We start from the raw sequence: 57,671 nt of genomic DNA, 5'->3' as shown, positions 1-57,671 counted from the left end.
AAAGGCTTGAACACAGCTGTAGGCGATGAAGGCGGCTTCGCGCCGAACCTAGCTTCTAACGAAGAAGCTCTTTCTACGATCATCGAAGCGATCGAAAAAGCTGGCTACAAGCCAGGCGAAGAAGTATTGCTTGCGATGGACGTCGCGTCCTCTGAGTTTTTCGACAAAGAAGCAGGCAATTATAATTTGGCAGGCGAAGGCATCGTCAAGACATCTGAAGAAATGGTTGATTGGTACGAAGAGCTTTGCAATAAATACCCGATCGTTTCCATCGAAGACGGTTTGGACGAAAATGACTGGGCAGGCCATAAATTGCTGACTGAGCGCCTTGGCAAAAAAGTACAGCTTGTCGGTGATGACTTATTCGTAACGAATACAGAAAAATTGGCACGCGGCATTGAAGAGGGCGTGGGCAACTCCATCCTCATCAAAGTAAACCAAATCGGTACATTGACAGAAACATTCGATGCGATCGAAATGGCAAAACGCGCTGGCTATACAGCTGTTATCTCCCACCGTTCCGGCGAGTCGGAAGATACGACAATTGCCGACATCGCAGTAGCGACAAATGCGGGCCAAATCAAAACGGGTGCACCATCCCGTACAGACCGCGTGGCGAAATACAATCAGCTTCTTCGCATCGAAGATCAGCTGGATGATACAGCACAATACCTCGGAGCACGTACTTTCTATAACTTGAAAAAGTAATAGACCGAGCAGCAACCTCTTCACGACATTTCTGCATAATCAGACGGAATTGACAAATGTTGTTGTCACGTTTGGCAATGTTTGATAGAATAGAAATGTCGTGATGTACTATGCAGGAGGTGGGAACAAAGTGCATGCTTTGTTATTGACGTTGCTTTTAATTGTCTCAATCGCATTAATCGTAGTTGTCTTATTGCAATCCGGAAAAAGTGCAGGCCTGTCAGGAGCCATCTCCGGTGGTGCTGAACAACTTTTTGGAAAACAAAAGGCGCGTGGATTGGACCTCGTCCTCCAACGGGTGACGATTGTATTGTCCATTCTGTTTTTTATTTTAGCAATTGCGATCGTTAAATTTTAACAACATATTGTAAGCAGACTTGCTCAGCGCCTGACCTTCCAAGTAGGGTCAGGCGTTTTCTTTTCTCTTTCATTGGGAAGAATAGGATAAGAGAAGGAGCACATGATACATATAGGTGACCATTTACATCTAAACGTTTTGGAAGGATGATTGTTTTGAGAATTGCTCAACCGAAACCGTTTTTCTTTGAAAAGGGGACGCGTGCTGTCCTCTTGCTGCACGGATTTACCGGCACATCAGCGGACGTCCGGATGCTCGGCCGTTTTCTGGAGAAGAAAGGCTATACATCACTTGCGCCGCATTACCGGGGGCATGGCGTGCCGCCGGAGGAATTGATCGAGACGGGACCGGACCAGTGGTGGGCCGATGTCGAAGCAGGATACAACCAGCTGCGTGAGGCAGGCTATGAGGAAATCGCAGTCGCCGGCTTGTCGCTGGGCGGCGTGTTTTCATTGAACGTAGGAATGAATTACCCGGTAAAGGGTATTGTGACAATGTGTGCGCCGATGTCGATGAAGACGACGGACACAATGTTTGAAGGCGTGTTGAAATACGCGAAGGACTATAAGAAGTACGAAGGAAAAGAGGAGTCCGTCATCGAAGAGGAAGTGGATGCTATTCGCGGAAAAACGATGCCGTCTTTGGCAGACTTGCGGGCCCTTGTATATGATGTCAGAGAGAAGCTCGACCATGTGTATGCGCCGTTATTTGTCGTCCAGGCGACACAGGATGAAGTCATTGATCCCGATTCGGCCAACGTCATTTACGACAACACCGAGTCGCTCGATAAGCAAATCAAATGGTATGAAAACTCCGGCCACGTCATTACATTAGGGCCGGAAAAGGAACAGCTCCATGAAGATGTATTTCAATTTCTTGAATCATTGGATTGGAACGTGTGAAACTGTAACTAGATGAACATGTTGTAGATAGAAGGAGGGGACTATATCATTGGAATTTTTTGATGAGCAATTAAGAGAACGTCTCTTGGCATTCATGAAAGAGGAATCGTATAAACCGCTCACGGTCCAGGAAATCCAGGAATTACTGGGGATCGAAGGAGCGGCAGAATTCAAGGAACTGGTCAAGATGCTTGTCCATCTGGAGCAGAAGGGCGACATCGTTCGATCCCGGACAAACCGATACGGCGTGCCGGAGCGGATGAATCTCGTACGGGGCAAATTTATCGGACACGCGAAAGGCTTCGGTTTTGTGACGCCGGAAACGGAAGGGATGGATGATATTTTCATTCCGCCGACAGAAGTGAACGGCGCCATGAACGGCGATATCGTACTCGTCCGCATTGCGAACAGCTCCATGGGCGACCGGCGGGAAGGAACGATTATCCGCATTGCAGAACGGAAGACAACTAAAGTCGTCGGAACATATCAGGACAATCGCGGTTTTGGCTTCGTCATTCCAGACGACAAACGGCTGCCAATGGACATTTTCATCGCCAAAGGACACAGCCTGAATGCGGTGGATGGCCATAAAGTGGTCGTCGAAATAACGGAATGGCCAAGTGAACTGAAATCGGCTACAGGCATAGTCGTGCAAATTCTCGGGCATAAAAACGACCCGGGTGTCGATATTTTATCAATCATTTATAAACACGGCATTGAAATCGAATTCCCGCAAGAGGTCATGGATGAGATTAAATCGACTCCGGAAACTGTTCAGGAAAAGGACTTGTTCAAGCGACGTGACTTGCGCGACGAACAGATCATTACGATTGACGGCGCGGATGCCAAAGACTTGGATGATGCTGTTTCCGTCGTGAAAAATAATGATGGCACGTACGTGCTGTCCGTCCATATCGCTGACGTCAGCCATTATGTGCGCGAGAACACAGCACTGGACGATGAAGCGTATGAGCGCGGAACGAGCGTCTACTTGACCGACCGGGTTATTCCGATGCTACCGCATAAGCTGTCGAACGGCATCTGTTCTTTGAATCCGGGTGTCGACCGGCTTACGCTGTCGTGCCGGATGACGATTGACGGAAGCGGGAAAATCACCGACCATGAAATATTCGAGAGTGTGATCCATTCGAAAGAGCGGATGACATATTCGGATGTGTATAAGATCATTGCGGAGAAGGACGAAGAGCTGCTCAAAAAGTATGAGCATATCGTTCCGATGCTCAATGACATGGGCGACCTCGCTGCCATCCTGCGCCAGAAGCGGATGGGCCGTGGCGCGATTGACTTCGATTTCAAGGAATCGAAAGTCCTTGTCAATGAAGAAGGCTGGCCGACGGATATCGTGCTTCGCGAAAGGACCGTTTCTGAGCAGCTGATCGAGGAATTCATGCTCGCGGCAAATGAAACAGTGGCGGAGCATTTCCACTGGCTGAATGTGCCGTTCATCTACCGGATTCACGAAAATCCGAAAGAGGAAAAACTAGCGCGGTTTTTTGAGTTTCTAACGAATTTCGGTATCGTCGTGAAGGGGACAGGAAACCATGTCCACCCGCGTGCCTTGCAGGAAATCATCGAATCGATCGAAGGCCTGCCGGAAGAGACGGTCATTTCGACGATGTTGCTTCGTTCCATGCAACAGGCGAAATACTTCGAGGAGAGCCTCGGCCACTTCGGTTTGTCGACGGATTTCTATACGCACTTCACATCACCGATCCGCCGTTATCCGGACTTGATCGTCCATAGGCTAATTCGCACGTATTTGATCGAGAAGGACCTGTCGTCCGAAACGATCGCCCACTGGAACGCTGCGCTGCCTGAAATCGCCCAGCATACATCCGACAGGGAAAGGCGTGCAGTCGATGCAGAACGCGATACAGACGCTCTAAAAAAGGCACAGTACATGCTCGATAAGATCGGTGAGGAATTCGACGGCGTCATCTCGTCCCTTACGAATTTCGGCATGTTCGTCGAGCTGGAAAACACGGTGGAAGGACTTGTCCATGTGAGCTACATGACAGACGACTACTACCGATTCGACGATCGCCAAATGATGATGATCGGCGGCCATACCGGCAAGCAGTTCCGCATCGGAGACGAAGTGACGATTCGCGTCGTATCGGTCAAACCGGAAGAGTCCGCGATCGACTTTGAAATCGCCGGCATGAAGCAATCATTCCACCGGACGCGCAAGGAAACGCCGAAAGTCATCCATGCGAAAAAGCAAGGAGGATCGGAAGGCGGCAAACGCGGGGAAGGCAAGCGAAGCGACAAGTCGTCACCAGGCAAGAAACAGGGCGGACCGAGCCAAAAGAAGAAATTCTATGAGGGCGTCGCCAAGAAAACAAAGAAACGTCCAAGAAAGAGAAAATAGGCCGGAGCGGCAATCCCCTCCGGCTGCTTTAGAGGGGTGTTGACAATGGGAAAAGGCCAAGGAAAAGTCATTGCGGTCAATAAAAAAGCAAATCATGACTTCGCAATCGAAGAAACAATCGAGGCGGGCATCGTCCTCCAAGGGACGGAAATCAAATCAGTACGCAACGGAAAGGTCCAGCTTCGCGACGCGTTTGTCCTCATTCGCAACAACGAAGCATGGATCTCCAATATGCATATTAGCCCGTACGAGCAAGGGAACCGGTACAACCACGACCCTATCCGTTCCCGCAAGCTGCTATTGCATCGCAAGCAGATCAGCACGCTCGTCGGCCAAATCAAAGAACAGGGCGTCGCCATCGTCCCGCTCAAAATGTACTTGAAGGACGGCTTTGCTAAAGTCCTGATCGGCATCGGGAAAGGGAAAAAGCTCTATGATAAACGGGACGACCTGAAGAAAAAAGAAGCGAAACGTGAAATGGAACGCGCCTTCAAAGCGAAGCAGCAATACTAAGCGGAAGCGTTTTCCATTGAAATTTCAGCAGAAACGTTGTATGATTGGGACAGTGATAGTTCAGAAACCTGCTATGCTTCGGGCATAGCATTTCCTGACTCTCCAGTTGAATGTGTTGACAGGCAGGCCACGTGCCTAGCAGGTTCAACCTTTTATACCGGGGACGTTACGGATTCGACAGGGGTGGTCTGAGCTTGAGCTGCGCGTCGGAGGGCTCGACTCCGTCAGAAACGGCAGTTAATAATAACTGGCAAAACAAACAACAACTTAGCATTCGCAGCGTAAGCTGATGAATCTGCCTAGCAGTTCCATCGCCCATGTGGCATTGTTAGGCTCACCTATTAGTGGGATACGGTAACGGTCGCCTCCTGAGGCCGTTGCAAGAGACTACCAGGATAGCGCTCAAGACGCCTTGATTGACGGCATAATGCAGCGCGAACCGTAAGTAGTCAATCTACACGCGTAGACGCTTAAGTATTGGAGCCTTTGGACGTGGGTTCGACTCCCACCGTCTCCATAGTTAAATGGACAAAAAAGTAGTCATAACAATGATTTAGAAAGATAGGGGTATTGAACAGGGGTTGTACTCTTGGGCAATATCTCTATTTTTATGTATTTTATGGATAAAATGATGAGTAATAGAGGCTTTGCATCGTTAATCACTAAGCAGATTAGAATGAAAGTCGCTACTAAAGGTAAAAGGTATACTTCATTTAACTAAGGTCCATTATATTTATAGATGAGAAAAGAAAAGTAGGTGAACAACGTAGGGAAATATCAATTGGACAACAAAAGTAAAACGGCTGTGACAAAATATCATGAACAAAACAAGGCGGTCAAATTTGATAAAAAGCAGCACCTGGAAAAAATACGTACGGAGTATTTGAAGAAAAAGCAAAAACAAACAGATAATTAATTTGAATGAAACATAGGAAGAGTAAAATCTCCCTATGTTTTTTCTTATTCTTAGGTCTCTTGTTCAAATTTAATTGTGCTGCATATTGAAATATATCAAAGTAGGAATTACAAATAGAAGCTAGGCTATTTGGGAATTTAAAAAGAAATAGAGGGGAGACCTCCCATCATTTTATTCCTTATAAGGATAGTTGTGAAAATGTGTTACCTATACTTTGTTATTATACTTTCACAGAAGGAATTTGGAAGGCTATGGTGAAAGAGTAATGAATGGTTCTTGACTTTAGGAAACTCACAAATAAAATCTGTCTTTAGGTCAAAGTCTCCTCGTAACTTTCCCAACTTTGTAAAGACTAACATTACGGTATTTATTTGGTAAAGTAGGAGATAATAAAAAGGGGGTAAAATGGTGGGTATCGGTTCGAAAATCAGATACTTTCGCACGAAGAACAACCTAACACAGAAAGAGTTAGCTTTAGGAGTGTGCGCTACATCCTATCTAAGCAAAATTGAAAACGAAATCGTAGAGCCAAGCGATGAAATGTTGGATATCTTTAGTTCAAAGCTTGGATTGGAAACGACAGATTTGAAGCTAGAAGTTGATCTTCTTCATCAACTGCAACTGAAAGCTTTGGAACTTCACCGGGCAATTCGGAATGGGTGTAACGAAAGTGCTGTCGTCTTATATAACGATTTCATAGCGAAGAATCGAATGATAATCGATCCGGCAATGCAGGTGTTTAAAGTGTTGTTTGGGTTGCGCATTGCGTTAATGAAGAAAGAACGTGAGGAAGTGTTCGAACTCTTCGAGGAGACGGCTAAGCTCAAGGAGTATGTACCCGAAATGATGAAACCATATTACAACCGGTATGGTGGGCTTTTTCATTACATGTATGGCAGTCTTACAAAGTCGCTCCAACTGTACAAAGAAGCCGAAAAACTTGTGCCCCAGAGTGAAATAGAGGATGTGTATTACCAGCTTGCACTCGTATATCATCTTTTGGGTGAATACTCTATGTCAACCTATTACGAAGAAAAGGCATTGGAACTCTTCGCTCGAAAGATGGATTATGAGCAATGTGTGAATTGTCAGCTTCTATTAGGTATCAACTACCGAAAAATGGGGAACTTGGAACGAGCAAAAGAGACTTATCTTAGCATCCTGGAGAAAGTGATGCCCTTACACAACCGGGAAGTCATCGGTAAAGTTTACCATAACTTAGGGTTGGTCTGTTCAGATGAAGGTAAGTCTTCCGAAGCGATTAAGGCTTTTGAAACAAGTCTAGGCTATCGTGACGGTGACAATTCGCGAATGAAAACTTGCTACAGCATTTCTAAAGAGTTTCTACACATTGGAGATGAATCGAATGCAAACAAGTTCGTAAATGTCGGGGAAGAAATTGCGGAAAGTGTAAAGGACAAGGAGCATATCATAAAATTTCAAGTCCTCAAATATAAACTGGAGAAACTAGAACATGATCCGATTTTCGAATTTTATATTTCAACGGTAGCATTGCCATATTTCGAGGAACGTTCTGACCAACAAATGATCAAGGAATATATCCATGAATTGGTGGCGTACTTCGAAGAATGTCGTCAGTATAAGTCAGCTCTCATGTATCTGAAAAAAATACTGTAAAGGGGTAATGATTATGAAAAAAGCAAAAGTTATTGGCTTCTTATTTATTCTAGTCTTTTCGCTGTTCAATGCAGCTGCAGTTTCCGCAGCTGACGACGATCTACCGGAGCCGCTTAAAGGAAAGCCGCCGGTTCATCATAAAGGGAACTAATCTATATAAGCAAGGACCTGATTCTTCATGAATTGGGTTCTTTTTTAATTGTTGAATGGAGGGGAAGGAAATGTTTTCATGTTTGAAAAGAAAAAGGGTTACTCGGATATTTAATAAACATTTGAACGAAAAGAAGCGTAAGAATGGTTTTTTCTTTTCATTTTCCCAACTTTTCTGTTGTAAGAAATTCTTTACTTAATGTAAGAAATACTTTACATTTGAGTTAAGAGTTAAGGAGGGAAGAAATGGAGATCAAGAATCGGATAAAAGAGTTGAGGGCCAGATCGAACCTTACACAAAAGGATTTAGCTGAAAAAGTGGGTGTTACACGTCAAACCATTATCGCGTTGGAAAAAGGAACCTATGTGCCATCGCTTTTACTTGCAATGAATATTGCGGAAGTGTTTCAGGAGCCAATTGAACAAATCTTTTACAAGGGGGATGTAGAGTGAAGATTGTCGTATTTGAAACTGTAAGTAAAATCATTATCTTTAGTGTAACAGCCTATGCGTGGGGGTCTGCGTATGAGAATATCTGGTTGATGGATGAATTTGATCGCGGGTTGGCAAATGGAGAGATAAATATAGTTAACGTGAAATTTAGCGTTTGGCCATTCTTTGTCAGCTTCATATTGGCGATCCTTTATATGATACTATCCTTTAACATGAAACCAGGAAAAAAATTTAACTTCTTATTTAAAATTGGAGAATTTCAGGAAGGGGATGAAAGAGAGGTAAACATTACTAATAAGGCAACCAGGGCTTCTCATGTTACCTTCACATTGGCGACAATGTTGGCAATGGCAATTATGGCTTTTTCCACAGGTGTCGTATATAATCATCCCGCTTTTCCTATCTATTTATTTGCAGGAATAATAATTACCTCAAACATTGCTTACGCTATTGCATACTGTATTGAGTATAATAGATAAAAAAACGCACTGAGAGATTACTTTCAGTGCGTTAATGTTAATAATGATGATTAGTCTTGAGGATTCTTCATACAAGCAAAGTTATATCCACCAATAGAAAAACCATAACCAGCGTCTGGACTACCCCAATAACCAGAGATATCTCGCTTATCCATTTTAGGATAACCGCCCTGTCTAGTACATGCATTAATTAAATCAGTTTTCTCCTTATAAGTTATATAACTGTCATACCATAAATACAAAAGGATTAGACCGATTCCAACAAGAAAAACCGGGAATGCATTTGGGAGGTACTCGCCGTCTTCAAGTTTTTCCGGATCATAACCCGCTTCAATCAGCTTTTTGTCAGTTTCTTCTTTTGAAAGGTTAGATAAAGCTTCGTTTATCTCCTTCAAAGCTTGAGCCTCTTGAAAGCTGATGCTTTGAAGTTCTGCCATACGATTTTCATCGATTTGCACTTTTCCTGTATCCTTATCGTAATACAAGGATTGTGATAAGGAAGCATTGAATTGATCTTGAGTGTTCATGTTGTTAGCATCCTGGGCTTGTGCAGCAACACCAGTCGAAAGCATTAACGCCATTGCTGCTATGACTAAGAACAGTTTTTTTATTCGTTCCACAGCTATAACCCCTTTGCGATTTATTAGAAGACTGGCCAGAACTTCTATTTATATTGTCTATTACTCTTCGTTGTTTTTCAATGGTTTGAATGTTGGGAAATATATTACTTTTATCATTAAGGAAGCCTTATAAAACAACTGAATTCAGGAAAGTTCTATCATGAAACTCACGGGCACTATGGAATATCTCCCTGTGTTTTTCTTGTTATCAGTTGTCCTGTTCAAATATAATTCTGCTGCATATTGAATATATCAATGTTTGCATACAAATCGAAGCTAGGCTATTTTGGGGATTGGGAAATTAAAAAGAAATAGACCTTCTATTTCTTTAAGGGAAAATTCAACAATTCCGGAACTGTGACAAACTCGTACCCTTGCGCTCGCGTTGCCGGGATAATTTGGTTAGGCGATTTGATTGTTTTGGTTAAATCGGGTTAATTATTCAATGTCCTACCCCGGCTACAGTAATCATCATTAAATCATAAAATAAATGGTCAACCAGAAATATCTGGCTGACCTTATAATATGAAAGGGTGCTTTACTTGAAAGTCCATTGAGCTGCTTGGTGTTCTTTCCTTATTGAACTCTTATGAAAATTAAGTAAATGGACCAAGGAGCTTATACGTGAACAAACAGGAAGGGATTGAGAATATCACTGCTGCGAAGGAGAAATTGAGTTGAATTCGATTAATGAGCTGATAAAGCGGGGAATTAGAGAGTTTTATTCGAAACAATTGTACGGTATAACAAAGTAAATTAATATTAAAAATTTGGAAATTTTATTCCCCCATGTGGCATTGAGAGGCTCACCTATTAGTGGGATACGGTAACGGTCGCCTCCTGAGGCCGTTGCAAGAGATTACCAGGATAGCGCTCAAGACGCCTTGATTGACGGCATAATGCAGCGCGAACCGTAAGTAGTTTCAATCTACACGCGTAGACGCTTAAGTATTGGAGCCTTTGGACGTGGGTTCCTCCCACCGTCTCCATAAGACGAAATCAGTGGATTTCAAACAGTGTCAAAGCCCTTGATAATCAAGGTTTTTTTCTTTTGCCCTGTTTCATCTGATTTCATATAGTCTTATACTGACGATGCACTATCAAAGTGTTGTTAGCTTTATAATCCGAGTCTGGCACCTACTTCTGCATACTCTATATCTTTTCTTTCTGCATTCCAATTATCAGATGTTTGTCCGTCCCATATCGCTCCTGTTTCAACGAAACCGACAGACGCATACAACTTCCGGGCGGCTTCGTTTACCATCCAATAGGATGTAGCAACTGCATCGGCTTTTCCTTGTGGAAACGACTTTATGTAATCAATAACTTTCATCATTGCTTGTTTGCCAAATCCTTTACCTTGATGCTTTTTATCAATCATAAAGCGATTAAGTCCATATGTAGATTTATCTCCATATTTTTCACATAAAAATGCACTTTCCGCCAGTTCGAAAAATCCAATATCGACATATCCTATGACTTCATCATTGTTGCATATAGCGAAGATCATAGGAGGTTTTTCGTCGTTGAGTATCTTTACATAGGCTTTAGCCAAACAGTATATACTAGAATCCACATTTCCTTTCTGCTCGTCTGTTATGCTTAACTTCAACACTTCCTCAAAATTATCGTGGGTAATTTTTCTTAACTCAATCATTTTTCTCCCTACTTCCGAAAATATAAATTCGCTGCATCTGCCTGTAATGCCGTTCTCGTCCCCAAGGGCAGCGTTCCCCGTCCTCCGCGTCTTAACGACACCAGTATAGTATATAAACCCGGATGTTTCCACATGAATATTCCAAGCTCCTCTGCGGTCAGCTCGACGACGCCAAGGGGCTTTTCATATAGAAAGACAAAAATACAAAGGAGAATGGCAAGTTCCCAGTACAGGAATTGAAGCACACGGGGGAAATCCAAATGCGATAAAAGCGATGAAAGAGGCGGGCATCGATATTTCAAATCAAACATCGGATACTATTGAAGCGGAAATCCTAAATAATGCAGATTTTCTGCGATTGTTAGTCTATTACGGTCTATGACTCAAAATAAGTAGATACTGGGAAAAGAAAAGCGTTATCCTACAATGGGATGCTGCTTTTCTTTTTGTTTGTCTAGCTCTTTTCGTAATAAGATAGGCAAGTGTGACGCGCCATTCTTTTATTACGTCTAAGTATGTAGAGAGAGGGGGGACGTTTTGGAACAGGCAGACTTGGAATATTGGTTTGATGAATATAGTGATTCGGTATTAACGTACATATTGTTGATGGTTCGAGATTATCAACAAGCTGAGGATTTGACTCAGGAAACGTTCATTAAAGCATTTCGGCACCACCAACAATTTGAAAGTAGGTCCTCCGTGAAAACGTGGTTATTTACAATTGCGCGAAATGTCACAGCTGATTATTTTCGAAAGAAGCATCCGCTGCAACATTATTTTGGTTTGACGTTGGAGGCGAAAGATCATGACCCAATTCCAGAACAGCTGGTTGCGATGAATATTCAAAACGAACAATTGTACCGCGCGATTCAGCAATTAAAACCGGCTTACCGACAAGTAATCATCTTGCGGAAGTTAAAGGAATTTTCAACGGAAGAAACGGCGCTCATTTTAAAGTGGTCCGAGAGTAAAGTAAAAATGACACTGAAGCGAGCGCTGGAAAAACTGAAAAGGGATTTGAGTGAAGGGGGAGCTACGAATGAAGTCTTTAGATGAGCAGCTACTTGAATTAGAAGCACAATTGCACATGACCGATGAATCAAAAACCGAATTAAGAACCCGTATTTTGCAAAAAGCTCATGACAAAACGAGTCGCAGGTTGACATCTTTTGGCTGGATCGCTGTCGCATGCCTTGTTCTGATTTTTACGTCGCCTATTTACTCATCTACTGCAGCCCGTGTCGTCTCAAAAATTATTCCGCTTTCCATAACATCAAGTTTGAATGGTTCGAATAACCCTGATGTAACATCACAACTTTTTGAACTCGTTACGGAGGAAGGGTATGAGGTGAATTTCATCGGAGTGACACCCTCGCCTTATACCGTCGAGGTTTCATTAGTTTTGCAAAAGTCCGCGCTACATCAAGCAATCAAAGATTTGGAACCGAAGATAACGGACTACTTATATATCAATGGATTTGACAAATTTGATTTGAAAATATCAAGTGTGACAGATGAGGAAATAGATCCGGGGAGTGGGGAAACATTCGGTTTATATGATCAAGTACGTGAGATTGTGAAAAAAGTTTTTACCTCCTATGGCTATGCGAAAGAAGCAGACTATGAACTGGCTGGGTTTGAAGAAACCTGGTTTTCTCACATTGTCCAAATCGATATGCCAGACCATATCCAGGAATCGGATCAGATCATTGAGGATATTGAAAAGGAAATAAAAGCACAGGATCTCGATATTAAAGAAGTTAAAGTGCATACTTTCAATTTAAAGCATCGTCAACAAGACAATCGCTGGGCATATGTGGCATCGGATCTATACGATGCGATGGCCGGTAAGTCAGCATATCAAGTTACGGGTATGTCATATCGAGTAAAAAAAGGTGCTGCCTTCGTCAAACTTCGGACAAGTTTGGATCAACCGTTATCCGATGGAATAGTGGAAGAAGTCAAAAATGCGATTAACGCATATTTTGAGTTGCCGGAGACGAAAGAGCAAATTGGGGACGACCCTTTTACCATTCAATTTCTACTGAAAAACGAAAAGGCGTTTATTACAATAAAAAACTAATCACTCGCAATGATCGCATGATAGAAAAAGCTGAAAGGCCCGTAAATATGGTGGCTTTTCAGCTTGGATAAAGTAAAGAGTTTTACATGAAATTCGTTTAGAACATAGCGATTCGTGAATTGTAAGAATCAATAAGATGAAAAGTGGACGTGGCTGACGTTGCTTCTCGCATGTGCTTTTGTTTTTGGCTGCATGCGCCATTAAAAAAATGATACTGATGTTAAGGACTGCTGCCGATCCACCTGAAGCAGGTGTTACAAAAGATGATCAATTGCCGTCAGTGACTGTACATCTAAAGGATCGCAACGGGAATCCTGTCGGAACGGCGCAATTGACCAAGGAAAAAAAGTCGCTACGGATAGTAGTGGCCACCAAGGATATGCCTTCTTTTTATCTATCGGTAACGATACTCTACTCTGACTATAGGAGAGAGAATCAATCGTATATAACATTTTTCCCTTCTTCACTTAACTTTTGCAAAGAAGTAACCATATGATTTATTTGTTCATCAGAATGTCTTTCCCATGAGCCTAATTCTGCTATTATTTTCAAAGGAGATGCAGACCTATAGGAACGTGTCGGATTTCCGGGAAATCTTTTGTCCGTTAAGTTCGGGTCATTTTCAAAATCACCTAACGGTTCTACGATATAAATTCTTTCTTTTGAATTGGATTTAGCTAATTCTGCACCCCATTTAGCAGCGTCTAACGTTGCGGTAAAATAGATATGGTTTGATTTTTTATCCTGATAATTGGAGAAGTGCATAGGTTCGAGAAGGTCCCCAATTTCCAGTTTTGCTTTTGTGCCATGAAAGAAAGGTCCAGGATCTAAAATGTTTTTGTTGTCATCCATGTAAATACACCCCTTATGCTTTTTGATTTGCGAATTACAGTATAATGGATGGGATGGGGGAAAAGGTAGTCTATAATTAATTATTGGTAGATGTTATAATTTAAGTAGAGGGTAACAATATTAGAAAAAAACACTAAAAAACAGCCCAATGGAGGGGGTTCCCCTCTTATCCGGCTGTTTTTCTTCATATTCATCATATTGATACGTAATGAAAATAAATATCAGATCAGAATGGTCTCATTGTAATTCTTTTCGAAGTTGTTCAGCTGCAGACAATGCTTTTTTATCTTGAATAATATCTCCAGGTTTGTTGCCTTCACCTATAATATATCCTTCGAAACGTGTCCCGATAAAATCGAAAATATGTTGGAATTGCAAAATCATTGGTAAGCCTTTTGTGTACGGATTATCTCCACCCACTGCAATTACGTATGCGCTTTTTTGAGACATCTGCTTTTTAAAGTTTGGATAATTTGAGTCTCTCAAAGTTTGTGACCATCGATCCACAAAGTTTTTCATTGTCCCAGTCATGCTATACCAATAAATCGGCGTAGAAAAGATAAGAATATCATGCGGCAGAATCCGGTCAATAATTAAGTTGTAATCATCATTGATTTCCTGAAACCCTTCCTCAGCATGACGCTTATCGGTTATAGGCTCAATCGTATACTCTTTCAAATAAATCTCTTCCACATCTAGTCCTTGAATGGCTATCTTTGTTAGTGTCTCTGTATTGCCGTTTGGACGGCTTCCTCCGTAAAGTACTGCAATACTCATGATGATTCATCCTTTCATGTTCATTTATTTGGCTACAAATATTTTAAAAATGTTAAAACGGGTTATTCAAATAGAGCAAGGAGAGGATCCCTGTTAAATAGAAATCACCACTTTACCTTGGGCGTGACCTTCTTGAAAATAATTGAACGCCTCAGTTATTTCACTTAACGTAAACTGCTTATCAATGATAGGTTTTACTTTACCAGTCTCAAGTAATTCTTTTAAATCGTGTAAGTCTTTCTGGTTGGCTCTTTGCAACAGGCTACTTATTTTCTTGCTTCCGGTCATGGAAACAAAAGGTCCAAAAAATATTGTTTTATAAAGTTGAGCCTCAGAACCTCCGACATGAACAAAAATCCCGTTTGTTTTTAATATCCGTTTATAAGCTGAAAGGGAATTAGAGCCATTCACGCCAAGAACCAAATCATAATAACTCTCATGCTGAGATAAGAGCTCTTTTGAATAATCAATGACATGATTGGCCCCAATCGAACGCAATATGTCTACATTTCTTGTACTACATACTCCCGTTACGTCCGCACCGCATGCTTTAGCTATTTGCACCGCAAAAGTGCCGACACCACCAGACGCACCATAGATTAATACTTTTTGTCCAGATTGAATCTTCCCTTTATTACGTAGTCCCTGTAGGGCAGTCACACCAGCCATAGGAGCAGCAGCTGCTTCCTCAAAGGAAATATTATTTGGCTTTAAGGCTAGAGCATATTCGGGAGCTGTTACATATTCAGCAAACCCACCCCATCCACAAGCTGAGAGGTCACCAAATACTTCATCTCCTACTTTGAATTGCTTAACATCTTTCCCAACGGCTTCAACTGTACCAGCTATGTCCCCTCCAGGAATCGAGTATTTTGGTTTCGTTATTCCGAAGGCAAATCGGGCTAAAAAGGGTTTGCCTTGCAAAAGAACGACGTTCCCAAAGTTTATAGATGCTGCATGAATCTTTACCAATACTTGATTCTCGGTAGGGAAAGGTTTTTCCACCCCTTGTAACTCAAGTACATCGGGTGAACCATATCTATTACAAACGATCGCTTTCATACAAACCCCTCCAAAGTAATTTCTTTGCTAATCAAATAGTAACAAGGGGTTAAACAGCCTTCATTGACTTAAGTTAATGAAGGCTGGTATTTGGTACATAAAATTTGGCGAGTTAAACTTCAGTACATTGTCGCTGCTAAAGAGGTGAGATGACTTTTCCTTAAATGGTAAAGAACTTGGCACACTCTACGGTAAATTCTTTGTCATTGCGGGGTAAAAAAGATGTCACGATTCATAAATTCGAGTGGGTTCAAACACAAAAGTATGTCGAGATGTTATTTAAGACGCCAATTTAGATTGTAAAAAGGTAAGTATAGTGCTGAGAGTCAGTGCTTTTTAAAAAGAAATATACTGTTAGAGAACTAGGTAAATAGAAATAGTTGTTTGGGAATTTGACCCATTAAAGAGGGTGATTTATAACTTACTTATGTTATGATAGATGAAATTGCATAAATAGTATTAAAAGGATAAATTTCTAAATCGGTTATTGTTAATTTACTATAATTAGTGTTATTGTAGCTATTTTTATTATTGAAAGGAGATATATAAATGTATTTACACAGTTTAAAGTTGTGGAACTGGAGAAAATTTGGGGAGGAAGCTAATGGAAAATGCGGAATGGAGATCGAGTTTAACAAGGGGCTTAATATAATTGTTGGAGAAAATGATGCTGGTAAAACAGCTATTATTGATGCTATTAAAACTGTACTTTCTACAAATAACCAAGATATAAACTGGATTACAGAACAAGATTTTCATAATGAAAGTACAAAACTTAAAATCGAGTGTATATTTAGAAGTTTAAGTGAGGAAGAAGAGGCTTATTTTTATGAATGGTTAACGATCTATCCGGATAGAACTGACCTTCGAGTAATAATAGAAGCTGAAATTTATGAAGACATAAATAAACAAATGAAAATTAAAAAGACTTTAAAAGCTGGGCCAGAAGACTTAGAAAAAGGACTTGAAGAAACTGTTAGACAATTATTGTCAGTTACATATTTAAAACCATTGAGAGATGCTGCAACAGAATTAAGTCCAGGTAAACGATCTAGAATTGCTCAGGTTGTAAAGAATTTAAGTGAGTTTACTGAAGATAGTATTGAACAGAAAAAAATTGTTGAGAGCTTTAAAACAGCCTTTGATGAATTAAAAAAGGTTTTAGAAACGCCTGTATTAAAAAAAATCGAGTTAACAGTCGATCAGTTTTTTGAGGACAATAATAAAAAAATTCCAGAGATACGAAATAAAGATATGAGTTTCGTAGAAATTTTAAGAAAGTTAGAATTAAATTTAGGCGAAATTGGTACAGGTTTGGGAAGTTCCAATTTATTGTTTATGGCTATTGAGTTGTTACTTTTAAGTGAAGAAGCAATTGGACCTAAGCTAGCCATGATTGAAGAAGTAGAAGCTCACATCCACCCACAAGCGCAATTACGAATCATAAAACACTTTGAGCAAAATGCTAAAGAAACTGGTATTCAATATATATTTACTTCTCACAGCCCAATTCTTGCTTCATCGATTTCATTGGAAAGTGTAATCTTTATTTATAATAAACAAGCATTCCCTATGAAATCAGGACATACAAAATTAGAAAGGGGGGATTATGAGTTCTTAGAGAGATTCCTAGATGCAACTAAAGCTAATATGTTTTTCGCACAAGGAGTTATCTTTGTAGAAGGAGATGCAGAAAATTTACTTTTACCTGCTATTGCAGAAGTTATCGGACGTCCCTTACATAGATACGGCATTTCCATAATAAATGTTGGTAATTTAGCATTTAAGAGATATTCATCAATCTTTTTAAGGGCAGACGCAAATAAATTAATGAATTTTCCAGTCTCAATTATCACAGATTTAGATCTAAAGCCTATTGAATACTATAATAGACCTTGTTATCTCAATATAAATACAGATTTGAATAAAACGATTGCTAGTTTATACGAGAGTGATGAAATTAAAAATGAATTTGAAAGAATTTATGTAACTACAAAGGATATATTTAAGAAATCAAAGACATTATATGGTTATAAAATTGAAGAAAACTTCATTGGAAATGAACAAGAACTAAAATTAAAAGAAATAGAAAAAAAAATTGAGGAACTATTAAAAGAATCAACACCTGATTTTGATAAGTATGCACAAGAAGTCAAAGGAAGAATCAAGGAGAATTATTTCAATAATATTGAAAAAACAAAAGTTTTTATTTCCAAGCCTTGGACTTTGGAACATTCTATTGCAATGAGTAAAATAGGAGAAGCTTTCGAAAATGTTTTGCTGGAAATTAAATATACTAAACAAACTAATAGAGATAAACAGAAACAATTATGGGGTAATTGTCCAGATAAAATTTCGAGAGCAACAAAGGTATATAAATTTTTACTAGAAAAAGAAATGTCCAAAGCAATAGTAGCTCAAAAATTTGCAAAATACTTATTAGATAATAAAACAAATATAAAAGATGATTTATTAGAGGATCATTCAATAAACCATCTTGTTGAAGCAATATATCATGTTACAGGAGGAGAGGAAGGTGAAAGTTAAAGAAGAAGATTATAAATTAGTAGAGAGTATATTACTTGATAAAAAAGGCGAGTTTAATAGTCTACAAAGAAAATTTATAGAACTAACAGAGACTAAAACAATTATTGCTGGACCAGGTGCTGGGAAAACAACTACTTTAGCTGCAAAGATTGTTATTTTCCTAAAAAACCTAAAAGCAACTAACAGTAAAGATGGTGTATGTATTATTACACATACAAATGTGGCTGTTAATGAAATTAACAGTGCATTACTTAAAGCAGGTGTAGGTACAATTAGTCACCCACATTTTATTGGAACTATTCATGAATTTTTTAATCGCTATTGTGTATTTCCTTACTTCAAATATAAATATAAACATAATGATTTGTTATTTGATAATGAAGGTAAAAGCGATTTGGAATACTATAAAACATTCGTTGGAATAAAAAAGCCTTGGATTAATCAGGATAAATTTAAACGATTTAGAGATAGTCTTCCTGAAAGAATTAGTAAAAGTGAGTTGTTTGTAAATGAAGATAACAAATTAAATTTATATAATACTACAAAGTGGGATAAATTTGAAAGTTACAGAGAACTAATGCTTGATGCTAAGATGTCTAGAAAATTGAATGGACTTCTCACGTATGATGATACCTTTTTATTTTCTGAGATTTTCTTAGCAGAAGATCGATTCAAAGAAGTGTTACGCAAAAGGTTTAAATATATCTTCTTAGATGAATTTCAAGATACTCACCCCAAAGGTATGAATTTATTAGAAAAGTTATTTAACACACCTAATAATGTTTTTCAGAAAATTGGTGACCCATATCAGACAATCACATTTAACCAACAGATGCCTATAGTAAGAGAAGAAGATATTTTTAGAATAAATATAACAAATCGTTTTGGTAGCGAAATTGCAGAACACTTAAATGTAATTATGCCTGAATCACAAATGCAATCTATTCATAGAGAAAAAAAGTCCTTTACACCAATTATTTTGTTATATAAAGATAAGAATGATATTTATAATACGTATAAAGATATTATTCAAGAACATGAGGAACTTGATGCTAACTTTAAAGGGAGTAATAAAAGAGATAAGGTTCTAGTCTTAGAAAGAAAATGGGCTTCAGATGTTAAAGCTGGAAGTAAATATAAACAGAAAAAACAAAAAAGGTTATTATCAAAAAATGAAGCACTGAAAACTACTATCTTCGATTTCGTTATTAAAAGAATCATAAATGAAGGCGGGAATTTATTAGAAGTTAAAAAATGGCTTAACAATCATTCACAAGTGTTGTCACTTAACAAATTACTTATTAAGATAATTAAAGGTAATATAGATGAAGAGAAAGTTAAATTAAAAAATCTGATTAATTCATTTTTAGAAGAAAGAGGTTCAACGAATATAACTATTAGTAATAATCTTTTTGAAAAACTAAAAGATATAACTATTGATAACGAGGTATGGGATGTAAAGATAGATGATGAGGATGATATTTTTACTATACATTCGGTTAAAGGTGAAACTCTTCGTTCGGTTCTATTAGTAGATTATGAAGCAAAGCATTTAACAAATGTTTTGCTTCATAAATACGGTATTTTTAAAGAAGGTAAATATCAATTTACACATCAAAATTTGTTATATGTTGCTATGAGTAGAGTCACACATTTATTTGTTTTTGCAATAGAAGAAAGTGATTTGACTTCAGAAGCGAGAGCGGCCTTAGAACAGAAATGGAGGATTGTGGAAATAAAATCTACAGTAGAAGTTTAGTTAGAAATAATTAGCCTCTAAAGTCTATAGGCATTATATCAGTGTTTTGAGACGGTAGGTTCGACTCCCGCCGTCTCCAAATTTCAGTATCATGGAGTTTTATTGGTATTTAATACCTGCTACTAACGGGAAACTTGAAAAAAACCTGCTATTTCTTAATTCTTTTTACTTTTGAATCAGATAGGTTGGGTCTGGTACTTGAGTTTTTCCAAAAACTGCGAAACCCTTCCCATTCATCGTTATGCAACTCGCTCTATGGGAATATATTTGGTTTCTATGTATACTATATATATAAGTGAGTGATTTCGGGGAATTGATCAAGTTTCCGCAATTAAAAGTGAAGCTTCCCAAAGAAGAGCGCGAGAAATTCGAAGAATATAAAGAAAAGAAGAATGCCACAACCAAAGCAGTAATGGATTATTTTTATAACTAAGCAACAATCCTCATTCAAAACGCTAACAATCGTAAAAATCGACCCACAAGGTAGATGGTTACGATTTTTTTCTGCTGTGGAATAAAAATCAGTTGATTTTTCGAAATCACGTGACGTGGTCATGTGTATGTGTACAAGAAACTTTCGAGCTTAGACAGTGTGGAGCGAATCATGATCGAGAGGTTAATTCTTCAACATGTCAGAGTCAATATACGGGAGGATATCAATTTCGATGAGATGGTCTGGTCTTTTTATTTATGAATAAAGCAAGGAGAGGTCCCCATTAGATGGTAATCACCACTTTACCTTGCGCGTTACCTTCTTGAGAATATTTAAACTCCTCAGTTATTTAACTTAACTTAAACTGCTTAACAATTATAGGATTTACTTTACGGGTCTCAAGTAATTCTTTTAGAAACATGTAAGTCTTTTTGATTGGCTCTTTGCAACAGGCTGCTTATTTTCTTGCTTCCTGTCATTGAAGTAAATGGTCCAAAAAATAATGTTTTATAAAGTTGAGCCTCGGAACCTCCTACATGTACAAAAATCCCATTTGATTTTAATACCCGTTTATAAGCGGAAAGGGAATTAGAGCCATTCACGCCAAGAACTAAATCATAATAACCCTCATGTTGAGTGAAGCGATCTTTTGAATAATCAATGACATGGTCGGCCCCGATCGAACGCAATATGTCTACATTTCTTGTACTACATACTCCCGTTACGTCCGCACCGCATGCTTTAGCAATTTGTACCGCAAAAGTGCCGACACCACCAGACGCACCATAGATTAATACTTTTTGTCCCGATTTAATCTTCCCTTTATCACGTAGTCCCTGTAGGGCAGTCACACCAGCCAAAGGAGCAGCAGCTGCTTCCTCAAACGAAATATTGTTCGGCTTTAAGGCTAGAGCAAATTCGGGGACTGCAACATATTCAGCGAACCCACCCCATCCACAACCAGAGAGGTCTCCAAATACTTCATCTCCTACTTTAAATTGCTTAACATCTTTCCCGACGGCTTCAACTGTACCAGCTATGTCCCCTCCAGGAATCGCGTATTTTGGTTTCCTTATTCCGAAGGCAAATCGAGCTAAAAATGGTTTGCCTTGCAAAAGAACGACGTTCCCAAAGTTTACAGATGCTGAATGAACCTTTACCAATACTTGATTCTCGGTAGGGAAAGGTTTTTCCACCCCTTGTAACTCAAGTACATCGGGTGAACCATATCTATTACAAACGATCGCTTTCATTTAAACCCCTCCAAAGTAATTTCTTTGCTATTCAAATAGTAACAAGGGGTTAATCAGCCTTCATTGACTTAAGTTAATTTGGTTGGTATGTCGTTCAAAAAATTTGTCGAGTTAGTCTTTATTACATTGTCCCTGCTGAGTGGGGAGCATCTATTAACGATCGCTTTCTTTAATTCGCTTTCTTATTCTACTTAATGACTCAGGAGTCATCCCAAGATAACTAGCCAATTGATGCTGTGGTACACGATCAATTAACAGAGGACGTTTTCTTAAAACGGTTTTATATCGTTCTTCTGGAGTAGAGCTGATAAATTCACCAATTTGGTCTTGCATTTCACCAAGGTTGATCTCCATCATTTTTCGTATCATGATTTCAAGTTGTGGGTATTTGGTAAACATCGTATTTTCAGCATCAACGTCGCCCACAACTAATATACAATCTTGAATACAGGCTAATGAATACTTTGACAGCTCACCTGAAGTCTTTTCGTTGATAATTGGTATAGCTTGTTCCTCAGTAAAAAAATTGGTTGTTACCTCTTTACCTGCTTCATCTATAAAAAACTGCCTCACACACCCCTTTAATACGTAATAACATTTAACGGCGGAAAGATCTCCTTGTCTAAGAAGGTGTTTTCCTCTTTTGTATTCATCAATTCTTAAACTTGCAGAAATCACCCGCTGTTCATCTTCACTGATTGAAGTGAAGTCAGACATATATTTAAAGAGTATATCAATCATATATTTTCTCCTTTCCTATGTGCGGTTACTTTATGTATCTTAATTATATAGATAACAACAATCGGAATAGCGCCTAAATCAAGGTGCGATTGTAGAATAAAAAATTTTTTCTTAATTTTACTAATGAGGCACTTTACTATCCATTCCTACGGGGACGTTACGGAGTCGACAGGGGTGGTCTTGAGGTTGAGCTGCGCGTCGGAGGGCTCGACTCCGTCAGAAACGGCAGTTATTAATAACTGGCAAAACAAACAACAACTTAGCATTCGCAACGTAAGCTTATGAATCTGCCTAGCAGTTCTATCGCCCATGTGGCATAGTTAGGATCACCTATTAGTGGGATACGGTAACGGTCGCCTCCTGAGGCCGTTGCAAGCGACTACCAGGATAGCGCTCAGACGCCTTGATTGAAGGGAAAATGCAGCGAGAACCGTAATAGTCAATCTACACGCGTAGACGCTTAAGTATTGGAGCCTTTGGATGTGGGTTCGACTCCCACCTTCTCCATAAGATTTTATGCTTCTTTTGTTAAGACAAGTAATTTTGGTTGTTTTTTAGACTAGAATGACTTATATTCCTTCATATTTGAACCTTAGTTATCTTTTCGAGTCACCTCAAAAAGGTCAGATGGGGTGATATCTAAATATGCACAAAGTTTTGCAATTAACCTGGCGGGTATTTGTCTTTTTTCCATTTCCTTGTTATTAACTAAATCATTAATCGTTGTACGTCTTTCATCAATATCATTAGAAAGTTTATTTGCCGACAAATTTTTACTGTGTAAAATATCTTTTAACCTGCAGTTAAGCATTACATTCTCAATATTCATCAAATTCAACACCCTTTCTACTTGCAGTTGTAATTTCTACATTATATGCTATAATTAAATCGATAAGATCGTTTAAAGTTCAAACGAATGTTCTGAAAAAGAAAAATTTGTTAGTGGTATATTTTTATATAGGTCATATTGAATGTTTTTTTCAATTATATGAGAATAATCTTTTTTTAAATATTACTATGAGGTGATCAATTGTCTACTATGATCGTTGAAAAAATTCAGATGAATACTCAGCCAGATGATTTATTAGTAGAAAGTGAATTAATTAGAATTTATTTAAAGCAGTTAGGCATAAACGTAAATGGAATTAAAAATAAATTCTTGAAAAACTGTCTAAGAGAACATTGTTTAAAAACGGAAAAGGATTTAATGAAAATAAGAAATTTTTGGACTTTAAAGGATATTGAAGGATACTTTTACTCCCTCTTCTCCAAAAAAACGACAGATTCAAATGGTATTATCTTCACACCTAGTTATATTGTAGATTATATTTTATCCGAGACTATGGATCACTATAAAGATCCAACTATATGTGACTTTTCATGTGGAAATGGTTCTTTTCTTATTCTAGCCGCCGAAAGATTATACAATAGGGACAAATCCAAAAGTATTGTAAAAATTATTGAAAATAACATATTTGGAATGGATTTATTGGAGGAAAATGTTCGGAGAACAAAAATCCTATTATTGCTATTAGCTTATAAAGAAAATGTAGATGTAGAAAAAATTAATTTAAATATTATCTGCTATGATAGCACTGAAAAGGATGCGATAAAGCAATTTTCAAAAGAAGATGTCAATGATGGTTTTGATTGTATAGTAGGGAATCCTCCTTACATAAAAATTCAGGATCTAGATGTCAAGATGAGGAATAAATTAAAGAAAAATTTCATCACTACCACTTCTGGGAGTATTAATATTTATTTTGCATTTATCGAACTTGGGGTAAATTATTTAAATCAAGAGGGTACACTAGGCTATATAGTACCCAATCATTTTCTGAAAATGAAATCTGCCCAACCTCTTAGAGATTTCTTAATAAAAAATAATTTAATAAAACAAATAATCGATTTTAAGGACTGTCAGTTATTTCCTAATGCACAGACCTATTCATCAATTATTACACTTGATAGAAGTCATAAGAAGAGCTTATTTTATGAAATAGTTAGCAATTTTGATAAAGATAATTTAAATGGAATAAATAATTCATTAAAAAAGCTGCATTACAGTGATATCGATTCTGAAACTATAAACCTGTTAAATGATCAAGAAAAACGAAACATAAATAAAATAGAGAATGCAGGATTAAAATTAAAAATAAGTACAGGGATTGCTACTCAAAAAGACAGCGTATATATGATAGGAATGGATATAAGTGATTCAATAAATGACGAAAATGAATTTTATGTAAAACGTTACAAAGGGAAAGATTACAAAATTGAAAAACAGATTACTGTTCCTTTAATAAAAGGTGGTACAAATATTGATCATCATACTGGTAGAGTAAAGAAAAAAGTTCAAATTATTTACCCTTATTATAAAGATGGATCAGGGCACATTAAAGTAATACCAGAGAAAACATTAAAAGAAAAATTCCCATTTGCTTATTCCTATTTAGAATCTGCACGTGAAGAGCTAAACACTAGAAATGGCGGTAATCCCACTGTTTCAGTATGGTATGAATATGGAAGAAGTCAAGCACTTGATAGTTTTGGAATGAAAATAATATCACCCACGAATTCCGACCGACCTAAGTTCACCCTATTTGAAGAGTCAGCACTATTCAATAACGGTTATGCAATATACGGTGTAACATCTGATAGTATATTTTATGATAATATACCTAGCTTAGAGGTTATAGCCAAAATCCTTAATTCAATAATTATGGAGTATTATATTAAATTAACGAGTTATATGATTAGTGGAGGGTATTATTGCTATCAAAAAAAGTATATTAATAATTTCACTCTGCCTCCGCTGAATGAAAACGAAGTAGCTTTTGTTAAATCGTGTGATGATATTAATGAATTAGATTGCTTTTTAATCAGTAAATACAATCTGGAATTTTAAAAACAGTAAAGAGTAGTTAATTACTACTCTTTTTTTGACTATTCACAATTGTTTTGTAGTCGTTCTTGCAAATTGATTTAATTGATTGTCTAAAAAATATACCCCAGTGTGCTTTATTTTTAATGAAAGCGAGGTCGTTAATTAAAGGATAAATAATTATTGGAGGTGCAAATTTTCGAACATCCTTTATTCGAATAGCAAACTTGAAGATATCATAGAATATATCATCTAATCCACTGATTTCATCTATATCTCTAGCCTCACTTTCTATTACAAAGGATGCAACAAAGTACTTTCTGTGATGACCAGCCATGTAACACAAAATCATATCGCCTTTCTCAAGCTTCTTAACTCTGTTACCCAAAGGGTACGTATCTCTAAATAACCAGTACTTTATATCTAGCAAATGTTCAATTATATTCTCCCCTTTAATTTCTTTTTCCCCTTTTATATCATTTACAATAAAAATATAATTCATAACAATCTCCCTCAGTTGTTTTTTATTCATTTTATCATAAATTAATTTTTGTTTTGACAAAATAAGAGTTAATATATACTATAAATTATGAATAGGATTTTAGTAGGGGGAAGAGAATGGTGTATTCTGTAAATAAAAATGGGTTCTTGGATGTGAATTCTGCTTTGGCTAATATAAAGGATGATCTTGAATTATCAATTACAACTGCAACCGTGAAAGGGTCGCAGTACAATACAAAAGGTCAACCATATGGCAATGGACAAAAAGCAAAAGAAGCATTGATTAGGTCGCAGGGTTTAATAAATCATTTACACGAACTTGTTAAGGCTGAGCTCATTAGGGCTAATATCGATCCAACCAAAATATTTCCGCCACCTGGACAAAGTAAACCAGAATTAAAGATTGCTGGTTTATTAAAACAAAAGGATCAGGATATCTGTGTTAAACCTACAAATATAAAACAGGTTAGAGAAAAAATTAGTTGGGGTCCACTGGTTCATGAAAATGTTACATGTTACCTTGGGAAAGAACTCACTGAACAAACATTAGTCATAAATGTAAGAAGTCAAATGAGTAGTCTAGCCAAAAATGCAGATACTTTATTTGAGAGAACTTTTGCAGAAGCATTGAACCTCCATAATCTTAACCCGAAACTTTGCCTTGGTGAAGTCTATTTAATACCTGTAAGAGAATATGATGATGTTGCTATGCTTAATAATAAGGTTAAATTTAAAAATAATACTACCAATATAGCAAAATACATTAGTTTTTTTAACTTTATTAATGGCAGACGAGATACTACAACTGAACATCATAAATACGAAAGATGTGCATTATTAATTGTGGATTTCAGTAAAGAGATACCCAAATTATACAATACAACTGATGAGTTGAAAAAAGATAATCTGGTACCTAAGGATTTTCCGATTGAATTGGAACATATTTCTATTAATGCATTTATAGATGATTTGCTTCGAGAGTATAATCAACGTTTTAATAACTATGATATTTATTTAGATTCAATGCCTAGAGCGGTTCAAAAGTAGTTTGAAGTAAGTATTTTACCACCTTTTACTTTCTATTGTTAGTACCACTGCATTAATAGTGGGAGGTAGTCAATAAAACCTCCGAACTATAATAATATTCTTTCTTTCAATCAATTCTAAGTGATCAACTTTCACATACCGCTTAGTGTGTGAATTCAAGAATGGAAAGTTATAGAAAGTAAGTTTCGGAATCTTTAGTACAATCTTTTTTTGAAATCAAATCTAAAATACCGGGTAAATTTTTAAATGGCACCGCCTTTCCAGTATAATACTCTTTTTTCTGGCAAACCGTTGTGAAAGCTGCAACATGATCCTATTTAGAAACGTCGATAAACACCAGTTTTATTGAAACTCCTGGTCTCCTCAGTATTTAGGTAAATGGAAGACATGCACATGGTGTAATTGTATTTCCGACGAATATGGTGGAATAAACTTATTGGTGAAAATTTCTACTATGATATTAAATTAATACTAACAAAATAGCACAGTGCTGTTTATCCCGCTTAAAGAAGCATTGAATCTCATTCCTATTAGGGCGTAATTTAGGGGAATGAGAATCATTGCTTCTTGTTTTTTATTTAATTTTTGTTATTGATTAAAAGTATCTTTTAAGCATCAGATGAATTTAATTGATTTTCGAAATGAATTGTATATAATTCATTCGTGAAAAAACACTAAGTCGACTACTGGAACCTACAAAAAGCATTGCCCTGAATATGGTAGAGCCTTATGAACGGGCCAGGAATTATCTTTGAAAAGCGCGTGTTGAGAATTCAGGTATATACTATTTGTTGGAAGAAAAAAGGGGATAACCATATTTTCTCTTTTATATTATGCTTGCATAAAGGAGCCGTTTCAGCAATAAAAGGTCATATTGCGGTTCATGAAAAAGGAGCAATTGTTCTAACTAATGGGAGGATCAAAGCAAAACTAGTAAAAGAATTATATTACACCAATTGTTATGTTGCCACAAAAATTTTTGGTGTATGCTCAAACAAGTGAGAGGAGTACATACTAAAGTAAGATTATTGTCCTTCCAGTGCGCGGCTTATTTAAGATGGTTAATTTTATGATTTCCATAAACCAAAATAATTCACAGTTTCGTTTTTTATCGGATGATGTGCTAGACAAGGCACTGTAATTTTCATTTACTAGAAAGCTCCTTTTTTAAGTAAAAAGGAATACTCTTCTAGCCGGCGGAACTGGTGAGTCCATTCTATTTTCAGGATATGTCGTCATCGTCTTTAATGATAGCTAACAGACGCCTAACAACAGATTAACGACTGCTAAAATAAGAACAGTAAGAATTATGGCATCCTTCGGAAACTTCAAGCGACATAATTCGTCCTGAATTGGCGGAAGGGCAGTCGGGATGAATGCAGTGAAAGCAGATCACGCTATGATTCTCCACTTTAACTTGGAAGTTTTTAACTTGACGAAAAGCCTCAAGAGGAGTACTATGTTTTAGTTGTAGAAATAAAGTAACTTTAAAATTACATTTTCCGTAGATCAAATATGAAATTAAAAAATAAAAGGTTGGTGGTTACATGAGAAATCAATGGAAAGTGAAAGATTTTTTTCTACACAACTTTTTAGGATTCTATGCAGTCGCCGTCTTGATGTTATGGATGAAAACCTATATTGCGCAAACCACTCAATTTGAATTGGGGGTAGAAGGAGCACTTCAACACTTCCTGTTACTGCTCAATCCGCTCGGTTCAGCGATGCTGTTTCTAGGCATTTCTTTCTTATTTAAAGGTAAGAGAAAATATACAATGCTCGTCGTCGTGTACACGTTGATGTCGATTCTTTTGTATGCGAATGTCGTCTATTACCGGTTTTTCAGTGATTTCATTACACTGCCGACTCTCTTCCAAACGCAGAATTTCGGGGATCTAGGCGGTAGTATTTTGTCTTTGCTACAACCATTTGATATTTTGTTCTTTGTAGATGTATTCGTCATGATGTACCTTCGATTTTCACGTAAGGTAGAAAAAGGGACGAATCGAATTGGAACTAGAACAGCGTCTGCCATTATTGCTGGCGCATTAGTCATTTCATTGATTAATCTAGGACTGGCTGAAGCAAGCCGTCCGCAGCTGTTGACTCGTGGCTTTGATCGAAACTATATTGTGAAATATCTAGGTATGTACAATTACTCGATTTATGATTCGGTGGAAACGGCGGCCGCTTCATCGCAGCGGGCGATGGCGGATAGCAGTGATATTACAGAAGTGATCAACTATACACAATCTGCTTACGCAGAGCCGAACCCAGTCTACTTTGGGAAGGCCAAAGGAATGAACGTCATCTATTTGCACTTAGAATCATTCCAGAACTTCCTGATTGACTATAAATTGAACGGGGAAGAAGTAACACCGTTCTTAAATTCATTAACACACGATAAGAACACCGCGTATTTCGATAACTTCTTCCACCAAACGGGCCAAGGGAAAACGTCCGATGCGGAATTCATGTTAGAAAACTCCCTATTTGGGCTGCCGCAAGGCTCTGCTTTTATTACAAAAGCGCAAAATACGTACCAAGCTGCGCCGGGCATTTTGAAGGATTATGGGTACACATCGGCTGTCTTCCACGGCAATAACGGCAGCTTCTGGAATCGAAATACGATTTATAAAGAATTTGGGTTCGAGCATTTCTTCGATGCGAGTTATTATGATACGACTAACCCAATCGACATGGCGGAATATGGATTATTGGATAAACCGTTCTATGAACAGTCGGAAAGTATGCTCAGCTCACTGCCGCAGCCTTTCTATACAAAATTCATTACGGTTGCCAACCACTATCCATATGCGATGGATCAAAGCTTAGTGTCCATTGACAAAGCACAGACTGGGGACGCCAGTGTGGACGATTATTTCCAAACTGCGCGTTACACAGACGAAACGATTGAAAAAGTCTTTACCCGCTTAAAGGAAATGGGCTTGTACGATAACTCGGTCATTGTGTTGTATGGTGACCATTATGGTATTTCCGAGAACCATAAAAAAGCGATGGCGCAAGTGTTGGGGAAAGAAATTACTCCTTATGAAAGTGCCAACTTGCAGCGTGTTCCATTATTCATACACGCTCCCGGATTGAAAGGCGGCGTCAGCCACACGTATGGCGGCCAAACAGACCTTCTTCCGACGTTGTTGCATTTGCTTGGAATCGATACAAAAAACTTCGTTCAATTCGGTTCGGATTTATTCTCGAAAGAGCATAATGAAGTGGTCCCATTCAGAAATGGCGATTTTGTCAGCCCGACGATCGATTCCATTAATGAAAAGTATTATGACAGCCAAACAGGCTTGCCACTCGACGAAAGTAAATTGGAGCAAGCTGAAGCGATGAAAAAAGAAGTAGCATTTAAATTGGGGCTATCCGATAAAGTAGTTAATGGCGACTTGTTGAGATTCTATACACCAAAAGGATATACGCCTGTCGATCCTTCTCAGTATAACTACACGAAGGATGAAGATGTACAAGCTGGTGAATGATATATGAAAACAAAAGAAGCACGTTCTCTCCGGATAGGGGAGGGGGTGCTTCTTTTTTGTATGGATCAGAATTTACGTTATCCATCATATAGGTTGGTAGTTCCATAATTAAGTTAAATCACTACATTTTACAACTTGTAACAATCCTCATAGTTCATTAAAATTTATAAAGAATTTAAGGAGGTTACAATGAAATCTTTTATTTTTAGCGCTTTACTAATAGCTTCATTATTTACTGTTCCAATCACTGGATCAGCCAGTACGTTTGAAAACCCTTCTACTTGGGCACCACAAACGGTAATTCAAGGAAAGACAGATGAGACTCGTTTTTACTCTTTACATGTATACGAACCGAAACGAATTACCATTACGCTAGAGAACGACAACATCGTTAGGCCATTTGCGGTCACTGTTTTTGATGAAACTCACAGGGCGTTAGGCACGGTTGTTTCAACGAAATCAGATGGAGATGAAACGAAAACAGTTGGGAGTATTGATGTACAAGCAGGGGCTTACATACTGCAAATCCACTCTTTTAATCATATCGTTCCTGTCGATTTCACGGCGTCGTATACGCTTGAAGAAGTGGGTACAACTGACATAGAACCAAACAATTCGATTGAAGAAGCCACACACGTTCCGCTGCAAAGTAAAATTACTGGCGCTGTTCATAAAGTTAATTATTTTGATCAAGATTATTATACGTTTGATGTGCCACAACAAGGCCTATTTACAATTGAAGGCTCCACTTATTCTTCAGCTATAGATCCTGAAACCCCAGCAAATGGCTGGTATGAACTCTATAATGAAAACGGTAAGCAAGTGTTGCATAATTTACTTCGCGACAAAGTTCAAACTGAGACAAAAAACTTCGTTCTGCCGGGGAAATATACATTACTCATTAAGTACACTAACCAGATTGAACCAGAAATGAAATATACATTAAATACCTCATTCGAACCAATTGCCGAAAATGAAGTTATATCCAATGGGTTAAATAATGGATATTTACAAGCACAATTAGTTCCATTAAATAAGCAAATTAAGGATATGTTTTATCACAATACGAGCTATGGCAGTCAGCATCACTATTATAAAGTACAATTACCGAAAGAAATGCCAATCCAAATAACAGCAAGTTCAGAGGTAAGTGGTTTACAAATTCATACATATAATAATGACACTATTAATAAGGATTCGGCGGGTAACAATGTACCTGAACCTATAACATTCACAACAAATGGAATGGCGGGAGACAATGTTTTTTCCATGATGAACACGTATGGTCCGATTACACGTGCTGACTATGTGTTTTCTATAAAAGCTCAGTTTTTCTCCGATGTCCCATTTAGTCATTCCTATTTCAATGAAATTGAAAAGATGCGTGATGCAAATATCATTAAAGGATATCCGAACGGGACGTTTCATCCAAATGAATTAATTTTACGCAAGCATGTTTTTTCACTGTTACATCATGTTGACTCGGTAAAATTACCCGTACTTAGAGAAGCAATAACGTTTACTGATCTACCGCGGACACACACTTATCATGACGTCATACAGCAATTTTACCAAGCAGGTATTGTTGATGGATATAATAATGCAATAACCCCCGAATCAACGCTAACCCGTGCGCAGCTTGCAAAAATTTTAGTGAACACATTTCACTTATCGCATCAAGGAGAAGCACAAACATTTAAAGATGTTAAACCGACGGATTGGTATTATGACGACGTACAGATTTTAGCAAGTCACGGTATTACAACTGGGGCAGATGGCTCTTTCATGCCTAACGCACCAGTTACACGTCAGCACTTCGCCGTATTTTTATATCGAACACTAAATCATCAGAAGTAAAATTTTTATTGGCCCGTATCAGTTCCTATAAAATGTGGTAACACCGTTTTTAGTTGATTTTCATTTTGATAGACAAAAGCAAAAGAAGCATGTTCTCTCCTGAGGGGGAGAGCATGCTTCTATTTTGCTTTTATCCACTTTGGTGCATTCCCGCATGCCAAATTCCAAAGCATATGCGTGGAGGTAACTATCAGGATAGCGCTCAATCTACAGCCTCACAGAATTTACACTTAAATTTTGGACTGTCTCCTGTTTCCCGCGGCGACAAGGATGATCGTTAGGGATAGGACGATCATGCAGATAATGACAGTCAGTATAATGGCAGGATATTGGTTGTTGAATCCAGTTTCTGATGTATGTTGAGAATAGATACCGTAATAACCCCATACTACAGCCAAACCATATGCAGAGTTGTGTAAGCGGAGCATGGTTACCACACTGATGATCGTTCCGATAATCAAGATAAGTATCGTCCATGTCACTTCAGATAGCCCAAATCCATCCCATTCGATGGAGACAAGGAAAGCTGTAATGTTGGCAATGGTTGCGACTGTTATCCAGCCAAAATATATACTAAAAGGAAGTTTGATAAAAAAGCTCTCTTTTAAAGAGAGGGAAGCCTCTGCGGTCAATTTGTTGATGTGGATTAGGCATAGGAGCAATCCGACCATAAGAATGACAGAAAGGAATAGTTTTTCGTAATGCCATGCTAGTATCCAAAGGGTATTGAGTATGGAAGAAATGGAAAAGTAGATGCCGACTTGTGTTAATAGACGGGCTGTGGAAGGTTTTTGCTTTTTATGAAAGAAACCGAGTTGGTATAAAACATGTAATCCCAGTAAGACATATATGACGATCCAGATTGAGAATGTAAAGCCTGCAGGAGCAAATAAATTGCTGTATTTCGCTGAAACTTCCCCCGTCGTTTGGCCATTTATGGGTAAGACGTTCGCCAATACATTGGTGACAATCATTAAGACGTATGTAAGAACGATTATTGTATTCAACCATACTCTTTTGCTTGTTAACTTCATAGAATCCTCCTTTCTCGAACTATATTCATCTCGTCTTTCCCCTATACCTGTTTCCTAACAATGTAAACTTTATGAGCGATAGTAAGTTAAGTAGTAACAGGTGCCTTTACAAAAAACATTAGACGGTTATCTATTATTGGGATAAAATGGTGACTAGTTGAGATTCTTTACGCTAAAAGGGTATAAGCCTGTCGATCTATCTCACTATAACTACACTAAAGATTAAGATGTTCAAGCAGGGCGAATGATAGAAAAAAGCAGAAGAAGCTGTCTTGTTGCTTATCTTTTGGTATAACTTGTTCATCTCTGCTTCTGATATTGTAAATTCAATTTTGATTATGTTAAAACCTAATGGTACTTAATTTTGTAGAGGATATTACCGGCTGAAACGTCAACAGGAAGTTGGCGTTACGGTTATCAGCTAAGTACAATGTCGTAATATAGTAGTCGTTTGTACATGACAATATTTTGTACGGAAATACTAGAATAAAGAGGTGTTTGCAAATGTCAGAAATAGAACAGCACTTAGAAAAACTGTATGACAGTATGCGCTGGGTAGGATTAGCGACAGGTAAGAATTGGAGTCATATAAAATTTTATGAGTACTTTTCTAGTCCGGAAAAACATATTAGGGCGGGTGCTATTTTTTCATTCTATGGCATGTTGATACAATGGGAAAGTGGGTCGAGTTTTCCATTTAAGGTTTATGATGGTCAGCCTGATATGTTTCATAAACTAGACGAGTATCTGTCAAACTTCTTGGAGAACGCAGAGGAAATTGCTAAAGAGTTTCCTGGATTATACTGTGCAATTGCAACTGTACTCAAGAAGCTGGATGATATGGAGGATATCGAGAGGGTAGGATATCGATTCCCTGATATTGGTGAAGAGCTGCGCGATAGAATGAGGGTTACTTTGTTTAAGGATGAAATCTTAAATAGCCCAGATGCGAGTAGTAACTATTACAACCAAGCATGTGAAGAAGTTGGATTAAGTAAGGAATATCGATGATGTTAGTTTTGGGAGAAAAAATAAATGAAGGGCACCTGTGCAATGTAACTCTTTTTGCACAGGTGCCTTTACAAGTCCCCTTATTTACCTCCCTCCATCGATACCAACTCCGTAATAACCTTGCCATTCTTATCGGTACTCTTTATAATTCCAACCCCTTTAGCAAAGTACGCCCGTGCGCCATTTGGATACTTGAGAATGACAGTATTCGTAAAGGTACCAGCCTTCACGGTCACCGTTTTCGTTGTGCTTTCAACTAACACCTTTTGTTCCTCAAACATCATCGACGAATCTGTTATGGTCGCTCCTTCTTTTAAAGGATAGGGAATGTTGACGAAGATGAAGTCGGAGCTCGATACACCCATCAGCAGCCTTTTGCCGTCTTCGATATAAGTGAAGTTCGATAAATCCGGGTAGAGCGGACTCTTTTTATTATATAAGTACGTGTACTCGTCCTCTGTTTCAACGTAAAATGTCTCTCTCTTTTGTTCTAAAAATGAGGGTTCGTACGTGAGAATCAATCCTTCTTTAGGTGCCAGGCCGCCAGTTACAGTGGAGGCTGCGGCTTTCGGTTTCTTCTTTGATAAAGCGGATGTATACACATATCCCTTGTCTTTGCCTGCTTGTACATAGGACCATCCGTTGGACGAAGATAATACAGTTACCTTGGCATGGTTTTTAATTGTTCGAATTTTAACCGCGTTTTGTTTCGGTTCTGCACGCAAAATAATATCTGCTTTTGCGTTTACATACATGTTGGTTGCCGCGGCTTTGGTTGACTGCAGTGGAAAGGCGTAGGCATAACCAAGCATCAGCACCATGATCGCTAGGAGTGCTTTTCGAATAGTGAATCACCCTTTCATATCGTTGCTAGAGGAAGTTATGAAGCGAGCTTTGAAATTAGAACATTATCAGAGCGCAATCTATCCTTCTGCACAGGCCTATTCCTTCTGAAACTGTTCTAAGCCATTCTGAAGTTCAGCTTCTGCCTCCCGCCTCATTGGCTGTATAACATAAATACCCATCTTTCAACCATTCAGACAATTTCCCCCAAGGGTAGGCTAGGTTTCTAAAACATCCTATGCTTCTGATCTACTTTCTCTTTAACGAATCATCCTTGATGTGATTGAGCAAAATTAAATGCCTTCTGAAGAACTTTGTGATAATATATTTCTAGTTAAAAGAATAATAACAATTTTCAATCGTATTATGTAATACGAGTAGGGGGGACAGGTCTTTAGAATCAATCCATTGAATGCTATATCGTTCACAAAGTGGCAGGAAAGATTGAATTTTGTTCTATTAATGAATAGGAGGGTTCATCTATGAAACATGAAGTAAGCGTCAGCGAAAACTTGAGTGAAGCGCACACGTTGCCAGCTTGGCTGTATACGGATCCCGATGTATTGGACTTCGAATTGAAAGAAATCTTCAGTAAAACGTGGCAGTATGTTGGACATGTTAGCGAGTTCAAAAAAGCGGGCGACTATATTACAACTGAAATCGTAGGTAAACCAATTTTTGTGACATTGGGTGATGATGGGGAGATTCGTGCCTTTTATAATGTCTGCAGTCACCGGGCGGCGAAGCTGGTCGAAGGGGAAGGGAATAAGCGCATCATCACTTGCCCGTACCATGCTTGGTCTTATATGCTGGATGGGTCGCTGAACCGTGCACCGAATATGAAAGGTGTCGAGAACTTTGATGAGTCTGCCTTTTGCTTACACGATGTCAGATTGGAGATTTTCGAGTCGTTTATTTTTGTGAATCTTGATCCGGATGCAGAACCGATGGCCAAGACGTTCGGGGGGTTATTTGAGCATGTGAAACAAGACAATTTGGATCAATTTAAGAAAACGAGGGTGAAAGAAACGATCTGTCATTCGAATTGGAAAATCGGCATCGATAATTATCTGGAGTGCGATCACTGTCCGGGAGTCCATAAATCACTCGTTTCCAAAGTGGATATGAAGCAATATGAATCGATCCTTTACGACAACTATGTTTATCAAGCGACTCCTTTAAAGGGACAAGCCGCTGATTTTGAAATGGGACAGGGCGGGAGATACTACTGGCTTTATCCGAATATGTGGTTTTCATTCGATCCCGGACCACCTAATTTATCCATTCACCAGTCGATACCGATTGATCATAAAACAACGAAATATATTTATACGACATTTTTCATGAACGATACGATCACGGAAGAGGAAGAAGAGCTCATGTCCGTCGATGAAGATGTACGCCGGGAAGACAAGGAGATTTGTGAGGTTGTCCAAAAGGGCATCGAAACAGGTGTGTACCAGCAAGGAAGGTTTTCGCTGACTGAGAATTGTGTCCATCATTTCCATTTGCTCATGCAACAAAGATTAGAACCGATTTTGCCATTAAAAGAAGTTAAGGTCTGATTTTTTGTAAACGCTTTCATTTATATTGAGGAGGATGGTGAGTGGAGATGAAGACGACACAAGAGAGTCCGCAAAAGCTTAGGCGGGAGATGAAGAGCAGACACCTATTTATGCTTTCGCTCGGTGGCGTTATTGGAACCGGCCTATTTCTCGGTTCAGGGTATGCCATCGGGGAGGCCGGGCCAATCGGTACCATTTTAGCCTATCTGGTAGGTGGGCTCTTAATGTATCTGGCCATGGTTTGTCTAGGAGAGTTATCCGTCGTGATGCCGGTTTCAGGTTCTTTTCAGGCTCATGCGACGAAGTTTATCGGACCTGCCTCGGGATTCGTCATCGGGTGGGTGTATTGGCTGAGTTGGGCACTTTACGTCGGTCTTGAATTTATCGCGGCCGGCTTGTTGATGGGCAGATGGTTTCCGGATGTCCCTGTGTGGATCTGGTGTGCAGTATTCGTCGTTCTCCTGTTCGCCATCAATTCGCTTAGTACGAAAAGCTTCGCCGAAACGGAGTATTGGTTCGCGGGCATTAAAGTATTGGCGGTCCTGCTGTTCATTGGAATCGGCTTTTGCGCCATGTTCGGTTTAATCTCGATGGACGGGACACCGGCTCCCTATTTATCGAATATCGTCGGAGATGGTGTGTTTCCTACAGGGCTGACCGGGGTTTTCATCGTCATGATGACTGTCATTTATGCATTCCAAGGTTCTGAAATCATGGGCGTGGCAGCGGGGGAAACAGAGGAACCGGAAAAGAATATCCCGAAGGCTATCCGAAACATCGTTGTGCGTGTTCTGGTGTTCTACGTATTGGCGATTTTTGTTTTGTCGGCAATCGTCCCTTGGAAAGAAGCGAGCGTTCTGGAAAGTCCATTCGTCACTGTTTTTGATATCGTCGGGATTCCATACGCTGCAGATATCATGAACTTCGTCATCTTGACGGCCATCCTATCCGTCGGAAACACGGGCCTATTCGCTTGTACGCGGATTCTTTATTCGTTGTCCCAAGACGGGATGGCGCATCCGATGTTCGGGAAGCTGAACAAACGGGGCGTTCCGATCAATGCGCTGCTTGTTACTCTCGGCTTCGCCCTTCTTTCCTTGCTCACTAGTATCATGGCAGAGACTACGCTCTTTGTTGTCCTTCTATCAGTCAGTGGAATCGGGGGAACAATCACATGGATGGCCATCGCGATTTCCCAAATACGTTTCCGGATGCAGTATGTAAAAGATGGAGGAAAGCCGGAAGATCTTAAATTCCGAGTCCGCCTGTTTCCGGTCGTTCCGATCCTTTGTATTGTAATTTGCGCATTGTTATTTGTATTCGCTGCAGTCGATCCGACGCAGCGGGTATCGCTTGCTATCGGATTCGGTTTTATCGGGGCATGTTATTTGTATTATTATTTGCGGTATACGCGAAAGAGGAAAACTGTTCTTTCTTCGTAAGAAGAGAGGGGAACTTTGAAATAGGGAATCTACATGGTAGATGCTTAAGTTGTAAACCATTTGGCTATCATTACTTTACTAATTTTTGCTGACATATGGATGGTTAGGCAGTACACTAATAAAGTAAAAAGGTTTACTTCAGTAAATAAGGTATATTATATTTGTTGAATAGATTCTCTTTAAGGCCAAGAAAAGTAGGTGAGCATAGTGGGGAAGTATCAATTGGATTCCAAAGGTCAGATGGCTGTGGCAAAGTATCATGAAAAACACAAGCCTGCCAACTTTGATAAAAAGCAGCAACTTGAAAAAATACGTGCGGAGTATTTGAAAAAAAAGCAACAACAAACTGATAAATAATATGTACCTGAAAAAGAGTCGATTCCTCTTGGAGATAAAGGAATCGACTCTTTTCTATTTAACAATAGAGCTTTGATTAAGATCATCAAATGAAACATGTCCTAACGACTTTAATGGGATTTAAACGAGAGTAGATTGTACTTCTTTTTTTCACACATATCGATTATGAGAGCAGCTAATTGTTGAATACCGAAATGGATTTTATTTTCATTTACTTGCGAAATGCTTAGCCGAATTGCCTTCTGTTTGTTTTCGGCTACGTACATTCTGGAAGCGTTGTCTACGTATATGTGTTTTTCACGTAATAAGTGAATCAATTTATCGACATCTATAGGGGAAGGTAAAAAGATGGTTAGATAAAAACCGCTTTCCGGCTTTGTAAATTGTACATCGTTCGGTAAATACAATGAACAAGCCTCTACTAATGTCTGCATTTTTTTAGTATATATTTTTTTTACGCTTTCTAAGTGATAGTGAAACATGCCGCTTTTTAAATAGATTTCTAATGCACCTTGTGAAAGTGGGGATGTATTAAAATCGGTGCTGAATTTATAACGAACGAATGAGGAAATCATTTTTTCAGGGAGCACGACAGTAGCAATCCGAAGTCCTGGCAGAAAGACTTTCGAGAAACTCTTTACATAAATAACTCTTCCGTTCGGTTCATAAGCAAACAAAGGGTCTGCTTTCGTATTCGGATCTAATTCAGCTAAATAATCATCCTCTACGATAAACACATCGTATTTTTCTGCAAGAGCAACGATTTTTTTCTTTTCACTATTTGTATAATGATGGCCAAGGGGGTTATGACATCTTGGAATGATGTAAAAGAATTTAATATCATTCGTTCGAAATAAGTACTCAAGTCTTTCAAAATCAATGCCCTTCATTGATAATTCAATTTCAACAGTAGGTATATGATTTAACTTGAGTATGTCAACCATCCCGAAATAAGTAGGCTGCTCAATCAATATATTTCTTTTCCCATTTGGAAAGGGAATATGGGACAGAACATGAAGTGCTTGTTGTGATCCAGAAGTAATAACAAGTCGTTCAGGTTTCGTGAACACTTGTAATTGTTGTAAATACCGTACAAGCTCCTCGCGTAATGAAAGAAGTCCCTGATGCTCGCTATAAGTAAATAATTGTTCTTTATAATGGTCAATGGCTTGATTCATACAATGCTGAAAATCCTCATATGGCATGATTCGTTGATCTGGGCCAGCCGATAAAAAATCGATAACATTCTCATGTTGACTAGGTGTTTGATAATCATCAACGACGTAATAGCCGCTTTTAGGTTTGGCATATACAATATGCTGTTTTTCCAATTCAAGTAATGCCTTAACTACTGTATTTTTGCTGCACTGAAATTGTTCAGCGAGCAGACGAATCGATGGTAATTTGTCTCCTGCCTTTACCTGCTCTATTTCAATTTGTTGTTTCACCCATTCTAAAATCCCTCTAAATTTTGTTGTCATTTATACGCTCCTTGGTCATCTGTACCATGACAGATACGTAATTCTCCCATATTAAAAAAAGTAGATATTCAGTACAATCATGTTAATTCGCTTATCCTTTTACCTATGATTATGGGATATATTTTTATGCATGTGAAGGGGGATTTATATGGGGAACGACACAAGAAGAGGAATGGTATTAGGATTGATAGGGATAATATGTTTTAGTCTTACATTACCAGCTACAAGTATTGCTGTCCCTTATTTTGGCGAAACAATCGTTGGCTTAGGCAGGACAGTTATTGCAGCAATTGTCGTGGGAACGATTTTTATTATAAAAAAGCAATCCATACCGAATAAGAGACAATTCATAAGCTTACTTATTGTCGCTATAGGGGCGGTGCTTGCCTTTCCCTTATTAACAACATTTGCAATGAAAACATTGCCTGTCTCTCATGGTGCCATAGAGCTTGCTTTACTCCCACTTGCAACAGCCGGTTTTGCGATGTGGCGTGGAGGTGAGCGGCCTTCGAAACGCTATTGGATCGCGAGTATAATGGGTGCTGTTACAGTACTGGCATATGCCGTCTATTTAGGTGTAGGGCAACTGCAAAAAGGTGATATTGCGCTAATTGCAGCTGTTGTCATACTGGGGTTAAGTTATGCAGAAGGTGGAAAACTTTCAAAAGAGCTTGGCAGTTGGCAAGTGATAGCTTGGGCTATATTAATTGGCGCCCCGTTCTTTATTATTCCTGTTAGCTTCAGCATCTCAGTTCATATGTTACAAGCGCCTATCGAAGCTTGGATCAGCTTGTTCTATTTAGGTGTGGTAAGTCAATTTTTAGCGTATGTGGCATGGTATGGTGGAATGTCGTTAGGAGGGATTGCAAGAGTCGGGCAGATTCAATATTTACAACCCTTTATAATGATTGCATTTTCTGTGTTATTTTTAGGGGAATCGATTACATGGCTATCGATTGGTTTGGCAATTATTGTTGTGATGTGCGTAATTATTGGAAAGAATGCACCTGTAGTAAAGGGATAATCATCTATACAGTTGAGGGACTTGGAGTGGCTGGCAAGTCTTTTTTTTTATGTACTAAAATGATGTAGGACTCTTTACAAATCTCACTGGTCTTTATTGTCCATAATCATCCTCTCTCTTTATCATGTACTTGTACTTAAAACTAATTTGGGCTTTCCAGTTGCCGCTTGTGGAAAATGAGTGAATCGTGTGGGTGGACTTGAGGGCCAGAATTCTTAGGCTCGCAAGTCCGCCTTTCTCTATGCGCGTCATGGCTACACGCCTGTCGATTGATCTCAGTGTAACTACGCCAAGGATGCAGATGTACAAGAAGGGGAATGATATAGGAAAGCAGAAGAAGCATGTCCTCTCTGGATGGGGAGGACATGCTTCTTTTTGCGTTGGCCAGCCATAAAGATTGACCTTTAGTGATATCTGTTCTACTATTAGTATAACAAGAGCTTGTAATATTTTACCTAGTAATATGTGAAAATGTCGGCAGCGTTATTACGGGAGAAAAGGGGTAATCATATTGAGTAAAATTAAAAAGAAAAAAGGTAAGAAGATCTTGCGTGTTTTTGCATGGATCTTAGGAATTATCGTTTGTTTGAATGTAATAGGATTTGCGATCAACAAAATATTCTTTTCAAATGAGCTTGAAGCGATCTCGCCTTACGGAGAAATGGTAGAAGTAAACAATCAGAACATGCATGTCTATTCAATGGGACAGGGAGAGAAAACCATTGTTTTGTTACCGGGTACTGGTGCGCCTTTGCCAAGTGCAGATTTTGGTCCTTTAATGAGAGAACTCTCGAAAGCATATAAAGTAGTTACAGTTGAATATTTTGGAGTGGGGTTCAGTGACGAGACAGATACACCACGAACAAATGAAAACTATACGGAAGAAATCAGAACAGCATTATCACAGGCGGATATCAAGCCGCCGTATGTCTTAATGCCGCATTCTGTGTCCGGAGTTTATAGCGAATATTATGCATCAAATTATCCTGAAGAAGTCTCTGCAATTATTATGCTGGACACATCTCCAACAGTGAAAATAGAATCTAAAATGTATTCTTTCGTCTATGACCCCAAAATTATAAAAATCTTAAATGGTTCTCTTATGTTAATGCAAGAGACTGGATTAAGTCGAATCATCAATGGATTGGTAACTTCTACTCAAACAGTTGAAAATGACTATACTGAAAAAGAAATTAGGGATCATCAATTATTTTCTTATCATCTTTTCAACAAAACAATCAATAATCAGATTCGGAGTTCAGATGACAACATCAATGAGGTAATCAGCACCGTTTTCCCTTCAGAAGTGCCTGTACTGAAACTAATATCCTCATATGCTCAAAAAGAAGTGGAAAATGGAGAAGAGCTCCAAAAAGATCACTTGAAGCGACTTGGTGCAAATGTTGAGTTCCAAATGATTGATGGCTCTCATACGTTCTATCAAACTAATGTTAAAGATATCACTGAGGCCACAAGTACTTTCCTTAAAAAAATCAACTAAGGATTTGTTACAAGTACAGACTAAAGGGAGCTGGGAATATAATCTCAGCTCTCTTTTTATATTTGAATATGCGATAACTTCTAGCCGTTTCTAGTAATTTATTGGATTAGGGGTATACAGCCGCTGTATCCATTATTGACAAACGGAGTCCAGCGCATTACGATATATATCGTACAAGATGTATCGCCTACGATGTAATTTGGGAGGATGTGAAAAGGAAAGTGGATAAAGCGACAATTATAGGAGAGTCGATAGACTATTTGCATCGCTATACGATGAAAAGCCTTCAGCGACAAGCGGAGGAGCATGGGGTAACCATTCCACAGGTGCGGGTGATCGGGGAAGTGTTTGCCCATAAGACGGTAAGTGTCAAATTGCTCTCGCAAAATTTGAAGATGACGCAAAGTACAGTTTCGGATATCGTGGAGAGATTAGTATCGAAAGGCATTTTGGAGAAAACGCCGAATCAGAAGGATAAGCGTTTGGTCGATATCAGTTTGTCGTCGAGACTCGCTGAAGAGATTGATGAGAGCATATCACAATTGAAAAACCAGTCGTTACGGGCGGTTTTAGATTTCTTGACGCCTGAAGAACAAGAGATAGCAGAGCAGGGAATCAATTTACTGGTTTCAGCTGTCCAGAAACAAATAGAGGCGGAGGGCATGGATGATTACGGCTATCCGGATATCCTGTACTTCTCCGAAACCAAGAAAAATAAGAAATAGGCAGCTATGCGGGAGGAAATAGAATGAAAGCTATCATAAAAGGACGCTGGGCCATTTTGGCTGTCTGGTTGATTGCCACGATCGTGCTGACAGTCATCCAGCCGGACGTCAATGCAATTCTACGAGAACAAGGGCAAGAAGGAACGAGTGCTAACAGCCCCTCTGTCTTGGCGAATAAAATCTTAAAGAAGATGGATACAACGAAAGGTACCGACAACCTCATCGTTTTTCATGATAAGAATAAGATTTCAGAGAGTGATATGAAGGAAATTGGGGAAGCGGTGCAGTCATTGAATGACAGCAGCGCGGAACTCGGAATCACGTACATGATTGACCCTTTCAACATGCCCGAAGCGAAAGACAACTTGATTTCGGAAGATGGCACGACGCTGATGGTCAGCTATAAGCTCGATAAAAAAGATCGGGAAATCGATGAGATTCAAGAGCTGTTTGAGAACAAGCTGGATGGAGTTCCAGTTGACTATTATTTGAGCGGGGAAGACTTCATCAATAATGACTATTTAAAGGCGACACAGGCGGGCGTAGAAAAGAGCGCCGCACTTACGGTCATCTTTATCCTGGTCGTTCTCATTGTGGCATTCAGATCTGTTGTCACCCCGCTGATCTCTTTGCTCGCTGTTGCGTTTTCCTATCTAGTTTCGATGGGGATTGCAGCGCAGTTGATCGATAAGGCCGGGTTCCCGATTACGAGTTTGACCCAGATGCTGCTGGTCCTCATTCTCTTCGGACTTGGCACGGACTATAACATCCTGCTATTCAACCGGTTTAAAGAGGAACTGGCAAAAGGCCACTCCACCGATGATTCGATTATCAACACATACAAAACGGCGGGGAAAACAATTGCATACAGCATTTTGACTGTGTTCATCGCGTTCCTGGCGCTTGTGTTTTCCGAATCACCGATCTACCAATCCGGTGTCGTCGTCGTCATTGGCGTGACGATTCTGTTGCTTGAGATTTTGACATTAACTCCTTTTGTCATGAAGGTGTTAGGCAAGAAGCTCTTCTGGCCGTCCAAGAATGTCGGCGGTCATAAGGAGAACAAGTTCTGGGGGAAAGCGTCTTCCCTTGGCATTAAACACCCGATCCTCATTACGGTGATCATTCTTCTCATTATCGGTCCGATGGTTCTCTTCCATGAGGAGAAACTGAACTTTGACACCGTAGGAGAACTGGGCGATAAATATCCATCTTCCAAAGCCATCAATTTGGTTGCGGATCATTTCGGCAAAGGCCAATCCATGCCGGCAACGGTTGTCATTGAGCATGATAAAGCCTTGGATAACAATGAGTCGCTTGCGGCGATTGATGACATTACCGAAAGGCTCAAAGGGCTGAAAGGCGTCAAACAAGTCTCTTCCGTCACGCAGCCTTTAGGTAAACGCATTGACGACTTCTATGTGTCCGGTCAGATGGGGACAGTGACAGATGGACTCTCATCCACACAAAATGGCGTGGATGCCATCTCGGATGGGATGAAGGAAGCACAAGAAAAACTAGGCTCGGCGGATTTCTCGAAAGTAAGCGATATGGTAAGCGGTACAGCCGAGCTTCAAAATGGCGTAACCGCATTAGCCGGCGGCCTGCAGCAAATCCAGGCGGGCATCAATGATGGGTCTGCAAGCTCGCAGACGATTTCAAACGGCATCGCTTCCATAGAAACCAACCTCGCGAAAATGAGCGACGGGGTATCGGTTCTTGCGGATAACTACCAAAAAATGCAGGCAGGCTATAAGGAAATGGGCACCCATTATCAAGGTGCCGCTCAGGCTCTTCTTGGCGTAAAAGATACACTGTCTCTTATGCACTCGATGGTGGCTGATCTAGGAAACAGTTACGAAGAAATTAAGCAGGACGAAAATTATGTAAAACTGAGCCAGACACTAACAGCTGTCTCGGGCTCTTTAAATGACATTACGCCAGAAGGTATTGCCGCTTTAAATGAGCAGTACAATGCTGTGACAAATGGGTTTGGAACGGCTAATCAAAGTCTAGCGGATATCAGCAGCGGGCTGGATCAGATGGCAGGCGGCTTGAAACAACTGCAGAGCGGACTAGGAGAAGCATCCTCGGGGATTGGCAAGATTGTAACGAATATGGGCATCGTCAGCGACGGACTCGGCCAAATGCAAGCAGGTCAGAAGCAGCTTGCGGAGGGGCTGAACGGATTCAGTGCATTCGGAAGCCAATTATCGGAAGTCAACAACGGTTTGGATGAAATCTCAAATGGTATCGGCCAGACGAACGGGTATTTGTCCCAGTTGAATCAGAACGAAAGCTTCTTTATTCCAGAGGAAGCGTTGACGAATGATGAATTCAAGAGCTCACTCGATGCCTTCATGTCTGACGATCGCACCATTACCAAGATGACGGTCATTTTGAATGATGATCCTTATTCAACAAGTGCATTGAAGACAGTCGACCAGATCAACTCCACTATTTCGACTGGATTGAAAGGATCGGTACTGGCAGGTTCTGAATTTGGAACAGCGGGATCGAGTGCCACAACAAATGATATGAATGATATCTTGTCCAGGGACTTGAGTAAAACAACAATCATTGTCATTGCAGGCGTATTGCTTGTTCTGTTCGTTGTCATCCGGTCATTCTGGACACCAATCTTCATTACAGCGTCTCTTGTCGGTGCTTACTACGCGGCGATGTTCGTCGTCAATAGCATCTTCATCGGATGGCTCGGGTATGCAGGTTTATCATCCTTTGTTCCGTTCTTCTCCTTCATCATTATTGTATCGCTTGGAGTAGACTACAGTATTTTCTTGATGATGCGATTTAAGGAATACCCGGATCTTGATCCAAGGGAAGCGATCGTCCTGGCCTCCAAGCATATTGGCGGTGTGATCATTTCAGCGGTCATTATCTTGGGAGGGACATTCGCGACACTCATGCCGGCCGGAATTGTCTTGCTGACAGAGCTTGCGATCGCGGTCATTACAGGATTGATTGTACTTTGTTTTATCTTGCTTCCGGTCTTCCTGCCAGCTTTGATGGCTCTTCCAGGGCGTTTTGCTGAACGGACATCAAGCAAGAAAACGAAGGTGAATGTGACGGAGAAAACCGTTTGATGTAGGAAGAACCTTCCTAAAAAAGGCTGTCCAGAAAGTCAGTTGACATGACTTTCTGTGACAGCCTTTTTTGTAGTTCGTATGAAACTATGGAAAACTGATACTCGTTAGATTCTGACAATCTGGGACAAGACTTTGTTCCAAAAAAACAGCAGAATGGAGAGGCATACGCTCTCTCATCCTGCTGTTTTTTCTTCTCATTTACTCTCAAAATCACAGTCCTTCAACGGAACCAATTTCGTCTTATGCTTTACTTTATAAATCAGCCAAACGATCAAGAAGAGGGGGAGCCCAATATAAGAAACAAGGGCGCCATTCCAATCGATTTGATCACCCGTAAACGCTTGGAAGTTTTGGCCGGCGATGATAAAGAGACAAAGGACCAGTGCGAGCAAAGGGCCGAGTGGGAACCATTTTGCGCGATACGGTAGATCCGACAGATTCCTGCCTTGCGCAATATAAGCTTTTCTGAACCGGTAGTGACTGATCGCAATTCCAAGCCACGTCACAAATCCAGCCATCCCTGATGCGTTCAGCAGCCAGACGTACACCGTGCCATCTCCGAAGAAAGTGGAGAGGAAGGCTAGGGATCCGACTAATGTAGTCGCAATCAATGCATTCACTGGAACGCCTCGCTTGTCCAATTTCCCTAAGAACTTCGGTGCATGCCCACTTCGTGCTAAATCCCAAAGCATACGCGTGGACGCATACATCCCTGAATTTCCCGCAGATAAGACGGCCGTCAAAATAATGGCGTTCATGACGGAAGCGGCAAATGCAAAACCTGCCCTTTCAAAGACGAGTGTGAAGGGACTGACCGAAACCGATTCACTCAATAATCGAGAATCTGTATACGGAATAATCATCGCAATCACGAAAATCGCCAAGATGTAGAATAAAAGGATACGCCAGAATACGGAGTTCACCGCTTTTGGTATCGTCTTTTCTGGATTTTCACTTTCCCCGGCAGCAACCCCAAGCAATTCTGTACCTTGGAATGAAAAGCCGGCTGCCATAAAAATACCGAGTATCGCAAAAAATCCTCCATGGAATGGTGCATCGCCAATCGTAAAGTTGGAGAAGCCGATCGCTTCGTCGCCCATGATGCCAAAAATCATCAGCAACCCGGTAATGATGAAGATAATGACGGTCACGACTTTAATTAGTGAGAACCAAAATTCCGCTTCGCCAAATCCTTTGACGGACATATAGTTGAAGCCGAACATGATGAGAAGCGCAAGTCCGCTCCATACGAACGAAGGGCTATGTGGAAACCAGAATTTCATGATCAACACGACAGCTGCGAGCTCTGCGGCAATCGTGATCGCCCAGTTGTACCAATAATTCCAGCCAATCGCAAACCCGAATGCCGGATCGACGAAGCGTGTCGCATATTCTTTGAAGGAGCCGGCTACCGGTATATATGCGGCCATTTCCGCCAGGCTCGTCATGAGGAAGTACACCATGATTCCGACTGCGGCATAGGCAACCAATGCGCCTCCTGGTCCTGCCGTATGAATGGCCCCGCCACTCGCCAGGAATATACCGGTTCCGATCGATCCCCCGAGGGAAATCATCATCAGATGGCGTGCTTTCAATGTTCTTTTCAATTGAGGTGTCGTCGTAGATGTTGTGTTGCTCTTCAAGTTGTCCACTCCTTTAGTATGGTGGAAGGGGGTACTCTAAGCATACCTACAAATAAAAAACAGCCTTCGAAGAAAATCGACGGCTGCAGATAAGTGCGTTAATCCTTCCGAAGATAGTTCTCCACGTTGTAAAACGTGACAATGATGTTCCTATTCGAAAACATCACCAGCATGGATATCCAATGATCTATCCACACTTCGGCAACTTATCCTTTCAAACGGAGTCCACAATCTCATAGAATCTCGTCCGTCCTACTCTTATAAGCAGCAACCTCTATCCCATCGGTAAATGGGAGTATTAAATTAATAAATAAATTATAGTTGAATACTATTCAGAATGCAATGGGAAACATTGCATCATCAGGTGCGTTTCAAGCAGTGACGCATGTTAGAATAGTTATACCATAGTCTGAAGAAGGTCTGATGAAGTTAAAATAACTTTTACAAAGGAGATTTCGTATGGAAATTCGTGAAGCAGATGGGATAGTAAAAATAGATGAATTTGAATTGTATGGTCATATCGAACAAGGAAAATATTGTTCAGAATGCAAGTTTGAATTAGTTTACTATGATAAATTTGATACATATTTTTGTCCTGCCTGTAATAGTTGGACGGAATCTCGATGTAGTGATCCTGATTGCAATTATTGTTTGAATCGCCCGGAAAAACCTCTATCTCTTAAATAGGATTCCTAGGGTAACGGGTGTTGAACTTAAAGACTGGAGAGCTGTTTCAAGCAGCTCTCTTTTATTTTTCAACTGAAATAGCTGTAATGAAAAATAAAGCTGTGTTTTATTTTGGAACTTTTTCCATTCGATGCCGTCAAGCTAAGTAAGAGATTTTATGCACTTTATTTTTCAAGGAGGAATGTAGTAATGATCAAACAAGCTATTATTTCAGGAGTAATATGTAGTTCCATTTTATTGGCTGGATGTAATGGGAGCGAAAACGTAGAACAAGTGCAAGCAGTAGGAAATGACCAAAACGTAGCAGATAGTGAACATGGAAAAATATTATCTGAACTACAAGATGAAATAATTGCATCTATTACAGAACAAACTGCAATTGAAGAGGATGTCATATCCATCATGCTAGGTAGTGGTGCTGGAAGTTTTGATGTATCAGTAGGTTTTCCGAAGAAGGTAAAAGTCGATAAAAAGTTGATTGAGCAAATAATTGAAGATTCTATCAAGAGAGTTGCTGAAACAGAAAACGTAACCATTAGTGAGGAAATAATAAATATAAAAATAGAGAAATACTAACGCATAAAAAATATACGGAGGCTAGTCATGTTATTTATGTTATTTGGAGTCATCGCAATAGTAGCAACTTTATTCAATCTTTATTTGTATAAAGCAGGGAAGGATTATAAGCTTGCTATGGCGATGGGGTTATCATTTACAGCATTCACACTTTGTGCAGAATACAGTCTTGTATCTAGGTGGGTAAAAGTAGAAGATTGGGCAGCTTTAATGGATGTAGTACCTGGAATGGAAAGGGCATTATGGTTTTTGACAATTGTTTCGATCTTATTGAATTTGACCCCTATACTTTTAGAACGAATAAGCCATATTAGAAATTCACAATAATTTAACGAGCAGTTATTCATTTGAGTGTTAGCCGAAATAGTTTGGTGACAGGTCATGTGGTTCCTTTGCCAGCGCTTCATCTTTTTGAATTAAATAGGATTGGATAATGGATAGAGGGGAAGAGTGAATGTCTCTGAAGCCAAATGCTTTGCTGATTGGTATCAGCCTACAGGTATTATTCTTTATTTTATTCTTCGGAGCAATTTTGCCCAAAATGAACAACATAATTGGTGCGATTGTTTGTTCAATTATTGGTTTATTAAGCTTAATCATAGGCATAAAATCATTAAAACAGCACTTCCAACCCGTGTTATCACTGATTGTTATAGCTATTGCGATTCTAATTTTGCTATTTACGCTTTATGCTTATTTCACAACAGAAGCGGGGATTCCGCCAGCGATACTGCGATAAATCATTAGATGGCTATGGGTTCACAATCCCAATTAAAACAGGCAAGCTGCAAATCATGCGGCTTGCCTGTTTCCATCCTATCTTACAAATACGTATCCAAAAACTCTCGGATTGCCCGAAAACCTTTAATTTGGTTTTCACGTTTCGTGAAGCCATGTCCTTCGTCTTCGAAAATAATGTACTCGACAGGGACACCATTCGCTTTCACTTTTTCCACAATGTCATCAGATTCAGCTTGCAGGACACGGGGGTCATTTGCGCCTTGTAGGACGATGAGCGGCTTGTTGATTTTTTCGGCATGGAAGAGTGGTGAGATGCTGCGAATATATTCGGCTTGTTCATAAGGATCGCCAATTTTCTTGTAAAGCAGGTCACGCATCGCTTCCCACCATGGCGGGATACTTTTCAATGTACGTTCCCAGTTGGACACGCCGAAAATGTTTACACCCACTTCAAATGAATCAGGTTGGAATGCGAGCGCGGCCAGCGTCATATAGCCGCCGTAACTGCCTCCGATGATGCCGATTCGGTTTTCATCTATTTTTCCGGTCTCGATTAAAAACTTTTTCCCTTCAATACAATCAGCTAAGTCCACATCGCCGTGCTTTAAGTCAGCTGCCTTAAAAAATGATTTCCCATATCCAGAACTGCCGCGATTGTTGACAGCGAGTACAGCATACCCATGATTCACGAGGTATTGGAACATTGGGCTGAAATCTACTGTCGACTGGCCGCCGGGCCCACCGTGAACCCAAATGAGTGCAGGTGCTTTTTCACCTTCTTCAATGCGTGGTTCATAATAAATAGCTGGAATTTCGAGTCCGTCAAATGAAGGATAATGTACCACCTTCGCATTTACTAAATCTTCTTCCTCAATCTCCGGATTAAGGGTGTCTGTTAAACGAGTCAATTCCTTAGCTTCAAAATCGTAGACATATAAGTTGGCAGGAGCCGTAGACCGGTTAACTAAAAGCGCCATATACCTTTCAATTTTCGAAATGGCTACTCCACTAATTTGGCCTTCAGGAAGACCAGCTATTTCAACGGCAGTTCCTGTTTCAGACTCGATAATACGGACTTCAGATCTTCCGTTGTTATTTACATAGTAGTAAAGGTATTTATGATTAGGAGAAAAGCGAGCGATTTGAATATCCCAATTTTCCTTTGCGACGACGTCTGTTTTGCCTGACGTTAGACATCGTTTCTTCACGTACAAAAATTCATGATCTTCATCCGTTAGATAGTATACATGCGAAGAATCTAAATCGAATGCGACGGGGACAAATTGAACATCGCCTTCATGTTCGGATACGTGTTTCACTCCATTTTCTTTCGTGTAAATGAACATGTCGGAATCATTTGAAGTTCGCGGTTTGGACAAAGCAATATATTTTTTATCATGGGAAATGGCGGAAACTACGTAGCCATCTTCATTTTGAAACAGTAATGTCGGCTCTAGTGTGTCACAATCCATTTCATATAAATCCATATAACGTGGATCCCGCTTATTCGATTCATAGAAGAAGGAATTTTCATCCTGGCTCCATCGGAGAAACTCCGCTTTTTCCTCCTCGCCAGGTGTGAGATCGACGCTTGTTCCATCGTCCAACTGCATATAAAGATGTGTTATTTCATTGCCGCCTTTGTCACTGTAATACAGAAACTTGCGGCCATCCTTGAAATAACCCTTCGGAAGGATCATATCGTCTTCCGAAAATGTCAGTTGCTCTACACTGTTTCCTGTACGAGAAATCGCATAGGCATTAAAAACACCTGTACGATCACTGGCAATTAATATGTTCTCGTCATCAGGAGAAATCGAAACCCCCACCAGTTTCTCACAATCAATAAATTGCTCGATAGAATACTTTCGCTTTACGTTAATCATGTACTTGCCCCCATCCCTCGTAAGTTACACCCAATATATATGTTAAACTATTTTTACTTTTGGGACAAATTTTTCCTGATTCGAAAAAGGGCGGCACAGAGAAGTGGGTATGTCTGATCGAAATGCTGAAAAGTCATAGAGTATGAACAAACTATTTTTTACGTTGGAGAACTCTACATTTATAAGAAAGTAAAGTAGATATTCAAGGTTTAATGCTTTCCATATATCCCTGAATGTCTTTTTCACTCATCTCGCCTGTGATGATCTGAATGATTTTCCCATCTGGATTAATGAGTAAAGTGGTAGGCAGCGGTTTAACGTTATATGCTTGCATGACGCTTTTCGTTTTGTCAATCAGAGTAGGGAAAACCATTCCATATTGCTCTGCAAAGGATTGAACTTTTAATTTCGGTTCAGCAATATTGACCGCTAATATTTGCACCCCTTCGTCTTTATAAATCTCATACTGCCGTCCCATGGCGGGCATTTCTTTTTTACACGGGGCACACCAAGTTCCCCAAAAATTTAAGAAAACTCCTTGGCCTTTGTAATCAGATAATCGGTGGATGTTTCCGTCTAAGTCGACTAATTCGAAGTCTGGTGCTTCATCACCAACCTTCAATATACTATGTGTTTCTTTTGTGAGACTACCGTATATTGTAAATATTATTGCACCTGCCAATATCAGTAATACAACTGATCGGAAGATAAGTCGTTTGTTCTTTTTGTTATTCAATTTCATCCTCCCCCATAGATTGCAAATTAAAATAAGAAATAATTCCTTTGATAACATAACTATACTGATTGTTTATCAAAAAATTATGAAGACACAATGTTGTCATGATTGTATGTGCTAGCTCTCGTGCCGGTTGTACATTGCATAGTTACTTGATATTTGTTCCTTATAATTAATTCGGAGGAGAGGAGAGTTGAACTTTGAAATTACTCAACATGAATGGCCTATATAGAGTAAATCATATGTAGTTTTAGCAAAAGGAGGTTACTTTTTTTGGTGACAGATTTGAACTTAGTTCTTGCTTTTGGTGCAGGACTCTTAAATTTTATATCACCCTGCACACTCCCGCTTTATCCCCCTTTCATTTCGTATATAACGGGTATCTCATTAGATGAACTGAAGGCGGATAACAATCGATTCAGGAAGGCCGGAATTTTCCATACGATCTTTTTCCTTATTGGTTTTTCACTCATTTTCATTTTTCTTGGATACAGTTCATCACTTGTCGGCACATTCTTTTATCAGTATCAAGATCTACTGCGTCAGCTTGGTGCTGTTTTCATTGTACTTTTTGGTTTGATGATACTTGGCCTTTTTACCCCTAAGTTTCTGATGCAGGAGAAGAGATTGTACATTAAAAATCGCCCAGCGGGTTTTTTTGGAACTTTTCTCGTAGGGATTGCCTTTGCGGCTGGATGGACTCCTTGCACCGGACCGATTACAGGTGCTGTTTTTATGTTGGCTTCTCAAAATCCGGGATCAGGCGTATGGTATATGCTCGCATATGTTCTTGGATTCGCAATTCCATTTTTCCTTTTATCTTTGTTTATTACACGCGTTACGTGGATTCAGAAACATAATCTAGTCATTACGAAAATCGGCGGGTTTATTATGATAGCGATGGGTATTTTACTTTTCTTTGATGGACTGACTTACATAATAATGTGGCTGAGCCCGTTTTTTGGTGATTTTATGGGATTCTGATTCGAGAATCCGTACTACTCGTTGCTTTCAGATGCCTGTCGGATGATGGGCATCTTTTTTAATAAAGGAAAGTTATTAATAGGAAGCGTAATGAGGAGTTCACATAGTTTTCTTATATTTTCCATGTATATTGCATAATTGACATGTACACTTACGAAAGTGAGACAAGAAGTCAATAAGTTTTAATCATAAATACGAAGAACATTGGAGGGCATATAGGAATTGAACAAAATAAAATGCCTTTGCAGTTATGAAAACCCTTTCGGAACAATTCTTTGTGAACGATGTGGAAGACCGCTGACGGAAGAGGCAAAGAAAAGCAAGCTGATTGATATGCGTTACGAAGGTGCGGCCAGAAGATCACAAACATATAAGCGATCTATCATTGATAAAATATGGGGGTTCTTTTCAAGCGTTAAAGTAGGAATCAATATTATTATCGCCGTTCTTCTTACTTCGGCAATCGGAACTCTCTTCCCGCAAAAGCTATTTATCCCTGCAACTACTGAGGTGGATATTGCAGCTTACTACGAAAAACATTATGGCTTATTAGGAACTTTATATTATCGACTTGGTTTTTATGATATGTACAATAGTTGGTGGTTTATAACGCTGATCGGGATGCTTGGCACGTCGATCATCATTGCAAATGTCGATCGGGTTATTCCACTTTATAAATCACTGAAAAAACAACGGACGAAACGACATTTTTCATTTCTAAAAAAGCAAAGGATTTACGGTGAAGGTCATGTACCCGAATCAAATGATTCTCTTGCCAAAGCCGAGGAAAAACTAAAGGAGCTTCGCTACAATCTGAAGACGGAGGATGGAGCGTTACTTGCAGAAAAAGGCCGTTTTTCAAGATGGGGGCCATATGTTAATCATACAGGTCTGATCATCTTCCTACTAGGTGTCCTCTTAAGAAGTCTACCTGGATTTTATGTTGACGAAGCTCTTTGGCTACGAGAGGGTGAGACGCGTGCTATACCTGGTGCACCAGGCTATTATCTAAAAAATAATGACTTCCTTATTGAAACGTATTCGAAAGAGAAAGACGCTGAGTTTGGTCAAGCGATAGACCGAGTAGGGACAATCGTGAAAAATTTTCAATCCGATGTAACCTTATATAAGGATGCAGAAGGGGGTCTACCGGGCCAGTCAGATCGGATGGAGTTTGTAAAGGACTATTCAATTATCGTCAACAAGCCACTGCAATTTGATGGCTTCAATATATACCAAATGGATTACCGCTTGGATGAACTGAAGTCGATGACATTTCAATTAGTCGAGAAAGCAACGGAAAAATCATTTGGAGAATTTACAGTGGATCTTCTTAATCCTGACAGGCTCTACAGATTAAATGAAGGGGCCTACGTGGAGTTAAAAGATTTTTATCCCGATTTTGATGGCATAGAGGATGGCGAACCAAAGTCCAAATCTCCAGTGCCGAACAATCCAGCTTTCATTTTCAAAATGGTAACAAAGGATAAAAAAGAAGGGGAAATGAGTTTTGTCGCGATACGCCAAACACTCGAAACCAATAAGAATGATTATAAGGCTGTGTTTGTTAGTGCGGAGACCCGGGATATTACGGGACTTGTTGTTCGAAAAGATAAGACATTATACATTTTACTACTTGGTGGCATCATTTTCATGATCGGTGTGGCACAAGGTTCCTATTGGAATCATAGAAGAATATGGATTCAAAAAGGGGAAGAGGATCAACTTATCGTGGCTGGGCATACAAACAAAAACTGGTTCGGCTTAAAAAAGGAGCTAGATAAAGTGATTATTTATGCCAACTTGCCTCAATACGAAGATAGACAAGACAGTGTTTTTGATAAGGAAGAGATAGAAGGAGAGAAAGAATAATGCAACTGGCTTCGGTAAGTGGAAATCTACTGTTCTTTGCGTTTATCGCCTACCTTATTGCAACACTATTTTTTGGCGGGGCCGTAAAAGGCTCAAAATCTAAAGAGGTATATGCAAATAATCGATGGGGAAAAATTGCAATCGGTGTGACAATTCTCGGTTTCATTGCTCATTTGGGCTACTTCATCACAAGATGGATTGCATCAGCACATGCACCAGTAAGTAACATGTTTGAATTCATTACAGCTTTTGCAATGATGGTTGTTTGCGCATTCATCTTGCTATTTTTCATATACCGGACGCCCTCACTTGGATTGTTTGCACTCCCGCTTGCTGTTGTCCTGGTCGGATATGCAAGTATGTTCCCAAGGGAGCTCACGCCGTTAATTCCTGCTCTTCAAACCTACTGGCTGACGATTCATGTAATAACAGCTGCTATTGGTGAGGCAATTCTCGCGATTAGTGCTGTTGCTGGTCTTGTATTTTTATTGAAAAATACGGATCTAACGAAACGATCCAAGCAAAGATTTTGGTTGGAAGCCGTTATATTCACCCTTATCCTTGTTATTGGTTTTATCTTGTCATCTTCGACGTTTGCGATAATGGGATATGAAGCAAAATTCACCTACATCAATAAAAATGAGCAACAGGCCCAAATCGTCTATAACTACCCACCGTTATTCGGGATGAATGAGTATGAATCTCTCACACCGGATAAAATGTCACCACTCGCAGAAATGCCGGCAATTGTTAACGCGAAAACCTTAACCACATTTGTATGGTCAGTTGGTACTGGTACACTTCTTTATTTATTGCTTAGACTGGTATTACGTCGCCCTGTAGCGACATTGTTCCAACCGTTTGCAAAAAAGGCGAATTCACAAGTGATGGATGAAATCGGTTATCGGTCCGTCCTTATCGGGTTTCCTGTTTTCACGCTTGGCGCCCTTATTTTTGCTATGATTTGGGCACATGAGGCATGGTCCCGCTTTTGGGGGTGGGATCCGAAAGAAGTCTGGGCTCTCATTACATGGCTATTCTATGCGGCCTATCTTCACTTGCGGCTATCTCGCGGATGGGAAGGAAAGAAATCCGCATGGCTAGCAGTCATTGGTTTCATTATCATCATGTTCAACTTAATTGCCGTGAACTTGATTATTGCAGGTCTTCACTCATATGCATAGGAAGCTGCTACAGATACGTTAGCATCTAGTAGAAAAAAGCACCCCGAAAATTGGGACTAGCATTTTGTTGGATAGTACTTCTATCTGTCGCTTGCATGTATCTATGTAATTAAACGGTTGCATGCCATTTGAATTTTCACCCAAACAAAAGGTGAATTTTAACAATCAAAATGCTAAAATGGTTGTTATGCAGTCCTATTATTAATTGAAAAGAAAGTAGTGAAAATGTATGGCAATCGCGTCTCATTCTGTAATCATTCCTGCATCTGTAGAGAACGTATGGAATTATGTGAGTCAAATTGAGAACTGGGCAACCATGGTTCCGGCTTATAAGGAGCATGAACAAATTGATGAGCAGAAGTCAATTTGGACATTCGAAGGGAATTTTAAAGGATTTACAAAGACAGTGAAAATGGAGTTAACCATCACGGAATTCCATGAGCCATCCATGATCCGTTTTGAATTAAATGGCATTACGGATAACTTTACAGGAAGTGGAGAGTTCACTGCTGAGGAAACAGCGGGGGAAACTACGATGACAGGGACGGTTGAAGTGAATGCAGGCGGCCTAACCGGCGCTGTGTTATCACCTGTTATTAAAATGGTACTGCCTAAAGTGACAACACGTTTAACTGAAAAAATTGCCCGGAACGTGAAACGGGAAGAGATGTCGGTTTCCAAATAGAATTTCAATAATAGCTCTTCTTTTCGAATATCTATTAGGCAGTGGGGGAGATAATCATAAAGCTAAATAAGTACACACTGCTCATTTTATTCCTTTATGGCACCCCATTCGCTTTTTTATCCATGTATGACGACCTGACAAATCAGTCCATGGTTGTTTACATTGTGACCATTATTTTCGTCTCATTTATGGCTTTCTTGGCAAAAAGGAAGTCTACGCTCATCGTATTACTTGTGGCAAATAGTTTGTCTTTCTTCCATTCATATGTTTGGGTGGCACGTGTCACCGAATTTGAAAAAAGAGGATACCATTTCAGTCCGTTCTTGCCTGAAACGCTAGTCATCGTTGTAACGGTGCTATTTGTACTGCTGCAACTGGCCGTCTATGTATTCACTAAGCCTGTGGGTTATCAGCGCAAGTTAGTTCGAGATTGAGCTAATGCTATGAATAATGTGATGAGGAAACGTAAAGAAAATCCAGGAATTCCGATTCCTCTATAAGA

General features: G+C 39.5%; 49 protein-coding genes, 2 other RNA genes, 1 pseudogene and 1 riboswitch (1 of these 53 cut by a window edge). Of the genes and pseudogenes, 37 read left to right on the top strand and 15 right to left on the bottom strand.

Annotated features, from left to right (window positions below):
* The 10 genes from eno to NCCP2222_RS15245 all read left to right on the top strand — a co-directional run.
* On the top strand, positions 1–708 hold the 3' portion of the coding sequence (gene eno / locus NCCP2222_RS15290; protein ID WP_248513202.1) for a phosphopyruvate hydratase. The gene continues 588 nt to the left of window position 1, outside the view; the window shows 708 of its 1,296 coding nt (coding positions 589–1,296); the start codon falls outside the window, past its left edge; the stop codon is at positions 706–708.
* 130 nt (positions 709–838) lie between these two features.
* Positions 839–1,066 carry a preprotein translocase subunit SecG gene (gene secG / locus NCCP2222_RS15285; RefSeq protein ID WP_184211717.1) on the top strand — a complete coding sequence of 76 codons (228 nt, stop codon included), beginning with the start codon at positions 839–841 and terminating at the stop codon, positions 1,064–1,066.
* A gap of 146 nt (positions 1,067–1,212) precedes the next feature.
* A complete protein-coding gene (locus NCCP2222_RS15280; RefSeq protein WP_282570715.1) occupies positions 1,213–1,968 on the top strand; it encodes an alpha/beta hydrolase in 756 nt (251 codons plus the stop codon).
* Positions 1,969–2,017: 49 nt separating this feature from the next.
* On the top strand, positions 2,018–4,360 hold the full coding sequence (gene rnr / locus NCCP2222_RS15275) for a ribonuclease R (RefSeq protein ID WP_248513200.1): 2,343 nt from the start codon (positions 2,018–2,020) through the stop codon (positions 4,358–4,360).
* A gap of 45 nt (positions 4,361–4,405) precedes the next feature.
* Complete coding sequence (smpB, locus tag NCCP2222_RS15270; RefSeq protein ID WP_184211722.1) at positions 4,406–4,873, top strand: SsrA-binding protein SmpB; 468 nt, start codon at positions 4,406–4,408, stop codon at positions 4,871–4,873.
* Between the two features lie 159 nt (positions 4,874–5,032).
* Positions 5,033–5,393, top strand: a transfer-messenger RNA (tmRNA) gene (ssrA, locus tag NCCP2222_RS15265).
* A gap of 804 nt (positions 5,394–6,197) precedes the next feature.
* Positions 6,198–7,427, top strand: a complete 1,230-nt coding sequence (locus NCCP2222_RS15260; protein ID WP_248513199.1) for a helix-turn-helix domain-containing protein — start codon at positions 6,198–6,200, stop codon at positions 7,425–7,427.
* Between the two features lie 13 nt (positions 7,428–7,440).
* Positions 7,441–7,578 (top strand): hypothetical protein, encoded by a 138-nt coding sequence (locus tag NCCP2222_RS15255; protein ID WP_248513198.1) that lies wholly within the window; start codon positions 7,441–7,443, stop codon positions 7,576–7,578.
* 245 nt (positions 7,579–7,823) lie between these two features.
* Positions 7,824–8,030: a helix-turn-helix transcriptional regulator gene (locus NCCP2222_RS15250; RefSeq protein ID WP_248513197.1), complete on the top strand. Its 207-nt coding sequence runs from the start codon at positions 7,824–7,826 to the stop codon at positions 8,028–8,030.
* Positions 8,027–8,509 carry a hypothetical protein gene (locus NCCP2222_RS15245; protein WP_248513196.1) on the top strand — a complete coding sequence of 161 codons (483 nt, stop codon included), beginning with the start codon at positions 8,027–8,029 and terminating at the stop codon, positions 8,507–8,509. Before NCCP2222_RS15250 ends, NCCP2222_RS15245 begins: the two co-directional genes overlap by 4 nt.
* Positions 8,510–8,559: 50 nt before the next feature.
* Here NCCP2222_RS15245 and NCCP2222_RS15240 read toward each other — a convergent pair whose 3' ends face one another.
* Both NCCP2222_RS15240 and NCCP2222_RS15235 read right to left on the bottom strand, forming a co-directional pair.
* On the bottom strand, positions 8,560–9,129 hold the full coding sequence (locus NCCP2222_RS15240) for a hypothetical protein (RefSeq protein WP_248513195.1): 570 nt from the start codon (positions 9,127–9,129) through the stop codon (positions 8,560–8,562).
* A 1,117-nt stretch (positions 9,130–10,246) separates the two neighbouring features.
* Positions 10,247–10,786 carry a GNAT family N-acetyltransferase gene (locus NCCP2222_RS15235; protein WP_248513194.1) on the bottom strand — a complete coding sequence of 180 codons (540 nt, stop codon included), beginning with the start codon at positions 10,784–10,786 and terminating at the stop codon, positions 10,247–10,249.
* A 211-nt stretch (positions 10,787–10,997) separates the two neighbouring features.
* On the opposite strand from NCCP2222_RS15235, the pseudogene NCCP2222_RS15230 reads away from it, so the two are divergent.
* The 3 genes and pseudogenes from NCCP2222_RS15230 to NCCP2222_RS15220 all read left to right on the top strand — a co-directional run.
* Positions 10,998–11,141, top strand: a pseudogene (locus NCCP2222_RS15230) (low molecular weight phosphatase family protein); the annotation flags it as partial.
* 182 nt (positions 11,142–11,323) lie between these two features.
* Positions 11,324–11,842, top strand: a complete 519-nt coding sequence (locus NCCP2222_RS15225) for an RNA polymerase sigma factor (RefSeq protein ID WP_248513193.1) — start codon at positions 11,324–11,326, stop codon at positions 11,840–11,842.
* A complete protein-coding gene (locus NCCP2222_RS15220; RefSeq protein WP_248513192.1) occupies positions 11,826–12,869 on the top strand; it encodes a hypothetical protein in 1,044 nt (347 codons plus the stop codon). The genes NCCP2222_RS15225 and NCCP2222_RS15220 overlap by 17 nt, the downstream gene beginning before the upstream one ends.
* Positions 12,870–13,304: 435 nt before the next feature.
* Here NCCP2222_RS15220 and arr read toward each other — a convergent pair whose 3' ends face one another.
* From arr to NCCP2222_RS15205, 3 genes are all read right to left on the bottom strand, one after another.
* The gene (gene arr / locus NCCP2222_RS15215; protein ID WP_248513191.1) at positions 13,305–13,721 is read right to left on the bottom strand and encodes an NAD(+)--rifampin ADP-ribosyltransferase; all 417 of its coding nucleotides are present in this window, start codon (positions 13,719–13,721) and stop codon (positions 13,305–13,307) included.
* A gap of 237 nt (positions 13,722–13,958) precedes the next feature.
* The gene (locus NCCP2222_RS15210) at positions 13,959–14,498 is read right to left on the bottom strand and encodes a flavodoxin family protein (protein WP_248513190.1); all 540 of its coding nucleotides are present in this window, start codon (positions 14,496–14,498) and stop codon (positions 13,959–13,961) included.
* A gap of 93 nt (positions 14,499–14,591) precedes the next feature.
* Positions 14,592–15,560 carry an NAD(P)-dependent alcohol dehydrogenase gene (locus NCCP2222_RS15205; protein WP_248513189.1) on the bottom strand — a complete coding sequence of 323 codons (969 nt, stop codon included), beginning with the start codon at positions 15,558–15,560 and terminating at the stop codon, positions 14,592–14,594.
* A 549-nt stretch (positions 15,561–16,109) separates the two neighbouring features.
* Between NCCP2222_RS15205 and NCCP2222_RS15200 the strand changes: the two genes are divergently transcribed.
* On the top strand, positions 16,110–18,107 hold the full coding sequence (locus NCCP2222_RS15200; protein ID WP_248513188.1) for an ATP-dependent nuclease: 1,998 nt from the start codon (positions 16,110–16,112) through the stop codon (positions 18,105–18,107).
* Positions 18,097–19,866 carry a UvrD-helicase domain-containing protein gene (locus NCCP2222_RS15195; protein ID WP_248513187.1) on the top strand — a complete coding sequence of 590 codons (1,770 nt, stop codon included), beginning with the start codon at positions 18,097–18,099 and terminating at the stop codon, positions 19,864–19,866. Before NCCP2222_RS15200 ends, NCCP2222_RS15195 begins: the two co-directional genes overlap by 11 nt.
* Positions 19,867–20,697: 831 nt before the next feature.
* On the opposite strand, the gene NCCP2222_RS15190 is transcribed toward NCCP2222_RS15195, so the two are convergent.
* Both NCCP2222_RS15190 and NCCP2222_RS15185 read right to left on the bottom strand, forming a co-directional pair.
* On the bottom strand, positions 20,698–21,552 hold the full coding sequence (locus NCCP2222_RS15190; protein ID WP_309295971.1) for an NAD(P)-dependent alcohol dehydrogenase: 855 nt from the start codon (positions 21,550–21,552) through the stop codon (positions 20,698–20,700).
* 153 nt (positions 21,553–21,705) lie between these two features.
* Positions 21,706–22,293, bottom strand: coding sequence for a Crp/Fnr family transcriptional regulator (locus NCCP2222_RS15185; protein ID WP_248513186.1), 588 nt, complete (start codon positions 22,291–22,293; stop codon positions 21,706–21,708).
* 150 nt (positions 22,294–22,443) lie between these two features.
* On the opposite strand from NCCP2222_RS15185, the gene ssrA (NCCP2222_RS15180) reads away from it, so the two are divergent.
* Positions 22,444–22,803: a transfer-messenger RNA gene (ssrA, locus tag NCCP2222_RS15180) on the top strand.
* Between the two features lie 82 nt (positions 22,804–22,885).
* Here ssrA (NCCP2222_RS15180) and NCCP2222_RS15175 read toward each other — a convergent pair.
* Positions 22,886–23,122, bottom strand: a complete 237-nt coding sequence (locus NCCP2222_RS15175; RefSeq protein ID WP_248513185.1) for a helix-turn-helix domain-containing protein — start codon at positions 23,120–23,122, stop codon at positions 22,886–22,888.
* Between the two features lie 210 nt (positions 23,123–23,332).
* Between NCCP2222_RS15175 and NCCP2222_RS15170 the strand changes: the two genes are divergently transcribed.
* The gene (locus NCCP2222_RS15170; RefSeq protein ID WP_248513280.1) at positions 23,333–25,201 is read left to right on the top strand and encodes an Eco57I restriction-modification methylase domain-containing protein; all 1,869 of its coding nucleotides are present in this window, start codon (positions 23,333–23,335) and stop codon (positions 25,199–25,201) included.
* A gap of 16 nt (positions 25,202–25,217) precedes the next feature.
* On the opposite strand, the gene NCCP2222_RS15165 is transcribed toward NCCP2222_RS15170, so the two are convergent.
* Positions 25,218–25,679, bottom strand: a complete 462-nt coding sequence (locus NCCP2222_RS15165; protein ID WP_248513184.1) for an EVE domain-containing protein — start codon at positions 25,677–25,679, stop codon at positions 25,218–25,220.
* Positions 25,680–25,795: 116 nt separating this feature from the next.
* Between NCCP2222_RS15165 and NCCP2222_RS15160 the strand changes: the two genes are divergently transcribed.
* The 3 genes from NCCP2222_RS15160 to NCCP2222_RS15150 all read left to right on the top strand — a co-directional run bounded on the left by NCCP2222_RS15160 (position 25,796) and on the right by NCCP2222_RS15150 (position 32,085).
* The gene (locus NCCP2222_RS15160) at positions 25,796–26,725 is read left to right on the top strand and encodes a hypothetical protein (RefSeq protein WP_248513183.1); all 930 of its coding nucleotides are present in this window, start codon (positions 25,796–25,798) and stop codon (positions 26,723–26,725) included.
* A gap of 1,547 nt (positions 26,726–28,272) precedes the next feature.
* Complete coding sequence (gene ltaS / locus NCCP2222_RS15155) at positions 28,273–30,228, top strand: lipoteichoic acid synthase (protein WP_248513182.1); 1,956 nt, start codon at positions 28,273–28,275, stop codon at positions 30,226–30,228.
* 189 nt (positions 30,229–30,417) lie between these two features.
* Positions 30,418–32,085 carry an S-layer homology domain-containing protein gene (locus NCCP2222_RS15150; RefSeq protein ID WP_248513181.1) on the top strand — a complete coding sequence of 556 codons (1,668 nt, stop codon included), beginning with the start codon at positions 30,418–30,420 and terminating at the stop codon, positions 32,083–32,085.
* 230 nt (positions 32,086–32,315) lie between these two features.
* Here NCCP2222_RS15150 and NCCP2222_RS15145 read toward each other — a convergent pair whose 3' ends face one another.
* Positions 32,316–33,119, bottom strand: a complete 804-nt coding sequence (locus tag NCCP2222_RS15145; RefSeq protein ID WP_248513180.1) for a tryptophan-rich sensory protein — start codon at positions 33,117–33,119, stop codon at positions 32,316–32,318.
* Positions 33,120–33,623: 504 nt separating this feature from the next.
* On the opposite strand from NCCP2222_RS15145, the gene NCCP2222_RS15140 reads away from it, so the two are divergent.
* A complete protein-coding gene (locus tag NCCP2222_RS15140; protein WP_248513179.1) occupies positions 33,624–34,130 on the top strand; it encodes a hypothetical protein in 507 nt (168 codons plus the stop codon).
* Positions 34,131–34,210: 80 nt separating this feature from the next.
* Here the strand turns inward: NCCP2222_RS15140 and NCCP2222_RS15135 are convergent, their stop codons facing one another.
* Positions 34,211–34,951 carry an SH3 domain-containing protein gene (locus tag NCCP2222_RS15135; protein ID WP_248513178.1) on the bottom strand — a complete coding sequence of 247 codons (741 nt, stop codon included), beginning with the start codon at positions 34,949–34,951 and terminating at the stop codon, positions 34,211–34,213.
* 504 nt (positions 34,952–35,455) lie between these two features.
* On the opposite strand from NCCP2222_RS15135, the gene NCCP2222_RS15130 reads away from it, so the two are divergent.
* The 3 genes from NCCP2222_RS15130 (at position 35,456) to NCCP2222_RS15120 (ending at position 38,337) form a co-directional block, all read left to right on the top strand.
* Positions 35,456–36,538: an aromatic ring-hydroxylating oxygenase subunit alpha gene (locus NCCP2222_RS15130; protein ID WP_248513177.1), complete on the top strand. Its 1,083-nt coding sequence runs from the start codon at positions 35,456–35,458 to the stop codon at positions 36,536–36,538.
* 47 nt (positions 36,539–36,585) lie between these two features.
* Entirely contained in the window at positions 36,586–37,980 is a 1,395-nt protein-coding gene (locus tag NCCP2222_RS15125) for an amino acid permease (RefSeq protein WP_248513278.1), read from the top strand.
* Positions 37,981–38,187: 207 nt separating this feature from the next.
* Entirely contained in the window at positions 38,188–38,337 is a 150-nt protein-coding gene (locus tag NCCP2222_RS15120; protein WP_248513176.1) for a hypothetical protein, read from the top strand.
* A 110-nt stretch (positions 38,338–38,447) separates the two neighbouring features.
* Here the strand turns inward: NCCP2222_RS15120 and NCCP2222_RS15115 are convergent, their stop codons facing one another.
* The gene (locus NCCP2222_RS15115; protein ID WP_248513175.1) at positions 38,448–39,818 is read right to left on the bottom strand and encodes an aminotransferase-like domain-containing protein; all 1,371 of its coding nucleotides are present in this window, start codon (positions 39,816–39,818) and stop codon (positions 38,448–38,450) included.
* A 148-nt stretch (positions 39,819–39,966) separates the two neighbouring features.
* Between NCCP2222_RS15115 and NCCP2222_RS15110 the strand changes: the two genes are divergently transcribed.
* From NCCP2222_RS15110 to NCCP2222_RS15095, 4 genes are all read left to right on the top strand, one after another.
* Positions 39,967–40,842 carry a DMT family transporter gene (locus NCCP2222_RS15110; protein WP_248513174.1) on the top strand — a complete coding sequence of 292 codons (876 nt, stop codon included), beginning with the start codon at positions 39,967–39,969 and terminating at the stop codon, positions 40,840–40,842.
* A 511-nt stretch (positions 40,843–41,353) separates the two neighbouring features.
* Positions 41,354–42,343 carry an alpha/beta fold hydrolase gene (locus NCCP2222_RS15105; protein ID WP_248513173.1) on the top strand — a complete coding sequence of 330 codons (990 nt, stop codon included), beginning with the start codon at positions 41,354–41,356 and terminating at the stop codon, positions 42,341–42,343.
* A 209-nt stretch (positions 42,344–42,552) separates the two neighbouring features.
* On the top strand, positions 42,553–43,068 hold the full coding sequence (locus NCCP2222_RS15100; protein ID WP_248513172.1) for a MarR family winged helix-turn-helix transcriptional regulator: 516 nt from the start codon (positions 42,553–42,555) through the stop codon (positions 43,066–43,068).
* 23 nt (positions 43,069–43,091) lie between these two features.
* Positions 43,092–46,172, top strand: a complete 3,081-nt coding sequence (locus tag NCCP2222_RS15095) for an MMPL family transporter (protein ID WP_248513171.1) — start codon at positions 43,092–43,094, stop codon at positions 46,170–46,172.
* 197 nt (positions 46,173–46,369) lie between these two features.
* On the opposite strand, the gene NCCP2222_RS15090 is transcribed toward NCCP2222_RS15095, so the two are convergent.
* Positions 46,370–47,827, bottom strand: coding sequence for an amino acid permease (locus NCCP2222_RS15090; RefSeq protein ID WP_282570713.1), 1,458 nt, complete (start codon positions 47,825–47,827; stop codon positions 46,370–46,372).
* A 97-nt stretch (positions 47,828–47,924) separates the two neighbouring features.
* A riboswitch (Lysine riboswitch) is annotated at positions 47,925–48,103 on the bottom strand.
* Positions 48,104–48,277: 174 nt separating this feature from the next.
* Here NCCP2222_RS15090 and NCCP2222_RS15085 point away from each other — a divergent pair.
* The 4 genes from NCCP2222_RS15085 (at position 48,278) to NCCP2222_RS15070 (ending at position 49,820) form a co-directional block, all read left to right on the top strand.
* The gene (locus NCCP2222_RS15085; protein ID WP_248513169.1) at positions 48,278–48,505 is read left to right on the top strand and encodes a hypothetical protein; all 228 of its coding nucleotides are present in this window, start codon (positions 48,278–48,280) and stop codon (positions 48,503–48,505) included.
* A gap of 189 nt (positions 48,506–48,694) precedes the next feature.
* The gene (locus NCCP2222_RS15080) at positions 48,695–49,081 is read left to right on the top strand and encodes a topoisomerase (protein ID WP_248513168.1); all 387 of its coding nucleotides are present in this window, start codon (positions 48,695–48,697) and stop codon (positions 49,079–49,081) included.
* Positions 49,082–49,108: 27 nt separating this feature from the next.
* Positions 49,109–49,408, top strand: a complete 300-nt coding sequence (locus NCCP2222_RS15075; protein WP_248513167.1) for a hypothetical protein — start codon at positions 49,109–49,111, stop codon at positions 49,406–49,408.
* Positions 49,409–49,535: 127 nt separating this feature from the next.
* Positions 49,536–49,820: a hypothetical protein gene (locus NCCP2222_RS15070; protein WP_248513166.1), complete on the top strand. Its 285-nt coding sequence runs from the start codon at positions 49,536–49,538 to the stop codon at positions 49,818–49,820.
* Positions 49,821–49,902: 82 nt separating this feature from the next.
* Here NCCP2222_RS15070 and NCCP2222_RS15065 read toward each other — a convergent pair whose 3' ends face one another.
* Both NCCP2222_RS15065 and resA read right to left on the bottom strand, forming a co-directional pair.
* Entirely contained in the window at positions 49,903–51,708 is a 1,806-nt protein-coding gene (locus NCCP2222_RS15065) for a S9 family peptidase (protein ID WP_248513165.1), read from the bottom strand.
* A 202-nt stretch (positions 51,709–51,910) separates the two neighbouring features.
* Positions 51,911–52,450, bottom strand: coding sequence for a thiol-disulfide oxidoreductase ResA (resA, locus tag NCCP2222_RS15060; RefSeq protein ID WP_248513164.1), 540 nt, complete (start codon positions 52,448–52,450; stop codon positions 51,911–51,913).
* Positions 52,451–52,717: 267 nt separating this feature from the next.
* On the opposite strand from resA, the gene NCCP2222_RS15055 reads away from it, so the two are divergent.
* The 5 genes from NCCP2222_RS15055 to NCCP2222_RS15035 all read left to right on the top strand — a co-directional run bounded on the left by NCCP2222_RS15055 (position 52,718) and on the right by NCCP2222_RS15035 (position 57,603).
* The gene (locus tag NCCP2222_RS15055) at positions 52,718–53,428 is read left to right on the top strand and encodes a cytochrome c biogenesis CcdA family protein (RefSeq protein WP_282570712.1); all 711 of its coding nucleotides are present in this window, start codon (positions 52,718–52,720) and stop codon (positions 53,426–53,428) included.
* Positions 53,429–53,650: 222 nt separating this feature from the next.
* Positions 53,651–55,300 carry a cytochrome c biogenesis protein ResB gene (gene resB / locus NCCP2222_RS15050; protein WP_248513163.1) on the top strand — a complete coding sequence of 550 codons (1,650 nt, stop codon included), beginning with the start codon at positions 53,651–53,653 and terminating at the stop codon, positions 55,298–55,300.
* Complete coding sequence (gene ccsB / locus NCCP2222_RS15045; protein WP_282570711.1) at positions 55,300–56,484, top strand: c-type cytochrome biogenesis protein CcsB; 1,185 nt, start codon at positions 55,300–55,302, stop codon at positions 56,482–56,484. The genes resB and ccsB overlap by 1 nt, the downstream gene beginning before the upstream one ends.
* A 229-nt stretch (positions 56,485–56,713) precedes the next feature.
* Positions 56,714–57,169, top strand: a complete 456-nt coding sequence (locus NCCP2222_RS15040; RefSeq protein ID WP_248513162.1) for an SRPBCC family protein — start codon at positions 56,714–56,716, stop codon at positions 57,167–57,169.
* Between the two features lie 41 nt (positions 57,170–57,210).
* On the top strand, positions 57,211–57,603 hold the full coding sequence (locus NCCP2222_RS15035; protein ID WP_248513161.1) for a hypothetical protein: 393 nt from the start codon (positions 57,211–57,213) through the stop codon (positions 57,601–57,603).
* Positions 57,604–57,671: the final 68 nt, after the last annotated feature.

The organism is Sporosarcina sp. NCCP-2222 (assembly GCF_023168145.1).
In the GTDB taxonomy this organism is placed as follows: domain Bacteria; phylum Bacillota; class Bacilli; order Bacillales_A; family Planococcaceae; genus Sporosarcina.
Note: the sequence above shows the minus strand (reverse complement) of the source record. Positions and strands in the feature narration are given on the sequence as shown.

Bases quoted from the DNA above. Each gene is read 5' to 3' on its own strand.
- smpB (WP_184211722.1), top strand. From the start codon at position 4,406: ATGGGAAAAGGCCAAGGAAAAGTCATTGCGGTCAATAAAAAAGCAAAT.
- NCCP2222_RS15200 (WP_248513188.1), top strand. From the start codon at position 16,110: ATGTATTTACACAGTTTAAAGTTGTGGAACTGGAGAAAATTTGGGGAG.
- NCCP2222_RS15220 (WP_248513192.1), top strand. From the start codon at position 11,826: ATGAAGTCTTTAGATGAGCAGCTACTTGAATTAGAAGCACAATTGCAC.
- NCCP2222_RS15255 (WP_248513198.1), top strand. From the start codon at position 7,441: ATGAAAAAAGCAAAAGTTATTGGCTTCTTATTTATTCTAGTCTTTTCG.
- NCCP2222_RS15115 (WP_248513175.1), bottom strand. From the start codon at position 39,818: ATGACAACAAAATTTAGAGGGATTTTAGAATGGGTGAAACAACAAATT.
- NCCP2222_RS15170 (WP_248513280.1), top strand. From the start codon at position 23,333: ATGATCGTTGAAAAAATTCAGATGAATACTCAGCCAGATGATTTATTA.
- NCCP2222_RS15075 (WP_248513167.1), top strand. From the start codon at position 49,109: ATGTTATTTATGTTATTTGGAGTCATCGCAATAGTAGCAACTTTATTC.
- NCCP2222_RS15210 (WP_248513190.1), bottom strand. From the start codon at position 14,498: ATGAGTATTGCAGTACTTTACGGAGGAAGCCGTCCAAACGGCAATACA.
- NCCP2222_RS15165 (WP_248513184.1), bottom strand. From the start codon at position 25,679: ATGAATTATATTTTTATTGTAAATGATATAAAAGGGGAAAAAGAAATT.
- ccsB (WP_282570711.1), top strand. From the start codon at position 55,300: ATGCAACTGGCTTCGGTAAGTGGAAATCTACTGTTCTTTGCGTTTATC.
- NCCP2222_RS15205 (WP_248513189.1), bottom strand. From the start codon at position 15,560: ATGAAAGCGATCGTTTGTAATAGATATGGTTCACCCGATGTACTTGAG.
- NCCP2222_RS15140 (WP_248513179.1), top strand. From the start codon at position 33,624: ATGTCAGAAATAGAACAGCACTTAGAAAAACTGTATGACAGTATGCGC.
- NCCP2222_RS15145 (WP_248513180.1), bottom strand. From the start codon at position 33,119: ATGAAGTTAACAAGCAAAAGAGTATGGTTGAATACAATAATCGTTCTT.
- NCCP2222_RS15190 (WP_309295971.1), bottom strand. From the start codon at position 21,552: ATGAAAGCGATCGTTTGTAATAGATATGGTTCACCCGATGTACTTGAG.
- NCCP2222_RS15125 (WP_248513278.1), top strand. From the start codon at position 36,586: ATGAAGACGACACAAGAGAGTCCGCAAAAGCTTAGGCGGGAGATGAAG.
- NCCP2222_RS15280 (WP_282570715.1), top strand. From the start codon at position 1,213: ATGATTGTTTTGAGAATTGCTCAACCGAAACCGTTTTTCTTTGAAAAG.
- NCCP2222_RS15080 (WP_248513168.1), top strand. From the start codon at position 48,695: ATGATCAAACAAGCTATTATTTCAGGAGTAATATGTAGTTCCATTTTA.
- NCCP2222_RS15110 (WP_248513174.1), top strand. From the start codon at position 39,967: ATGGGGAACGACACAAGAAGAGGAATGGTATTAGGATTGATAGGGATA.
- NCCP2222_RS15175 (WP_248513185.1), bottom strand. From the start codon at position 23,122: ATGAATATTGAGAATGTAATGCTTAACTGCAGGTTAAAAGATATTTTA.
- NCCP2222_RS15150 (WP_248513181.1), top strand. From the start codon at position 30,418: ATGAAATCTTTTATTTTTAGCGCTTTACTAATAGCTTCATTATTTACT.
- NCCP2222_RS15185 (WP_248513186.1), bottom strand. From the start codon at position 22,293: ATGATTGATATACTCTTTAAATATATGTCTGACTTCACTTCAATCAGT.
- NCCP2222_RS15235 (WP_248513194.1), bottom strand. From the start codon at position 10,786: ATGATTGAGTTAAGAAAAATTACCCACGATAATTTTGAGGAAGTGTTG.
- NCCP2222_RS15130 (WP_248513177.1), top strand. From the start codon at position 35,456: ATGAAACATGAAGTAAGCGTCAGCGAAAACTTGAGTGAAGCGCACACG.
- NCCP2222_RS15160 (WP_248513183.1), top strand. From the start codon at position 25,796: ATGGTGTATTCTGTAAATAAAAATGGGTTCTTGGATGTGAATTCTGCT.
- ltaS (WP_248513182.1), top strand. From the start codon at position 28,273: ATGAGAAATCAATGGAAAGTGAAAGATTTTTTTCTACACAACTTTTTA.
- NCCP2222_RS15070 (WP_248513166.1), top strand. From the start codon at position 49,536: ATGTCTCTGAAGCCAAATGCTTTGCTGATTGGTATCAGCCTACAGGTA.
- NCCP2222_RS15040 (WP_248513162.1), top strand. From the start codon at position 56,714: ATGGCAATCGCGTCTCATTCTGTAATCATTCCTGCATCTGTAGAGAAC.
- resA (WP_248513164.1), bottom strand. From the start codon at position 52,450: ATGAAATTGAATAACAAAAAGAACAAACGACTTATCTTCCGATCAGTT.
- NCCP2222_RS15085 (WP_248513169.1), top strand. From the start codon at position 48,278: ATGGAAATTCGTGAAGCAGATGGGATAGTAAAAATAGATGAATTTGAA.
- arr (WP_248513191.1), bottom strand. From the start codon at position 13,721: ATGGATGACAACAAAAACATTTTAGATCCTGGACCTTTCTTTCATGGC.
- NCCP2222_RS15135 (WP_248513178.1), bottom strand. From the start codon at position 34,951: ATGGTGCTGATGCTTGGTTATGCCTACGCCTTTCCACTGCAGTCAACC.
- NCCP2222_RS15250 (WP_248513197.1), top strand. From the start codon at position 7,824: ATGGAGATCAAGAATCGGATAAAAGAGTTGAGGGCCAGATCGAACCTT.
- NCCP2222_RS15095 (WP_248513171.1), top strand. From the start codon at position 43,092: ATGAAAGCTATCATAAAAGGACGCTGGGCCATTTTGGCTGTCTGGTTG.
- NCCP2222_RS15065 (WP_248513165.1), bottom strand. From the start codon at position 51,708: ATGATTAACGTAAAGCGAAAGTATTCTATCGAGCAATTTATTGATTGT.